Annotated in this window: 45 protein-coding genes, 2 tRNA genes, 3 rRNA genes and 2 other RNA genes (2 of these 52 only partly in view); 41 read left to right on the top strand and 11 right to left on the bottom strand. The window is 66.2% G+C overall.

All coding sequences use genetic code 11. The annotated features are described in order from the left end of the window. The 4 genes from CAL15_RS20145 to CAL15_RS20130 form a co-directional block, all read left to right on the top strand. Positions 1-290: the 3' portion of a hypothetical protein gene (locus CAL15_RS20145; RefSeq protein WP_198299094.1), read on the top strand. It extends 157 nt beyond the left edge of the window; only the last 290 of its 447 coding nucleotides appear in the window; the start codon falls outside the window, past its left edge; it ends in the stop codon at positions 288-290. Beyond that, positions 290-601: a cell division protein ZapA gene (locus CAL15_RS20140; RefSeq protein WP_086080111.1), complete on the top strand. Its 312-nt coding sequence runs from the start codon at positions 290-292 to the stop codon at positions 599-601. Before CAL15_RS20145 ends, CAL15_RS20140 begins: the two co-directional genes overlap by 1 nt. Positions 602-651: 50 nt before the next feature. Continuing rightward, positions 652-837, top strand: a non-coding RNA gene (ssrS, locus tag CAL15_RS20135) — 6S RNA. A gap of 85 nt (positions 838-922) precedes the next feature. Further along, positions 923-1726 (top strand): SIMPL domain-containing protein, encoded by an 804-nt coding sequence (locus tag CAL15_RS20130; protein WP_086080110.1) that lies wholly within the window; start codon positions 923-925, stop codon positions 1724-1726. Here CAL15_RS20130 and lgt read toward each other — a convergent pair. Beyond that, on the bottom strand, positions 1701-2492 hold the full coding sequence (gene lgt, locus CAL15_RS20125; RefSeq protein WP_086080109.1) for a prolipoprotein diacylglyceryl transferase: 792 nt from the start codon (positions 2490-2492) through the stop codon (positions 1701-1703). The genes CAL15_RS20130 and lgt overlap by 26 nt on opposite strands. Positions 2493-2586: 94 nt before the next feature. Here lgt and ilvD point away from each other — a divergent pair, with 94 nt between their 5' ends. The 3 genes from ilvD (at position 2587) to msrA (ending at position 5428) form a co-directional block, all read left to right on the top strand. Further along, on the top strand, positions 2587-4275 hold the full coding sequence (gene ilvD / locus CAL15_RS20120) for a dihydroxy-acid dehydratase (RefSeq protein ID WP_086080108.1): 1689 nt from the start codon (positions 2587-2589) through the stop codon (positions 4273-4275). Further along, positions 4256-4594 (top strand): c-type cytochrome, encoded by a 339-nt coding sequence (locus tag CAL15_RS20115; RefSeq protein ID WP_420042514.1) that lies wholly within the window; start codon positions 4256-4258, stop codon positions 4592-4594. The genes ilvD and CAL15_RS20115 overlap by 20 nt, the downstream gene beginning before the upstream one ends. Before the next feature lie 279 nt (positions 4595-4873). Then, on the top strand, positions 4874-5428 hold the full coding sequence (msrA, locus tag CAL15_RS20110) for a peptide-methionine (S)-S-oxide reductase MsrA (protein WP_086080106.1): 555 nt from the start codon (positions 4874-4876) through the stop codon (positions 5426-5428). Between the two features lie 127 nt (positions 5429-5555). Here msrA and hppD read toward each other — a convergent pair whose 3' ends face one another. Further along, positions 5556-6668, bottom strand: a complete 1113-nt coding sequence (gene hppD / locus CAL15_RS20105; protein ID WP_086080105.1) for a 4-hydroxyphenylpyruvate dioxygenase — start codon at positions 6666-6668, stop codon at positions 5556-5558. 154 nt (positions 6669-6822) lie between these two features. Here hppD and CAL15_RS20100 point away from each other — a divergent pair, with 154 nt between their 5' ends. From CAL15_RS20100 to CAL15_RS20070, 7 genes are all read left to right on the top strand, one after another. Next, the gene (locus CAL15_RS20100; RefSeq protein ID WP_198299269.1) at positions 6823-7299 is read left to right on the top strand and encodes an Lrp/AsnC family transcriptional regulator; all 477 of its coding nucleotides are present in this window, start codon (positions 6823-6825) and stop codon (positions 7297-7299) included. 889 nt (positions 7300-8188) lie between these two features. Beyond that, positions 8189-9719 (top strand): 16S ribosomal RNA (locus CAL15_RS20095). Between the two features lie 105 nt (positions 9720-9824). After that, positions 9825-9901, top strand: a tRNA-Ile gene (locus CAL15_RS20090). A gap of 50 nt (positions 9902-9951) precedes the next feature. Continuing rightward, positions 9952-10027: transfer RNA gene (locus CAL15_RS20085), tRNA-Ala, on the top strand. Between the two features lie 317 nt (positions 10028-10344). Continuing rightward, positions 10345-13225, top strand: a 23S ribosomal RNA gene (locus CAL15_RS20080). Positions 13226-13379: 154 nt separating this feature from the next. Continuing rightward, positions 13380-13492, top strand: a 5S ribosomal RNA gene (gene rrf, locus CAL15_RS20075). Together the 16S, 23S and 5S rRNA genes with 2 tRNA genes alongside form the textbook arrangement of a ribosomal RNA operon. Positions 13493-13757: 265 nt before the next feature. Continuing rightward, positions 13758-14120, top strand: coding sequence for a DUF4870 family protein (locus CAL15_RS20070; protein WP_086080103.1), 363 nt, complete (start codon positions 13758-13760; stop codon positions 14118-14120). A gap of 159 nt (positions 14121-14279) precedes the next feature. On the opposite strand, the gene CAL15_RS20065 is transcribed toward CAL15_RS20070, so the two are convergent. After that, positions 14280-14558 (bottom strand): SWIB/MDM2 domain-containing protein, encoded by a 279-nt coding sequence (locus CAL15_RS20065; protein WP_086080102.1) that lies wholly within the window; start codon positions 14556-14558, stop codon positions 14280-14282. Between the two features lie 148 nt (positions 14559-14706). Between CAL15_RS20065 and CAL15_RS20060 the strand changes: the two genes are divergently transcribed. Continuing rightward, on the top strand, positions 14707-15900 hold the full coding sequence (locus tag CAL15_RS20060; protein WP_086080101.1) for a M20 aminoacylase family protein: 1194 nt from the start codon (positions 14707-14709) through the stop codon (positions 15898-15900). Then, positions 15897-16988, top strand: coding sequence for a dihydroorotase (gene pyrC / locus CAL15_RS20055; RefSeq protein WP_420042564.1), 1092 nt, complete (start codon positions 15897-15899; stop codon positions 16986-16988). The genes CAL15_RS20060 and pyrC overlap by 4 nt, the downstream gene beginning before the upstream one ends. Before the next feature lie 139 nt (positions 16989-17127). Here the strand turns inward: pyrC and CAL15_RS20050 are convergent, their stop codons facing one another. Then, complete coding sequence (locus CAL15_RS20050) at positions 17128-18960, bottom strand: ATP-binding cassette domain-containing protein (RefSeq protein ID WP_086080099.1); 1833 nt, start codon at positions 18958-18960, stop codon at positions 17128-17130. A 209-nt stretch (positions 18961-19169) separates the two neighbouring features. On the opposite strand from CAL15_RS20050, the gene rnpB reads away from it, so the two are divergent. The 16 genes from rnpB to lpxC all read left to right on the top strand — a co-directional run bounded on the left by rnpB (position 19170) and on the right by lpxC (position 38527). Then, an RNA gene (gene rnpB, locus CAL15_RS20045) (RNase P RNA component class A) lies at positions 19170-19592 on the top strand. 298 nt (positions 19593-19890) lie between these two features. Then, positions 19891-20319: a division/cell wall cluster transcriptional repressor MraZ gene (gene mraZ, locus CAL15_RS20040; protein WP_086080098.1), complete on the top strand. Its 429-nt coding sequence runs from the start codon at positions 19891-19893 to the stop codon at positions 20317-20319. A gap of 7 nt (positions 20320-20326) precedes the next feature. Beyond that, on the top strand, positions 20327-21406 hold the full coding sequence (rsmH, locus tag CAL15_RS20035; RefSeq protein WP_086080097.1) for a 16S rRNA (cytosine(1402)-N(4))-methyltransferase RsmH: 1080 nt from the start codon (positions 20327-20329) through the stop codon (positions 21404-21406). After that, positions 21406-21708, top strand: coding sequence for a cell division protein FtsL (gene ftsL, locus CAL15_RS20030; protein WP_086080096.1), 303 nt, complete (start codon positions 21406-21408; stop codon positions 21706-21708). The genes rsmH and ftsL overlap by 1 nt, the downstream gene beginning before the upstream one ends. Then, positions 21705-23498: a peptidoglycan D,D-transpeptidase FtsI family protein gene (locus CAL15_RS20025; protein WP_198299093.1), complete on the top strand. Its 1794-nt coding sequence runs from the start codon at positions 21705-21707 to the stop codon at positions 23496-23498. Before ftsL ends, CAL15_RS20025 begins: the two co-directional genes overlap by 4 nt. Further along, the gene (gene murF / locus CAL15_RS20020; protein WP_232468043.1) at positions 23495-26341 is read left to right on the top strand and encodes a bifunctional UDP-N-acetylmuramoyl-L-alanyl-D-glutamate--2,6-diaminopimelate ligase MurE/UDP-N-acetylmuramoyl-tripeptide--D-alanyl-D-alanine ligase MurF; all 2847 of its coding nucleotides are present in this window, start codon (positions 23495-23497) and stop codon (positions 26339-26341) included. Before CAL15_RS20025 ends, murF begins: the two co-directional genes overlap by 4 nt. After that, positions 26331-27500, top strand: a complete 1170-nt coding sequence (mraY, locus tag CAL15_RS20015; RefSeq protein ID WP_086080095.1) for a phospho-N-acetylmuramoyl-pentapeptide-transferase — start codon at positions 26331-26333, stop codon at positions 27498-27500. Before murF ends, mraY begins: the two co-directional genes overlap by 11 nt. Next, on the top strand, positions 27497-29056 hold the full coding sequence (gene murD, locus CAL15_RS20010) for a UDP-N-acetylmuramoyl-L-alanine--D-glutamate ligase (RefSeq protein WP_086080094.1): 1560 nt from the start codon (positions 27497-27499) through the stop codon (positions 29054-29056). The genes mraY and murD overlap by 4 nt, the downstream gene beginning before the upstream one ends. 211 nt (positions 29057-29267) lie before the next feature. Beyond that, positions 29268-30461 (top strand): putative lipid II flippase FtsW, encoded by a 1194-nt coding sequence (gene ftsW / locus CAL15_RS20000; RefSeq protein ID WP_086080092.1) that lies wholly within the window; start codon positions 29268-29270, stop codon positions 30459-30461. Then, positions 30458-31543, top strand: coding sequence for an undecaprenyldiphospho-muramoylpentapeptide beta-N-acetylglucosaminyltransferase (gene murG, locus CAL15_RS19995; RefSeq protein WP_086080091.1), 1086 nt, complete (start codon positions 30458-30460; stop codon positions 31541-31543). Before ftsW ends, murG begins: the two co-directional genes overlap by 4 nt. Position 31544: 1 nt before the next feature. Then, positions 31545-32954, top strand: coding sequence for a UDP-N-acetylmuramate--L-alanine ligase (gene murC / locus CAL15_RS19990; protein ID WP_086080090.1), 1410 nt, complete (start codon positions 31545-31547; stop codon positions 32952-32954). Next, complete coding sequence (locus CAL15_RS19985; RefSeq protein WP_086080089.1) at positions 32951-33928, top strand: D-alanine--D-alanine ligase; 978 nt, start codon at positions 32951-32953, stop codon at positions 33926-33928. Before murC ends, CAL15_RS19985 begins: the two co-directional genes overlap by 4 nt. 9 nt (positions 33929-33937) lie before the next feature. Then, positions 33938-34750 (top strand): cell division protein FtsQ/DivIB, encoded by an 813-nt coding sequence (locus CAL15_RS19980; RefSeq protein ID WP_086080088.1) that lies wholly within the window; start codon positions 33938-33940, stop codon positions 34748-34750. Between the two features lie 4 nt (positions 34751-34754). Then, on the top strand, positions 34755-35981 hold the full coding sequence (ftsA, locus tag CAL15_RS19975) for a cell division protein FtsA (protein ID WP_086080087.1): 1227 nt from the start codon (positions 34755-34757) through the stop codon (positions 35979-35981). A gap of 180 nt (positions 35982-36161) precedes the next feature. Next, complete coding sequence (gene ftsZ / locus CAL15_RS19970; RefSeq protein ID WP_086080086.1) at positions 36162-37355, top strand: cell division protein FtsZ; 1194 nt, start codon at positions 36162-36164, stop codon at positions 37353-37355. A 248-nt stretch (positions 37356-37603) separates the two neighbouring features. Further along, positions 37604-38527 (top strand): UDP-3-O-acyl-N-acetylglucosamine deacetylase, encoded by a 924-nt coding sequence (gene lpxC, locus CAL15_RS19965; RefSeq protein WP_086080085.1) that lies wholly within the window; start codon positions 37604-37606, stop codon positions 38525-38527. Between the two features lie 87 nt (positions 38528-38614). Here the strand turns inward: lpxC and CAL15_RS19960 are convergent, their stop codons facing one another. Then, positions 38615-39022: a flagellar hook-length control protein FliK gene (locus tag CAL15_RS19960; RefSeq protein WP_086081206.1), complete on the bottom strand. Its 408-nt coding sequence runs from the start codon at positions 39020-39022 to the stop codon at positions 38615-38617. A gap of 126 nt (positions 39023-39148) precedes the next feature. Between CAL15_RS19960 and CAL15_RS19955 the strand changes: the two genes are divergently transcribed. The 3 genes from CAL15_RS19955 to CAL15_RS19945 all read left to right on the top strand — a co-directional run bounded on the left by CAL15_RS19955 (position 39149) and on the right by CAL15_RS19945 (position 43805). Beyond that, positions 39149-40159 (top strand): M23 family metallopeptidase, encoded by a 1011-nt coding sequence (locus CAL15_RS19955; protein ID WP_086081205.1) that lies wholly within the window; start codon positions 39149-39151, stop codon positions 40157-40159. A gap of 177 nt (positions 40160-40336) precedes the next feature. After that, the gene (secA, locus tag CAL15_RS19950) at positions 40337-43069 is read left to right on the top strand and encodes a preprotein translocase subunit SecA (RefSeq protein WP_086080084.1); all 2733 of its coding nucleotides are present in this window, start codon (positions 40337-40339) and stop codon (positions 43067-43069) included. A gap of 16 nt (positions 43070-43085) precedes the next feature. Continuing rightward, positions 43086-43805 carry a VOC family protein gene (locus tag CAL15_RS19945; protein ID WP_086080083.1) on the top strand — a complete coding sequence of 240 codons (720 nt, stop codon included), beginning with the start codon at positions 43086-43088 and terminating at the stop codon, positions 43803-43805. A 24-nt stretch (positions 43806-43829) separates the two neighbouring features. On the opposite strand, the gene CAL15_RS19940 is transcribed toward CAL15_RS19945, so the two are convergent. After that, a complete protein-coding gene (locus CAL15_RS19940) occupies positions 43830-44363 on the bottom strand; it encodes a cysteine dioxygenase family protein (protein ID WP_086080082.1) in 534 nt (177 codons plus the stop codon). 348 nt (positions 44364-44711) lie between these two features. On the opposite strand from CAL15_RS19940, the gene CAL15_RS19935 reads away from it, so the two are divergent. Both CAL15_RS19935 and CAL15_RS19930 read left to right on the top strand, forming a co-directional pair. Beyond that, entirely contained in the window at positions 44712-45170 is a 459-nt protein-coding gene (locus CAL15_RS19935) for an Lrp/AsnC family transcriptional regulator (RefSeq protein WP_086080081.1), read from the top strand. 201 nt (positions 45171-45371) lie between these two features. Further along, positions 45372-45992: a gamma-glutamylcyclotransferase gene (locus CAL15_RS19930; protein WP_086080080.1), complete on the top strand. Its 621-nt coding sequence runs from the start codon at positions 45372-45374 to the stop codon at positions 45990-45992. Between the two features lie 85 nt (positions 45993-46077). Here CAL15_RS19930 and mgtE read toward each other — a convergent pair whose 3' ends face one another. From mgtE to CAL15_RS19915, 3 genes are all read right to left on the bottom strand, one after another. After that, positions 46078-47547: a magnesium transporter gene (gene mgtE, locus CAL15_RS19925; protein WP_086080079.1), complete on the bottom strand. Its 1470-nt coding sequence runs from the start codon at positions 47545-47547 to the stop codon at positions 46078-46080. Between the two features lie 10 nt (positions 47548-47557). Beyond that, a complete protein-coding gene (locus CAL15_RS19920) occupies positions 47558-47968 on the bottom strand; it encodes an acyl-CoA thioesterase (protein ID WP_086080078.1) in 411 nt (136 codons plus the stop codon). 154 nt (positions 47969-48122) lie between these two features. After that, positions 48123-49169, bottom strand: a complete 1047-nt coding sequence (locus tag CAL15_RS19915) for a YeiH family protein (protein WP_086080077.1) — start codon at positions 49167-49169, stop codon at positions 48123-48125. Between the two features lie 126 nt (positions 49170-49295). Here CAL15_RS19915 and CAL15_RS19910 point away from each other — a divergent pair, with 126 nt between their 5' ends. Continuing rightward, entirely contained in the window at positions 49296-50204 is a 909-nt protein-coding gene (locus CAL15_RS19910) for a LysR family transcriptional regulator (protein ID WP_086080076.1), read from the top strand. Here the strand turns inward: CAL15_RS19910 and CAL15_RS19905 are convergent. Next, positions 50201-51400, bottom strand: a complete 1200-nt coding sequence (locus tag CAL15_RS19905) for a M20 aminoacylase family protein (RefSeq protein WP_086081204.1) — start codon at positions 51398-51400, stop codon at positions 50201-50203. The genes CAL15_RS19910 and CAL15_RS19905 overlap by 4 nt on opposite strands. A 74-nt stretch (positions 51401-51474) precedes the next feature. Here CAL15_RS19905 and CAL15_RS19900 point away from each other — a divergent pair, with 74 nt between their 5' ends. Then, positions 51475-53169: an AMP-binding protein gene (locus CAL15_RS19900; RefSeq protein ID WP_086080075.1), complete on the top strand. Its 1695-nt coding sequence runs from the start codon at positions 51475-51477 to the stop codon at positions 53167-53169. 27 nt (positions 53170-53196) lie between these two features. Here the strand turns inward: CAL15_RS19900 and CAL15_RS19895 are convergent, their stop codons facing one another. Beyond that, positions 53197-54063 carry an inositol monophosphatase family protein gene (locus CAL15_RS19895; protein ID WP_086080074.1) on the bottom strand — a complete coding sequence of 289 codons (867 nt, stop codon included), beginning with the start codon at positions 54061-54063 and terminating at the stop codon, positions 53197-53199. A gap of 132 nt (positions 54064-54195) precedes the next feature. On the opposite strand from CAL15_RS19895, the gene mnmC reads away from it, so the two are divergent. Further along, the gene (gene mnmC / locus CAL15_RS19890; RefSeq protein ID WP_086081203.1) at positions 54196-56058 is read left to right on the top strand and encodes an FAD-dependent 5-carboxymethylaminomethyl-2-thiouridine(34) oxidoreductase MnmC; all 1863 of its coding nucleotides are present in this window, start codon (positions 54196-54198) and stop codon (positions 56056-56058) included. 204 nt (positions 56059-56262) lie between these two features. Then, positions 56263-57671, top strand: partial view of a glycoside hydrolase family 31 protein gene (locus CAL15_RS19885; RefSeq protein WP_086080073.1) — the 5' portion only. The gene runs 817 nt beyond the window's last position; 1409 of the gene's 2226 nt are visible here — the first part of the coding sequence; its start codon is at positions 56263-56265; the stop codon falls past the right edge of the window.

The following is a 57671-nucleotide window of genomic DNA, read 5'->3' as shown; positions in this document are numbered from 1 at the left end:
AACTGCAAACCCTGCGCGAAAAGCTGCAGGCACACGACCAGGCCGCGTCCGACCTGCAGGCCGGCGCGCGACAGGTCGAAGACGATCTGCGCAAGCAGCTGGCAAACGAAACCGCGCAGCGACAGGCGCTCGAGGCACGCGTGCAAGACCGCGAGGCCGAATGGCAGAGCAGTCTGCAGTCGCGCGACGTCGACCTGCAGCGCCTGCGCAGTGCCGCTTCGGCGGCTCGCGAGCGCATCGATGCGGTCCTCGCCCGCCTGCCTGGCGCTTCCATAGGAGAACAGCCCTGATGGAACGTGTCGACGTCACCATTCTTGGCCGCGACTATTCGCTGGCGTGCTCAGCCGATGAAAAGCCCACGCTGTTGGCCGCCGTGCGGCATGTCGATCAGCTCATGCTGCGTATCCAGGGCAGCGGCAAGGTAAGCAGCAACGAACGCATCGCGGTCATGGCCGCGCTGCAGATCGCCGGCGAACTGCTCGGCATGAAGGCGCCCGACGGCCCGCTGGGCGGTTTGGCGGTTGGCGACTTCAAGCGTAGAATCGATGAAATGAACGCTATGCTGGATGACGCGCTGTCCGGCCAGGAAAAGCTCATCTAGCAAGCTGTCCGCGCAAGCGTTCTGCGGTATTCTCATGCTGTATTCTCAGTTTGTCCCTGCCGTGCTCGTGACTTGGCCATACACTCTCTGAACCTATGTCTTATGGCATATAGGTTGCGAGAGCGCAGAGCTGGAGCGATCGTCTCTCCGTAGACGAACCCGACGCTCTACCAATCGCGACCGACTTGAACCTCAGGGTTCGAGATGCCGGCCTAGACGGCACAGGCGGGGCATTCATCTCGGCGACCTGCATCGGCAGGTTCGCCGACCCCGGGCAAGACGTTGTTCCTCGGCCCCATTCTTTCCCCTACAGGTTCTCTCATGTCCAGAATCCCCGCGTTTCTGTCGAACAAGCTCGCCGCCGCCAGCTGCGCGGCGTTGGCATTGAGCGCTCTCGTTCCCGTCCATGCGGCGCAGGCCCAGGGTGCGGCGGCGACCGTTGCGCCGGTCGAACCCGCCGCCGAGCCCGATGCCCGATCCGAGCCTCAGGCGGGCAGGGAAGCCCGTTCGCCGCGCATGACGCTGCAAGCCTCGGCGTCGTCCGAGGTCCTGCAGGACACGGTGCGCATCTCGTTGTCGGCGGAAGTCCAGGCGGCGGACCAGCCCACCGCCGGCCAGCGCCTGACGGCCGCGCTCGAAGAGGTGGTCAAGCGCGCGCGCGGCACCGAAGGCGTGGACGTGCGCACGGGCGGATTCAACGTGTGGCCCAACACCAATACCAATGGCAAGGTCACGGGCTGGCGGGGCCAGGGAGAAGTCATCCTGCAATCCAAGGACTTCGCCAAGGCCTCGGCGCTGGCTTCCAAGCTCAGCGACAAGACCGCCATTACCAATATCGGTTTCCTGCTCTCGCGCGAGGCGCGCGAGGCCGAAGAGCGCAAGCTGCTCACCCAGGCCGCGCAGGCCTTCCGCGAGCGCGCGCTGGCTGCCAGCAGCGCCTTCGGCTTCTCGGGCTATCGTGTGCTGCGCATCGACCTGGGCGGGCAGGGCGGGCCGCAGCCCGTCATGCAGCGCGCGGCGCCCATGATGATGGCCAAGGGCGCCCAGGACAGCGCCGAGCTTCCGCTGGAAGCCGGCGAGGTCACCGTAACCGTCTCGGTCAGCGGGATGATTGCCTTGCAGTAAAGAACACGAACATGGCCATGCCGGTGATCACCATCGGCAGCGACAGCCACTGTCCCATGCTCAGTCCGCCCGCGAGCAGGCCCAGGAAGTTGTCCGGTTCGCGGGTGAATTCCACCGTGAACCGGAAAAGCCCGTAGCCGATCAGGAACAAGGCGCTGACCTGGCCGGTCTTGCGCGGCTTGGCCGAGAACGCCCACAGGATCGCGAACAGCACGATCCCTTCCAGGGCGAGTTCATACAGTTGCGATGGATGGCGCGCCAGCCCGTCGCCCGACTGCGGGAACACCATGCCCCACGGCACGTCGGTGGGACGTCCCCACAGCTCCCCGTTCATGAAGTTGCCCCAGCGCCCCGCCGCCAGGCTGGGCGGGATCAGGGGAGCGACGAAGTCGCTGACCGTGAAGAACGACACGCCCTTTTTGCGCGCGAACAGGAACATCACAAGGATTACGCCCAGCAGGCCGCCGTGGAAGGCCATTCCGCCTTCCCACAGATAGAAGATCTCGATGGGATGCTGCAGGTAGTGCATGGGCTTGTAGAACAGCACGTATCCCAGGCGTCCGCCCAGCACCACGCCAAGCACCGTATAGAAGGTCAGGTCTTCCAGGTCGCGCGTCGTCATGAACGTGGTGTGCCCGCGCGCGATGCGCCAGCGTCCCAACAGATACGCCGAGGCGAATCCCAGCAGATACATCAGGCCGTACCAATGGACGGCCAGAGGACCGATGCGTATGGCGATGGGGTCGAATTCGGGGTAGTGCAGCATGTTCCGCCCGGCAGAAAAAGTTGTCCGATAATAAACCGGCGGCGCCGGGTCCGGCCGCCGCGTCTATGCAAAACAACCCGCCAGGAGACGAGACATGCCGCACAACGAACGTTCCCGTCACATCACGCATGGCGTTGCGCGCGCGCCGAATCGCGCAATGTACTACGCGCTCGGTTACCGGGAAGCGGATTTCGACAATCCCATGATCGGCGTGGCCAACGGGCACTCGACCATCACCCCGTGCAACAGCGGCCTGCAGCGACTGGCCGATGCCGCCATCGATGCGGTGCGCGCGTCCAAGGCCAACCCGCAGGTGTTCGGCACGCCGACCATTTCCGACGGCATGTCCATGGGCACCGAGGGAATGAAGTATTCGCTGGTCTCGCGCGAGGTCATCGCCGACTGCATCGAGACCGCGGCGCAGGGACAGTGGATGGACGGCGTGGTCGTCATCGGCGGCTGCGACAAGAACATGCCGGGCGGCATGATCGCGTTGGCCCGGATGAACGTGCCCGGCATCTATGTATACGGCGGCACCATCAAGCCCGGCCGCTACCAGGGCAAGGACCTGACCATCGTATCGGTATTCGAGGCCGTGGGCGAATACACGATGGGCCGCATGAACGAGCACGACTTCAAGCAGATCGAACAATGCGCCATTCCAGGGTCGGGCTCGTGCGGCGGCATGTACACCGCCAACACCATGAGTTCGGCCTTCGAGGCCATGGGCATGAGCCTGCCGTACTCCAGCACCATGGCCAACGAGGACGAGGAAAAGGTCGCGTCGGCCGCCGAGTCGGCGCGCGTGCTGGTCGATGCCGTGCGGCGCGGCGTGCGTCCGCGCGACATCATCACGCGCAAGTCCATCGAGAACGCCGTGTCGGTCATCATGGCCACGGGCGGTTCCACGAATGCGGTGCTGCACTTCCTGGCCATCGCGCACGCGGCCGAAGTGGAATGGACCATCGACGACTTCGAACGCATCCGCCGCCGCGTGCCGGTCATCTGCGACCTCAAGCCTTCCGGCAAGTACGTGGCTACCGATCTGCATCGCGCCGGCGGCATCCCGCAGGTCATGAAGCTCTTGCTGGATGCGGGGCTGCTGCACGGCGACTGCATCACCATCACCGGCAAGACCATCGCTGAAACCCTTGCCGACGTGCCCGCCGTGCCGCCGGCCGGCCAGGACGTCATCATGCCGCTCGACCAGGCCCTGTACGCGCAGGGTCACCTTGCCATCCTCAAGGGCAACCTGGCTCCCGAGGGCTGCGTGGCAAAGATCACGGGCCTGAAGAATCCCGTCATCACCGGGCCCGCACGCGTGTTCGATTCCGAGGACGACGCCATGGCCGCCATCATGGCCCGCAAGATCCAGCACGGCGACGTGGTGGTCATCCGCTACGAAGGGCCCAAGGGCGGCCCCGGCATGCGCGAAATGCTGGCGCCCACTTCCGCGCTGGTCGGGCAGGGGCTGGGCGAGACCGTCGGCCTGATCACCGACGGGCGCTTTTCGGGCGGTACCTGGGGCATGGTGGTGGGCCACGTCGCGCCCGAGGCCTACGTGGGCGGCGCCATCGCGCTGATCCGCGAGGGCGATTCGGTTACCATCGACGCCCATCAGCTGCTGCTGCAGCTCAATGTCAGCGACGAAGAATTGGCGGCGCGTCGCAGTCAGTGGGTGGCGCCCAGGCCCCGCTATACGCGCGGGGTGCTAGCCAAGTTCGGCAAGCTTGCCGGTTCCGCCAGTCGTGGGGCAGTCACGGATGCATTCGATGAAGAGTAGGATGGCGTCGGCCGCGCTGATCGCGTTGGCGGCGGGCGCGGCCGGCGCCCAGCCGGTGGATGGGCAGAAACTGGCCGGCGGCAAGGCCTGTATGGCCTGCCACCAGGTCGACAGCAAGCGGGTGGGGCCGCCGTTGCGCAGCGTGGCCGAACGCTATGCCGGCCAATCCGAGGCGCTGGACTACCTGGCCGGCAAGATCCGTGGTGGCGGGCGCGGCGCCTGGGGCGCGGTCCCCATGCCGGCGCAGACGCAGGTCAGCGAAACCGAAGCCCGGCAACTGGCCGAATGGGTGTTGTCGCTGGCCCCGGCCAAGCCCTGATCCCGGCGCGTGCATCGGCGCGCCGGCGTGCCGGCGTGCCCGCGAAGCATCACCACGCTTGCCGATCGGCCGGCCTGCGCCGACGTATCGGCAACCGTATAAGCGTCTCGCTTCCGACCCGCATCTGCTGCCAGGCGGATTCGCGTCATCTGCTAAGCTTTCGCAGGAAGCCGGATCGGTCCCTTGCGTCCGACCCGGCCCGCCGAATTCTTGTGCAGTTCTATCCGTTTTCGGGCTGTGTCCGCGGCGTTTCCCGCGGTCGGCCCAGAGGCCCTGACTATGGAAAACAAAGCAAATTCCAGACATGAAGTGGCGGTCCTGGGCGGCGGCTGCTTCTGGTGCGTCGAGGCCGTGTTCCAGGATCTGCGTGGTGTCGTCTCGGTGCTGCCCGGCTACGCCGGCGGGCACGTAGACAATCCCACCTACGAACAGGTCTGCGGCAAGCAGACGGGCCACATCGAAGTGGCGCGCGTCGAATTCGATCCGCAGGTGCTGTCCTACAGCGATCTGCTGCGCGTTTTCTTCGCCACGCACGACCCCACCACGCCGGGCCGGCAGGGCAACGACGTCGGTCCGCAGTACGAATCCGCCATCTTCTGGCAGGACGAGGCGCAGCGCGAACAAGCCCAGGCGGTAATCGCCGAGGTCACGGCGCAGCGCATCTACGACGCACCCATCGTCACCAAGCTGCTGGCGCCGGCCACCTTCTGGCCTGCCGAAGACTACCACCGCAACTATTTCAACTCGCATCCCGAGCAGGGCTATTGCCAGTTCGTCATAGCGCCCAAGGTGGCCAAGTTCCGCAAGCAGTTCCACGACCGACTGGTCCGCTGACGCCGCCGCTTCCGCGCCGTGTCGCGCGCCCGGGACAGTCGTGCGCTGCGAACCGGGCAACACAAAGGGCTGCCTGGGCAGCCCTTTGCCTTGCCGGCGCGTCGCATGCGACGTCGCGCCTGGTCGTTCACTCCACCGGCTTCACTACGCCGCGGCGCATCTGGTCCAGTTCGATGGACTCGAACAGCGCCTTGAAGTTGCCTTCGCCGAATCCGTCGTTGCCCTTGCGCTGGATGATCTCGAAGAAGATGGGGCCGATCTGGTTCTCGGTGAAGATCTGCAGCAGCAGGCCGCCGTCCGGCGCGCCATCCAGCAGGATGCGGTTCTTCTGCAGGCGCGTCACGTCCTCGCCATGTCCGGGCAGCCGGCGGTCGAGCAGTTCGTAGTACGTATCCGGCGTATCCAGGAACACCACGCCGTTGCTGCGCAAGGCCTCGATGGTGCCGTAGATGTCGTCGGTGGCCATCGCGATATGCTGGATGCCCTCGCCGCGGTACAAATCCAGGTACTCCTGGATCTGGCCTTTCTCTTCGGTTCCTTCCTCGTTGATGGGAATGCGGATGTTGCCGCACGGCGAGGTCATGGCCTTGGACTTCACGCCGGTGACCTTGCCTTCGATGTCGAAGTAGCGCACCTCGCGGAAATTGAACAAGCGCTCGTAGAACTCGGCCCACTCGGCCATGCGGCCCTTGTGCACGTTGTGGGTCAGGTGGTCGACCAGCGTCAGGCCCGCGCCCGCATGGTTCAGGTCCTCCTGCGCGTTCGCCGGATCGAGCGGCACGAAGTCCACGTCATAGATGCTGATGTCGCCGATGCCGCCCTGGCCATGCTTGCCGCGCCAGCGGTCCACCAGATAGATCAGCGAGTCGCCAATGCCCTTGATCGCCGGGATGTTCAGCTCCATCGGGCCGCTGTGCGAATCGAAGCCCCATGCGCCAAGCTCGAGCGCGCGCTTGTAGGCCTTGGCCGCGTCATCCACGCGAAAGCCGATGGCACAGATGGAGGGACCGTGCAGCCGCGCGAAGCGCTGCGCGAATGAATCGGGTTCGGCGTTGATCAGGAAGTTGATGCCGCCCTGGCGATACAGGGTGACGTCCTTGTGGCGATGGCGCGCGATAGCCTTGAAACCCAGCAGTTCGAACACCTTGCGCAATGCCACCGGGTCGGGTGCGGTGTACTCGATGAACTCGAAGCCCGAGGTTCCCATGGGGTTGTCCCAGGGCTGAAACGCGCTTTCCATGTCTGCTCTCCCTTGTCTGTATGCCGACATTGCCGACTCTGTCGGCGAAGTCGAAATTGTAGGCAGCAACGTCAGGCAGGCGATTGCGAAGATGCCCCGCGATAGCGATATTCGAGCAATAATATTGCTTGGAAATTGACAGATGGGGCATGCAGTGTCGGAAATCGAACTTGACAGGACAGATCGCAAGATCCTGTCCGAATTGCAGCGCGACGGGCGCTTGACCAACCAGGAGCTGGCCGAGCGGGTGTCGCTGTCGCCCAGTCCCTGTCTGCGCAGAGTCCGGCGCCTCGAAGAGCAGGGCTATATAAAGCGCTACGTTGCCCTGGTCGATGCGCAACGTGTCGGCCTGGGGCTGCTGGCATACGTCACCATCCGCCTGAACAAGCATGTGGCGGGCAGCCATGCCCCCATGTCGGAATTCGCGCGCGACGTGCAGTTGTGGCCGGAGGTGGTCGAGTGCTATGCCATGTCCGGGGACATGGATTATCTGCTGCGGGTGCAGGTTGCCGACCTGGCGCACTTCTCGCGCTTTGCCATGGACACGCTGATGCAGCATCCGGCCGTGGTGGACATGCGTTCGTTCTTCGCCCTGCAGCAGATCAAGGAAACGACCGAGCTGCGCCTATAAGAGGGGGCGACGGCGGTGGGGCGGCCGGTAGGGGCAGCGTGGTTCCGCTCTATGAAAGGTCCGCGCCATCGACGCATCCGAGCTGTCCCCGAATTGCGGGGCGTCAATGTACTGTGCTATAGTCTCTGGCTCGGCGTTCGATTCGTTACGCGAAAGCGGCGGCGGCGCTGAGAGCAAGGCAGTGAAGAAAGAGGTCTAGTCAGCACATGCTTCGCGGTAGTTTGCGAAGCGGCTGCCGAGGCGGTTTCGAGGCTTGGCGCGAAGCGCGGCGGCGGAACCGGTCGACGAGCGATCGATCGACTGAAATCGGTGGCAGATGGGGCTGGTTGACACGCTGAAAAAACTTCTTCATAATCTCGTCCCTCTGTTGCCAAGGCAGCAGCGAAACGAAGGTGAAGAAGGGCTGGTCAGGGTTGTATTTCCGGTGGTTTTGCGGAAATCTCCGCCGAAGCGATTCCATGGCTTGGCGCCAAGCGCGGTCAAGGAATCCAGGTCGAAAAGCAGTAAGTCGATCAAAAAACGGCAGCGAAACAAACTGACTTGACAGCGTAAAAAAACTTCTTCATAATCTCGTTTCTCTGCTGCTGGCGAAGCGGCAGACGAAATGAAGTAGCAAGACAAGCAGTAAAGCAAGTTTAGCAAGGTGGCGTGACACGAAAGTTTCACGACGCATCGCAAGACGGCAGTACCCGCTCTTTAACAATTGAACAACCGATAAGTGTGGGCGCTTGATGCGTGTGCGCGGTACGGGCAACTGTACCGAAGCAAAAGTATCATCAAGCGCTCATATAGAAGTAAGGTTTTTAATAAACCTCACTTCCTTTGAGAAGCTAGCGAAGTCGTCTTGTGTTTTGTCTACGGATGGGATGCAAGGCGCGAAACAGAGATTGAACTGAAGAGTTTGATCCTGGCTCAGATTGAACGCTGGCGGGATGCCTTACACATGCAAGTCGAACGGCAGCACGGACTTCGGTCTGGTGGCGAGTGGCGAACGGGTGAGTAAAGTATCGGAACGTACCCAGTAGCGGGGGATAACTACGCGAAAGCGTAGCTAATACCGCATACGCCCTGAGGGGGAAAGCGGGGGACCGAAAGGCCTCGCACTATTGGAGCGGCCGATATCGGATTAGCTAGTTGGTGGGGTAAAGGCCTACCAAGGCGACGATCCGTAGCTGGTTTGAGAGGACGACCAGCCACACTGGGACTGAGACACGGCCCAGACTCCTACGGGAGGCAGCAGTGGGGAATTTTGGACAATGGGGGCAACCCTGATCCAGCCATCCCGCGTGTGCGATGAAGGCCTTCGGGTTGTAAAGCACTTTTGGCAGGAAAGAAACGGGCCCGGTTAATACCTGGGTCAACTGACGGTACCTGCAGAATAAGCACCGGCTAACTACGTGCCAGCAGCCGCGGTAATACGTAGGGTGCAAGCGTTAATCGGAATTACTGGGCGTAAAGCGTGCGCAGGCGGTTCGGAAAGAAAGATGTGAAATCCCAGAGCTTAACTTTGGAACTGCATTTTTAACTACCGGGCTAGAGTGTGTCAGAGGGAGGTGGAATTCCGCGTGTAGCAGTGAAATGCGTAGAGATGCGGAGGAACACCGATGGCGAAGGCAGCCTCCTGGGATAACACTGACGCTCATGCACGAAAGCGTGGGGAGCAAACAGGATTAGATACCCTGGTAGTCCACGCCCTAAACGATGTCAACTAGCTGTTGGGGGCTTCGGCCCTTGGTAGCGCAGCTAACGCGTGAAGTTGACCGCCTGGGGAGTACGGTCGCAAGATTAAAACTCAAAGGAATTGACGGGGACCCGCACAAGCGGTGGATGATGTGGATTAATTCGATGCAACGCGAAAAACCTTACCTACCCTTGACATGTCTGGAATCCCGAAGAGATTTGGGAGTGCTCGCAAGAGAACCGGAACACAGGTGCTGCATGGCTGTCGTCAGCTCGTGTCGTGAGATGTTGGGTTAAGTCCCGCAACGAGCGCAACCCTTGTCATTAGTTGCTACGAAAGGGCACTCTAATGAGACTGCCGGTGACAAACCGGAGGAAGGTGGGGATGACGTCAAGTCCTCATGGCCCTTATGGGTAGGGCTTCACACGTCATACAATGGTCGGGACAGAGGGCTGCCAACCCGCGAGGGGGAGCCAATCCCAGAAACCCGATCGTAGTCCGGATCGCAGTCTGCAACTCGACTGCGTGAAGTCGGAATCGCTAGTAATCGCGGATCAGCATGTCGCGGTGAATACGTTCCCGGGTCTTGTACACACCGCCCGTCACACCATGGGAGTGGGTTTTACCAGAAGTAGTTAGCCTAACCGCAAGGAGGGCGATTACCACGGTAGGATTCATGACTGGGGTGAAGTCGTAACAAGGTAGCCGTATCGGAAGGTGCGGCTGGATCACCTCCTTTAAGAGCTTAAGTACGCGTGTTAAGCGTCCACGCTTATCGGTTGTTCGTTGTGTATGGCTGCTGGATTCGGCTTATACGGGTCCGAGAAGTTACCGAGTAGGTAGCGGGTCTGTAGCTCAGTCGGTTAGAGCACCGTCTTGATAAGGCGGGGGTCGTTGGTTCGAATCCAACCAGACCCACCAGGTTTTCTGTGCAGGCGCGGGGTATAAGGACCGTTGCTTGTGTGGGATACGGGGGATTAGCTCAGCTGGGAGAGCGCCTGCTTTGCAAGCAGGATGTCGTCGGTTCGATCCCGTCATCCTCCACCAAAGCCTAACGATGAGTACTGCGGGTCAGTATTGATCGTTGGTCTTTAGCAGTTTTTGCTGTCGTGAGACCGGCCATACGCTCTTTAACAATGAGGAAGAAGCACAACGTAAAGTGTTTCCGAGTAATCAGAGCCCACCAGGGGTGATGATGAAAGGGGATACGGGTTGTGATTGCATGATTTTAGTTCTCAAAAGTCTCAAAGTCGGCCAGTAGCAGGCAGTACCGGGGGGAAGCTTCCGGGGGTGGCGAAGGTCGATGAGCTTTGAATGAACGGCACAAGCGCGAACTCAGCACCTATAAGACTTTAGTGTTATAGGATCAAGCGACTAAGTGCATATGGTGGATGCCTTGGCGATCACAGGCGATGAAGGACGTGGTAGCCTGCGAAAAGCTGCGGGGAGCTGGCAAACAAGCATTGATCCGCAGATGTCCGAATGGGGAAACCCACTGCGCAAGCAGTATCCCTGGCTGAATACATAGGCCAGTGGAGGCGAACCGGGTGAACTGAAACATCTCAGTAGCTCGAGGAACAGAAATCAACCGAGATTCCGAAAGTAGTGGCGAGCGAAATCGGAAGAGCCTTTACGATTTAGCATTTTATCTAGCCGAACAGTCTGGAAAGTCTGGCCGTAGCAGGTGATAGCCCTGTAGGCGAAAGGTAGAGTGTGGAACTAGGCGTAAGAGAAGTAGGGCGGGACACGTGAAATCCTGTCTGAAGATGGGGGGACCATCCTCCAAGGCTAAATACTCGTGATCGACCGATAGTGAACCAGTACCGTGAGGGAAAGGCGAAAAGAACCCCGGAAGGGGAGTGAAATAGATCCTGAAACCGTATGCATACAAACAGTCGGAGCCTCTTTATGGGGTGACGGCGTACCTTTTGTATAATGGGTCAGCGACTTACATTCAGTGGCGAGCTTAACCGGATAGGGAAGGCGTAGCGAAAGCGAGTCCGAATAGGGCGTCCAGTCGCTGGGTGTAGACCCGAAACCAGATGATCTACCCATGGCCAGGTTGAAGGCACGGTAACACGTGCTGGAGGACCGAACCCACTAGTGTTGAAAAACTAGGGGATGAGCTGTGGATAGGGGTGAAAGGCTAAACAAATCTGGAAATAGCTGGTTCTCTCCGAAAACTATTTAGGTAGTGCCTCAAGTATTACTGCGGGGGGTAGAGCACTGTTATGGCTAGGGGGTCATGGCGACTTACCAAACCATGGCAAACTCCGAATACCCGCAAGTACAGCTTGGGAGACAGAGCACCGGGTGCTAACGTCCGGACTCAAGAGGGAAACAACCCAGACCGCCAGCTAAGGTCCCGAATTATCGCTAAGTGGGAAACGAAGTGGGAAGGCATAGACAGTCAGGAGGTTGGCTTAGAAGCAGCCATCCTTTAAAGAAAGCGTAATAGCTCACTGATCGAGTCGTCCTGCGCGGAAGATGTAACGGGGCTAAGCGATAAACCGAAGCTGCGGGTGTGTACTATGTACACGCGGTAGGAGAGCGTTCTGTAAGCCTGCGAAGGTGGCTTGTGAAGGCTGCTGGAGGTATCAGAAGTGCGAATGCTGACATGAGTAGCGATAAAGGGGGTGAAAAGCCCCCTCGCCGTAAGTCCAAGGTTTCCTGCGCAACGTTCATCGGCGCAGGGTGAGTCGGCCCCTAAGGCGAGGCAGAGATGCGTAGCTGATGGGAAGCTGGTTAATATTCCAGCACCGTCGTACAGTGCGATGGGGGGACGGATCGCGGAAGATCATCAGGGTGTTGGATGTCCCTGTTGCTGCATTGAAGAGGGCACTTAGGCAAATCCGGGTGCGTGACTCAAGGGTGTGGCGCGAGCGAGCATAGCTTGCGAAGTGATTGGAAGTGGTTCCAGGAAAAGCCTCTAAGCTTCAGCTGTACGAGACCGTACCGCAAACCGACACAGGTGGACGGGATGAATATTCCAAGGCGCTTGAGAGAACTCGGGAGAAGGAACTCGGCAAATTGATACCGTAACTTCGGGAGAAGGTATGCCCCGGTAGTGTGAAGCGCCTGCGCGCTTAGCATGATGGGGTCGCAGAGAATCGGTGGCTGCGACTGTTTATTAAAAACACAGCACTCTGCTAAGACGAAAGTCGACGTATAGGGTGTGACGCCTGCCCGGTGCCGGAAGGTTAAGTGATGGGGTGCAAGCTCTTGATCGAAGCCCCGGTAAACGGCGGCCGTAACTATAACGGTCCTAAGGTAGCGAAATTCCTTGTCGGGTAAGTTCCGACCTGCACGAATGGCGTAACGATGGCCACACTGTCTCCTCCCGAGACTCAGCGAAGTTGAAGTGTTTGTGATGATGCAATCTACCCGCGGCTAGACGGAAAGACCCCATGAACCTTTACTGTAGCTTTGCATTGGATTGTGAACCGGCCTGTGTAGGATAGGTGGGAGGCGCAGAAACCCAGTCGCCAGATTGGGTGGAGCCGTCCTTGAAATACCACCCTGGTTTGTTTGCGGTTCTAACCTTGGTCCGTTATCCGGATCGGGGACAGTGCATGGTAGGCAGTTTGACTGGGGCGGTCTCCTCCCAAAGCGTAACGGAGGAGTTCGAAGGTACGCTAGGTACGGTCGGAAATCGTGCTGATAGTGCAATGGCATAAGCGTGCTTGACTGTGAGACTGACAAGTCGAACAGGTGCGAAAGCAGGACATAGTGATCCGGTGGTTCTGAATGGAAGGGCCATCGCTCAACGGATAAAAGGTACTCTGGGGATAACAGGCTGATACCGCCCAAGAGTTCATATCGACGGCGGTGTTTGGCACCTCGATGTCGGCTCATCTCATCCTGGGGCTGTAGCCGGTCCCAAGGGTATGGCTGTTCGCCATTTAAAGAGGTACGTGAGCTGGGTTTAAAACGTCGTGAGACAGTTTGGTCCCTATCTGCCGTGGGCGTTGGATACTTGACGGAGCCTGTTCCTAGTACGAGAGGACCGGAATGGACGTACCGCTGGTGTACCGGTTGTCATGCCAATGGCATTGCCGGGTAGCTAAGTACGGAAGAGATAACCGCTGAAGGCATCTAAGCGGGAAACTCGTCTGAAGATTAGGTATCCCTGGGGGCTTGACCCCCCTGTAGGGTCGTTCAAGACCAGGACGTTGATAGGTCGGGTGTGCAAGTGCAGTAATGCATTGAGCTAACCGATACTAATTGCCCGTGAGGCTTGATCCTATAACTCTACAGTCTTGGGCAGGGAACAATCCCTGCCCCGGTGCAGCGCGCACCACGTGCCGGCGAGAACGCCGTGCAACACAACCCCATACACACACACTGTGCTTCTTCTTCAGAGCGGTTGACCCCAGCGTCAACGGCTCAACCCCTTACGCCTGACGACCATAGCAAGGCGGTCCCACCCCTTCCCATCCCGAACAGGACCGTGAAACGCCTTAGCGCCGATGATAGTGGATGTACATCTGTGAAAGTAGGTCATCGTCAGGCTCTTATCCCCAAAACCCCGTAGGCCTCGCCTGCGGGGTTTTGTCTTTGCGGCGCCAGAACAGGCAGCCCCACCGCTACGTGGCATCACGACGCGGCATCCACTGCCCGCGGCACCACGTTGCATCGCTTCTCGCTGCCGCGCGCACACCGCTGTCAACTCGGGGCTTGCCATGAGTTCACACACTTGTGTGCATGCCTTCCGTCGAGCCGAACGCCGCGATTTGTGCGGTAAGATTGGTCTAACTTATTCGATGGAGCAGCGATCGTGACCGATCCCCAGATCCCTACGGCGACGTCGCCGGACCTGCGCACCCTGACGCACGTGGCCTATGGCCTCTTCGCGTTTTCGCTGCTGACGGCCGGCGTCTTCGGCGTGGCTGCGGTGGCCGCGGTGGTGCTTATCTACGTCAAACGTTCCGATGCGGCGGGCACCATGTACGCCGCGCACTTCGACTGGCTGCTGCGCACGTTCTGGTGGTCGGTGCTGTGGATCGTGATCAGCTTCATCACCTCGGTGATATACATCGGGTACATCGGCTTCCCCATCGTGTTCGTATGGGCCGTGTACCGTCTCATCAAGGGCTGGCTGGCCTTGCTCGAAGGCCGTACGCCCAACGCGTACGCGTGATGCGCGAAGGCAGGCGGCTGCGGCGATCGCGCGGCAGTCGTCCTGCAGGCTAAGTGCCTGGCGTGAAGCTAAGCGGGGAAGATAGGATGCGATTCGCGGCAATGCCCGGGAATCGCGGGTGAAAGGCAGGGACGTACGCCGTACGCCCTCGGCCTCTGCTTACTTCAGGTGAGCGTTGACCAGCTTGGTCAGCTCGAACATCGTGACTTGGTCCTTGCCGAAGATGGGGCGCAGCTTGGCGTCGGCATTGATATTGCGCTTGTTGCTGGCATCTTGCAGGTTGTGTTGCTTGATGTAATCCCAGATCTTCTTGGTAACCTCGGTACGCGGCACGGCGTCGCCACCGATGACCGCGGCCAATTCAGGGCTGGGGGTCAGCGGCTTCATGAACGCGGCATTCGGCTTGCGTGCGGTCGCGGTTTTGGAGGTGGTGGCCATGTTGCGGCTCTCCTTCTCTGGAGGTTGGAAAAGTTGTCCTGCGGGCCGCAGCATAACGTGTCTCTCCTCTAAAGACAAAGCCATTTATCCTCTGTAGCAACTAAAATCAGGCGCTTCTTTCCCTCGTTGCGGTATTCTGTAACCTCCCATGTATGCACGCACTCCCCTCGAGTCCATCCGGCTCTTTCACGACGAGCTGACCGCGCTGCGGCGCGACCTGCATGCGCATCCCGAACTCGGATTCGAAGAGGTGCGTACATCCGGCATCGTTGCGGGCTCCCTCGAGGCGCTTGGCATCGAGGTCCACCGGGGCATCGGCAAGACGGGGGTAGTGGGCGTCATACGCGGCAAGCGCTGCGACAGCGGCCGCATGATCGGCCTGCGCGCCGACATGGATGCGCTGCCCATGACCGAAGACAACAGCTTCGGCCACCGCTCCACCAAACCCGGCCTTATGCACGGCTGCGGGCATGACGGCCACACCGCCGTGCTAATCGGCGCCGCACGCTACCTGGCGCAGACGCGCAATTTCGACGGCACCGCCGTGCTGATCTTCCAGCCCGCCGAAGAAGGGCGGGGCGGCGCGAAGGCCATGATGGACGACGGCCTGTTCGATACCTTTCCGTGCGACGCGATCTATGCGCTGCACAACTGGCCGGGCCTGCGGCCCGGCACCATCGGCATCAATCCCGGTCCCATGATGGCGGCCGCCGACCGCTTCGAGATCGTCATCGAGGGCCGCGGCGGCCATGGCGCGCATCCATACCAGACTATCGATCCGGTCACGATCGCCGGACAATTGATCACGGCGCTGCAGACCATCGTGTCGCGCAACGTGAACCCGCTGGACTCCGCCGTGCTGTCGGTCGGTTCGCTGCAGGCGGGGCATCCGGGCGCGATGAGCGTCATCCCGCGCGAGGCGCGGATGGTGGGCACCGTTCGCACGTTCCGCAAGTCGGTGCAAGAGATGGTCGAGACGCGCATGCGCGAGTTGGCGACCTCCATCGCGGCGGCGTTCGGCGCCACGGCGCAGGTCAACTATGAGCGCATCTACCCGGCCACGCTGAATACGCCGCAGCACGCCAACCTGGTCGCGGACATCGCCACCGAGATGATCGGCAAAGAGAACGTGGTCCGCGACCTGACGCCGTCCATGGGCTCGGAAGACTTCTCCTTCATGCTGCAAGCGCGGCCCGGCGCCTACTTCCGCCTGGGCCAGGGCGGCGCCGATTCCGGCTGCCTGCTGCACAACTCCAATTTCGATTTCAACGACGCCGTGATTCCCCTGGGCAGCGCCATGTTCTGCGCCCTGGCCGAACGCGGCATGCCTCTGGCCGCCTGAGCCTTACCTCCATGTCCGTTTCCGAAGCTGTACCTACCCTGACGCTGGTGCGTCCCGACGATTGGCACCTGCACCTGCGCGACGGCGCGGCGCTCGAGGCCGTGGTGGCCGACACGGCGCGGCAGTTCGCGCGCGCGATCGTCATGCCGAACCTCAGGCCGCCTGTCACCACCACGGCGCAGGCGCTCGAGTACCGCGCGCGCATCGACGGGGCGCTGCGCAAGGCTGGCATCGCGGCCGACGCCTTCACGCCCCTGATGACGCTGTACCTGACCGACAACACGACCGCCGAAGAAATCGTGCGCGCGCACGAGTCGGGCCAGGTGTATGCCGTGAAGCTGTATCCGGCCGGCGCCACCACCAACTCTGACGCGGGCGTGACGGATCTGCTGGGCAAGTGCGACAAGGCCCTCCAGGCGCTGGAGCGCTGCGGCATGCCTTTGCTGGTGCATGGCGAAGTCACCGATCCCTCCATCGACGTGTTCGATCGCGAAGCGGTGTTCATCGAGCGTGTCATGCAGCCGCTGCGGCGCGCGTTTCCGGGGCTGAAGGTGGTGTTCGAGCACATCACCACCCGCGAGGGCGCGCACTACGTGCGCGACGCGGAAGGCCCCATCGCCGCCACCATCACGCCGCAGCACCTGCTGTACAACCGCAACGCCATCTTCCTGGGCGGCGTGCGGCCGCACTGGTACTGCCTGCCCATCCTCAAGCGCGAGACGCACCGCGAGGCCCTGGTCGAAGTGGCCACCAGCGGCAGCCCGCGTTTCTTCCTGGGCACCGACAGCGCGCCCCACGCGCGCCACCTCAAGGAACATGCCTGCGGCTGTGCCGGCTGCTACAACGCCCTGCATGCCATGGAGCTGTACGCCACGGCGTTCGACGCCGTGGGCCGCATCGACAGGCTGGAGGGGTTCGCCAGTTTCCATGGGCCCGATTTCTATGGCCTGCCGCGCAACACCGGCACGCTGACGCTGGAGCGCGGCGAGTATCAGGTTCCGCAGGAACTGCCGTTCGGCGAAAGCACGCTGGTGCCGCTGGCCGCCGGCGAGACGCTGCCCTGGCGCGTGGCCGGCATCGGCGGCTAGAAACCGTTCTGTTCGTCAGGGCGCGATTCGTCGCGCCCATTCCGCACGCGCGCAGGCGGGGCGACCTGGGGCCGCTCCATTCCTTTTGCATGCACTCGTACCGCGCCCGAGCCTCTTCGGGCGGTACGCATGGCGTTCGTTACGCCGACCTGCGTGCTTCCAACGCTTCCCAACGTTCGAACTTCTCTTCCAGTTCGGCTTCGAGCGTGGCCTGCTCGGCGCCCAACCGCGCGGCTTCTTCCGGGTCTTCGTGATAGAGCCGTCCGTCGGCCAGTTTGGCGGCGATCTCGGCTTGGCGCGCCTCGTTGGCCGCTATCGCATCGGGCAGTCCATCGAGTTCGCGCTGTTCCCAGCTGGACAGGCGTTTGACGGGCCTGGGCGCAGCGGAGGGCGCTTCGGCGGTCGTCGTCGCCTTGGGGGCCGGGACCGAGGCCGCGGGCTCGGCGGGACGCACGGCCAATACCGGAGCAGGTGCAGCGGGGCGCTGCGCCAGCCATTCGTCGTAGCCGCCGACGTAGTCGCCCCACCGTCCATCGCCTTCGCTGGCGATGGTCTGCGTGACGACGTTGTCGAGGAACGCGCGATCGTGGCTGACCAGCAGCACGGTGCCGCTGTAGTCCTGCAGCAGTTCCTCGAGCAGTTCGAGCGTCTCGATGTCCAGGTCGTTGGTGGGTTCGTCCAGCACCAGCACGTTGGCGGGACGGGCGAACAGGCGCGCCAGCAGCAGGCGGGCGCGTTCTCCGCCGGAAAGGCTGCTGACCGGCGAACCGGCCCGCGCCGGGGAGAACAGGAAGTCGCCCAGGTAGCTCATCACGTGCTTGCGCTGGCCGCCGATCTCGATCCATTCGCTGCCCGGATTGATCACCTCGGCCAGCGTGGCGTTCTCGTCGAGCTGGCTGCGCATCTGGTCGAAATAGGCCACCGATACGTTGGTGCCGAGCTTGACGGTGCCGCTGTCGGGCGCCAGTTCACCCAGGATCAGCTTGAGCAGCGTGGTCTTGCCGGCGCCGTTAGGCCCGATCAGGCCGATGCGATCGCCGCGCAGCACCGTGGTGGAGTAATCGGCCACGACCGGACGGCCGTCGTACGACTTGCTGACATGCTCCAGCTCGGCCACCAGCTTGCCCGAGCGCTGCCCCTCGGCCACCGCGAGCGTGACGTTGCCCACGCGCTCGCGCCGTTCGCTGCGTTCGACGCGCAGCCGCTCCAGACGGCGCACGCGGCCTTCGTTGCGGGTGCGGCGGGCCTCGACGCCTTTGCGGATCCACACCTCTTCCTGGGCCAGCAGTTTGTCGAAGCGCGCGTTCTCCAGGCGCTCGGCCTCGAGGAACTGGGCCTTGCGCACCTGCCATGCAGAGAAATTGCCCGGAAAGCTGAGCAGCTTGCCGCGGTCGAGTTCGATGATGCGGGTTGCCACGGCGTCGAGGAAGCGCCGGTCGTGCGTGATGAACAGGACCGCGAACGTCGCCTCGCGCAACATGCCTTCCAGCCAGGCGATGCCCTCGAAGTCGAGATGGTTGGTGGGCTCGTCGAGCAGCACCAGATCGGGCTGGTCGGCAAGCGCCCTGATCAGCGCCAGGCGCTTGCGCGTGCCGCCCGACAGGCCCGAGGCCGGCGCATCGGGGTCGAGTCCCAGGCGTTCGATCAGGCCGCGCACCCGCGCGGGACGCTGCCAGTCTTCGGATTCCAGGTCGATTTCGCCGAACACGGCGTCGTACAGCGTGCCCGACTCGTCCAGCTCGGGCTCCTGCGTGACCACCGCGACCTTCAGGCCGCTGGTGCGCGATACCGTGCCGTCATCCGGCTCGGCCTCGCCCGACAGAATGCGCAGCAGCGAAGATTTGCCGGCGCCGTTGCGGCCGATCAGGCCAATGCGCTCGCCTTCCAGGATGGACAGGTCGGCATGGTCGAGCAGCGCATGGTGGCCGAAGGCCAGTTGAAGGTCGGTGAGGGTGATGAGGGATGCGGCCATGTAGGGCGGTCTGCTGGGAATCGGGATAGACGGGTATTTTCGCAGGAAGGCAGAATCGATGCGCGCGCGTGCCGGGCAGCGGCGACAGCAGCCTTTCTGCGGCGAAATCCGGCGGTGGCGGTTCGAGGCAGCCCTTCGGCAGCCGAGCTGCAGCGACCATCCGGCGTCCGCCGGCCCGTCTTGCCCCCATCGAGTAAAATTCCCGCCGCAGGGCAGATCGGGCAATCGCGGGGCGTCTCAGGCGTTTCGAGGAAGGTCCGGACTCCACAGGGCAGGATAGCGGCTAACGGCCGTCCGGATGCGAGGCGGGGCTTTGCCCCGCCTTGTTCATTCGAGGAACAGGGCCACAGAGACGAGTCTGCGGCGCGGGCGCGCCTGGCGCGCACAGGCACGGCCATCTCCGTGCTTCGCTCGCCGGCAACGGCGGGCGGCGCCGCAGGGTGAAACGCGGCAACCTCTATCCGGAGCAACATCAAATAGGCATGCGCACGGCTCTTCGGAGCCGGAAAGGGCGGCTCGTCCGAGCATGCGGGTAGATGGCTACAGCCGTCCAGCAATGGCCGGCGCAGAGGAATGATTGCCCGCCGGGGCGACCCGGCGTACAGAATCCGGCCTATAGATCTGTCCTGCCTGAATCCTGGCTGAATGGCGGGCGGCTGCGCGTGCACGCCGCCCATTCGGCTCGTTCGTGGAGGCGCGAGGGGCGTAACACGATGCGTGGTGGCGCTTTTTCGCGTGTTTCTGAAGAAAGACTTTGAGATGTGTCAACAACCCCCTGATTTTTCAGGGGGTTTTTTTCTTGCTTCTGCGCCGATGTGCCCTAAGTCCTTGTTGTGATTGAAAAAATTGCAACCGCTCGCTTGACCGGGTTTGCCCATTCCCGTAGAGTGGAAAAAAGTAGGTTTTTGTGCAATTAAGTGGGGCTAACGGGTGTTCCAGGGAAGCAGTGCGCTCACGATGGATGCCAAGGGACGGATTTCGATTCCGACCCGGCATCGTGACGCGCTTACTGCGCAGGCTGACGGCCGCCTGACGCTTACCCGTCATCCCGACGGCTGCCTGCTGGTGTATCCGCGGCCCGAGTGGGAGAAGAAGCGCGAACAGATCGCCGCTTTTCCCATGTCGGCCCGCTCGCTGCAGCGGCTGTTGTTGGGTAATGCCCAGGACGTGGAAATCGACGGCTCGGGCCGTGTCCTCGTCGCTCCTGAACTGCGCAACGCTGCCGGTATGACGCGCGATGTGATGCTGCTCGGCATGGGCACGCACTTCGAGCTGTGGGATGCCGCTTCCCTGGCGCTCCGAGAGGAGGCCGATCTGGCCAAGGGAATGCCGGACGTGTTGAACCAGTTTTCGTTCTGAAATCTCTATGAACCTCGAGCATCGGCCCGTACTGCTGGCGCCGACGGTGGACGCGTTGGTGTTGCCGGGATTCGGCAGCAAGAGCGTCTCCCGGGCGGCGGCCGAGGCGGGCGATGCCGGATCGCAGCTGCGCGTGCAGCGCGGCGTCTATGTGGACGGCACGTTCGGCCGCGGCGGGCACAGCCGCGAACTGCTGGGCCGGCTGGGCGCCGAGGCGAGGCTGGTGGTGTTCGACAAGGACCCGCAGGCCGTCGCCGTGGCGCGCGAGCTGGCGGCGGCCGATGGCAGGGTAACGGTGGTCCATGGCGGTTTCGTCACCATGGCCGAGGAATTGGCAGGAATGGGCATCGAGCACATCGATGGCCTGATGATGGATCTGGGGGTGTCGTCGCCCCAGCTCGACGATGCCGGGCGCGGCTTCTCGTTCATGCGGGAGGGTCCGCTGGACATGCGGATGGATACCAGCCGCGGTCCGACGGCCGAGGAATGGCTGGCACATGCCAGTGTGGATGAAATGCGGGAGGTGATTGCAGATTATGGCGAAGAACGGTTTGCTTTTCAGGTTGCAAAGGCGATTGCTGCTCGCCGCGCAATACGGCCACTGCGCACCACGCTCGAACTTGCCGAGTGCGTCGCCAGCGCCGTGCGCACGCGCGAAAAGGGGCAGCATCCGGCCACACGCACCTTTCAGGCTCTACGGATTTACCTCAATCGGGAACTCGAGGAACTCGCTGGCGCCCTCGCGTCAGCTTTAGACCTGCTTGCCCCGGGGGGGAGGTTGGCCGTGATCAGTTTCCATTCGCTCGAAGACCGCATGGTCAAGCAGTGCATCGCGGCGGCCGCCCGGCCGGCCGCGGCGCACCCGCGCCTGCCCCTGCGCGAAAGCGAACTCCCCCAGCCCATCCTGAAGTCATTGGGCCGCGTGCTTGCCGAGGATGACGAGGTCGCGCTCAACCCGCGCGCCCGTTCCGCCGTGCTGCGCGTGGCCGAGCGCACCGCCGAGCCGCTGCCCCCGGGCGGCGGCGCGTTCGTTCCGGAAGTGCCCGGCGCGCAGGCGCGGCGGCCCGCCCGGCGGAGGACCCGCTGATGGCGCGCATGAGTCTCATCGTGGCGGCCCTGCTGATGCTGGCCTCCGTATCGCTGGTGACCAGCCGCTATCAGTCGCGCCAGCTGTTCATCGAGCTGGGCCGCCAACAGGCGCAAGCCCGCGACCTGGATACCGACTGGCGCCGCCTGCAGCTCGAGCGCGCCGAACTGGCGCGCAATGCGCGCGTCGACCGCGCCGCCCGTGAAGAGTTGAAGATGATTCCCGCCGTGCCCGACCGCACGATCTATCTGAACCAGGCGCCCATCGTGCAGCCTGCCCCCGCGGCCGGGGGTGCGCAGTGAAACGCGTGCCGTTCTTCGACAATCCGGTGCTGCGCGGCCAGTTGCCCATGTGGCGCGCGCGCCTGGTGTTGATCCTGCTGTTCGGCGGATTCATCGTGCTGGCGGGCCGCGCCCTGTTCCTGCAAGGACTCTCCACCGAGTTCCTGCAGCAGCAGGGCGAGCGCCGCTACGAGCGCACGCTGACACTGTCGGCCACGCGCGGCAAGATCCTGGATCGCAACGGCGTGGTGCTGGCCTCCAGCGTGCCGGCGCGCGCCATCTGGGCCATCCCCGAAGACGCCCGCCAGGCCGACAATGCCCAGCTCGCGGCGTTGTCCAATCTGCTGGGCACGCCGTTGGCCGACCTGCGCCGCCGCCTGGCCGACGAGGACCGCAACTTCGTCTACCTGAAGCGCCAGGTGCCGATGGAGGTGGCCGAGAAGATCAAGCAACTGGGCCTGCCCGGCATCCATCAGCAGCCCGAATCGCTGCGCTACTACCCCGAAGGGGAAGTCACCGCCCACGTGGTGGGCTTCAACAACGTCGAGGACAAGGGCCAGGAAGGCGTCGAACTGACGTTCAACGAGCTGTTGTCGGGCCGCCCCGGCAGCCGCCGCGTCATCAAGGACCGCCTGGGTCGCGTGATCGAGGACGTGCAGGCGGTGACGCTGCCCGTCGACGGCCGCGACCTGCGGCTGTCGATCGACACCCGCGTGCAGTACCTGCTGTATAAAGAGCTGCAGGACGCCATGCAGAAGCACGAGGCGCGCGCGGCGACGGCGGTGGTGCTGGACGTGCGCACCGGCGAGATCCTGGCCATGGCCAGCCTGCCGACGTTCGATCCCAACCACCGCGAGACCTTCCAGACCTCGACGCTGCGCAACCAGGCGATCACCGACACGTTCGAGCCGGGTTCCATCATGAAGCCCTTCACCGCCGCACTGGCGCTGGATCTGGGCCGCATCACCACGAGCACCCAGTTCGACACCGGCAACGGCCGCTTCCAGTACCAGGGCAGCACCATCAGCGACGTCAGCCGCAACGGCATGCTCGACGTCGCCGGCGTGCTGCGCAAGTCGAGCAACATCGGCATGACCATGATCTCCGAGCGGCTCGAGTCGCGCGAGATGTGGGATCGCTTCACCGAACTGGGCCTGGGCCAGGCGCCGCAGCTGGGCTTTCCCGGCGCCGCGCCGGGCCGCCTGCGCCCGTGGGATCGCTGGCGTCTGATCGAGAAGGCCACCATGGCCTATGGCTATGGCCTGTCGGTGTCGTTGCTGCAGGTGGCGCGCGCCTATACCGTATTCGCCCGAGATGGCGACATGGTGTCGCTGACGCTGGTCAAGCGCGACAGCGATCCCACCAGCGTGCGCGTGTATCCGCCCAAGGTGGCGCAGATGGTGCGCGGCATGCTCGAGGGCGCCGCCGGCCCCGATGGCGCCAAGGCGGCGCAGGTGCAGGGTTATCGCGTTGCCGGCAAGAGCGGCACGGCGCGCAAGATCGTGGACGGCAAGTACAGCACGCAGCGCTATCGCAGCTCGTTCGTCGGCTTTGCGCCGGTGTCCGACCCCAAGGTGGTGGTGGCCGTATCCATCGACGAACCCAAGGTCGGCGGCTATTACGGCGGCGCGATCGCCGCGCCCGTTTTCTCGCGGGTGGTCGGCGGCACGCTGCGCGTGATGGGCGTGCAGCCGGATGCGCCGTTCGAGTCAACCATCGTGGCCGGCAACAACGAATCCGCGCGCGGCGCGTCCGACGGGGCGCTGCTGGCCTCGGGGCGCCCCGCGGGCAAGAGGGACATCGCACGATGAACGGCCGCGCCTCCATGCCCGCCGCCGCACTGGCCGACTGCGCCCAGGTGCTGGACTGGCTGCGGGCGCACGTCGCTGCCGGCGCCGACCTGCACCTGGATTCCCGCGCGCTGAAGACGGGCGACGTATTCGTTGCCTGCCCTGGCCTGCGCTCGGACGGCAGGCAATATATCGAGCAGGCGCTGGCCCAGGGGGCCGGCGCGGTGCTGTACGAGGCCGACGGAGCCGATTCGGCGCCGGCGGTCGATTCGCATTCGGTGCTGCCGGTGCGCGGCCTGCGCGCCATGCTGGGACAACTCGCCGACCAGTGGTATGGCCAGCCTTCCGCGGCGTTGACCGTGGTCGCCATCACGGGCACCAACGGCAAGACCTCTACCGCCCAGTGGCTGGCTCGTGCGCTGACGCACCTGGAACGGCCCTGCGGCACGATCGGCACGCTGGGCGCCTATCTGCCCGATGGTGCCGCGCTTGGCGGCGCGCTGACTACGCCCGACGTGCTGTCCGTGCATCGCACGTTGGCGGCCATGCGCGCGGCGGGCACCACGGCGGTGGCCCTCGAGGCCTCGTCGATCGGCCTGGAACAGGGGCGCCTGGACGGCGTGCGCGTCGCCGTGGCGGCCTATACCAACCTGACGCGCGACCATCTCGATTACCACGGCACGATGGAACGCTATGAGCAGGCCAAGGCTCTGCTGTTCCGCCGTTCCGGGCTGGGCTGCGCGGTCGTCAATGCCGACGACCCTGCCGCGCGGCGCGTGCTGGCGGACCTTCCGTCGGGCGTCGCGCTTTCGTACACGGTGGGGGACGGTCCGGCCGACATCCGCGCCCGCGAGCAGCGCACCACCGCGCAAGGCCAGGTGTTCACGCTGGCCGGCCGCGGCGGTGAAGCGCAGATCGTCACGAGGCTGCTCGGCCAGCACAATATCGCAAACCTGCTGCTGGTGGCAGGCGTGTTGGACAAGCTGGGCTATGGGCTGGCCGACATCGCCCGCGAGCTGGCCGCGGCCGAGCCGGTCGACGGACGCTTGCAGACCGTGACGCCGGCGCCGTTGCACAGCCAGGGTTCCGCGGCTCGCGGACCGCTGGTGGTCGTGGACTATGCCCACACTCCGGACGCGCTGGCGCGTGCGCTGGCGGCCCTGCGCCCGGTGGCGCAGGCGCGTGGCGGCCGGTTGGTCTGCCTGTTCGGTTGCGGCGGCGACCGCGATCCGGGCAAGCGGCCCGAGATGGCGCGCATCGCCGCCGAAGGCGCAGATCGCGTACTGATCACCAGCGACAATCCGCGCCACGAGGCGCCGCAGGCCATCATCGACCAGATCGTGGCAGGCCTGCCGCAAGGCGTCCGCGCGGACGTCCAGGCCGATCGCGCCCTGGCCATCATGCGTGCGATCTGGACCAGCGAGCCCGATGACGTGGTGCTGCTGGCCGGCAAGGGCCACGAAACCTATCAGGAAATCGCCGGCACGAAACAGCCCTTCGATGATCGCGAATGGGCCCGCCTGGCGCTGCTGCTGCCGCAGGTGCCGGCGCTGTCCACGGATACGCGCACCATCGCCGCCGGCCAGTTGTTCCTGGCCCTGTCGGGCGACAACTTCGACGGTCACGATTATCTGCCGAAGGCCGAGTCGGCCGGCGCCTGCGCGGCCGTGGTGGCGCGCCGCGTGCCGTCGTCCGGCCTGCCGCAGCTGGTGCTGGGCGACACCCGCCAGGCGCTGGGCCGCATCGGCGCGGCATGGCGGGCGCGCCATACCTTGCCGCTGGTGGCCGTCACCGGCAGCAACGGCAAGACCACAACCAAGGAAATGGTCGCCGCCATTCTGGCGGGCTGGCAGGGCGAGGCGCAGCGCCTGGCCACCGCCGGCAATTTCAACAATGACATCGGCGTGCCGTTGACGCTGCTGCGGCTGCGGCCGCAGCACCGCGCCGCCGTGCTCGAACTGGGCATGAACCATCCCGGCGAGATCGCCTACCTGGCCGAAATCGCCGCGCCGAGCGTGGTGCTGGTCACCAATGCGCAGCGCGAGCACCAGGAATTCATGCATACCGTCGAGGCGGTGGCGCGCGAGAACGGCTCGGCCATCGCAGCGTTGCCGGCCGACGGCGTGGCCGTGTATCCCGGCGACGAGCCCTATGCGCCCATCTGGGAAGAGCTGGCCGGCGGGCGGCGCGTGCTGCGCTTCGGCCTGCAGCCGGGATTGGAGGTCTATGCGGAAGCGGTCGAGGCCGACGCCACGGGCACGCGCTGCCAGGTGGTCACGCCCGCCGGTCGCGCGCCCCTGGACCTGCCGGTGCCGGGGGTGCACAACCTGCGCAACGCGCTGGCCGCCATCGCGTGCGGCCTGGCCGCCGGCGCGCCGCTGGACGTGGCGCTGCAGGCGCTCGCCGGCTTCAGCGCCGTGGCGGGCCGCATGCAGCGCAAGCCCATGGCCGACGGCACCTTGCTGATCGACGATACGTACAACGCCAACCCGGATTCGGTCCGGGCCGCCATCGACGTGCTCGCGCAGTTGCCCGCTCCGCGCGCGCTGGCGCTGGGCGACATGGGCGAGGTGGGCGACAACGGTCCGGCGATGCACCGCGAGGTGGGCGCCTATGCGCGCGAGCGCGGCATCGAGTTGCTGGTGACCTTGGGCGACGCGAGCCGCCTGGCGGCGGAGGCATTCGGCACGCAGGCACGCGCCTGCGGGTCGGTGGAAGAAGTGGTGGCGGCGCTGCACGACGCGGCGTCCGCCAGTGTTTTGGTGAAAGGTTCGCGCTTCATGCGCATGGAGCGGGTGGTGCAGGGTTTCTCTTCCAAGAACAACAATATGCCCCAGGGTGCAGGAGACCGGGATGCTGCTTGAGATCGCCCGCTGGCTGTCGGATGACGTGCGAGTCATCGGGGTTTTCGAATACATCACGCTGCGTGCCGTGCTGGCCTGCGCGACGGCGCTGATCATCGGCCTGGTGGCCGGCCCGCGCGTGATCCGCAAGCTGACCGAGATGAAGATCGGCCAGGCCGTGCGCAGCTACGGTCCGCAGACCCATCTGGTGAAGACGGGCACGCCCACCATGGGCGGCGCGCTGATCCTCATCTCCATCGCCATCAGCACGCTGTTCTGGGCCGACTGGACCAACCGCTTCGTGTGGGTGGTGCTGCTGGTCACGTTCGGCTTCGGCTGGATCGGCTGGGTGGACGATTACCGCAAGGTGGTGCACCGCGATCCTGAAGGCATGCCGGCGCGCCAGAAGTTCTTCTGGCAGGCCACCATCGGCATCATCGCGGCCGTGTACCTCGCGTTCGCGGTGTCCGCGCCGGCCAACGCCGAGCTGTGGCCGCTGTTCAAGGCCTGGGTGACCAGCGGCTTCGTCATGCCGCTGCCCACGCGCGCCGACCTGATCGTGCCGTTCTTCAAGAGCGTCAGCTACCCGCTGGGCGTGGTGGGCTTCGTGGCGCTGACCTGGGCGGTGATCGTCGGCACGAGCAACGCCGTGAACCTGACCGACGGACTGGACGGGCTGGCCATCATGCCGACCGTGATGGTGGGCGCGGCGCTGGGCATCTTCGCCTACGTGGTCGGCCGGGTCGACTATTCCAAGTACCTGCTGTTTCCGTACATTCCCGGCGCCTCCGAATTGATGGTGCTGTGCGCGGCCATCGGCGGCGCCGGCCTGGCATTCCTCTGGTTCAACGCCTATCCGGCGCAGGTGTTCATGGGCGACGTGGGCGCGCTGGCGCTAGGCGGAGCGCTGGGCACGATCGCCGTGATCGTGCGCCAGGAAATCGTGCTGTTCATCATGGGCGGCGTGTTCGTGGTCGAGACGCTGTCGGTCATGGTGCAGGTCACCTGGTTCAAGTACACCAAGCGCAGATACGGCGAGGGCAGGCGCATCTTCCGGATGGCCCCTCTGCACCACCACTTCGAGGTGGGCGGCTGGAAAGAGACCCAGGTCGTGGTGCGCTTCTGGATCATCACCATGATGCTGGTGCTGGTCGGTCTTTCCACTTTGAAATTGCGATGAACGCGAACGACGTCGCTCACGAAACCTCTCGCCCCGATGCCGCGCATCAGGATGCCTCGCGCATCCTGATCCTGGGATTGGGCGAGACGGGCGTGGCTGCCGCGCGCTGGTGCGCCCGGCAGGGCGCCGCGCTGCGCGTCGCCGATACGCGGGCCGAGCCGGGCGGCCTGGACGCGTTGCGCGAGGCGCTGGCGCAGGCCGACGTGGAATACAGGCTGGGTTGCGGCCAGGCGTTCGACCCGGACCTGCTGGATGGCGTGCGCCAGATCGTGCTGAGCCCGGGGCTGGCGCCAGGCCAGGCGCCGGCGCTGGACCTGCTGACCGAGGCCGCGGCTCGCGGCATCGAAGTGGTGGGCGAGATCGAGCTGTATGCGCGCGCGCTGGCCGAGCTGGCAGAGACGCGCGACTATCGGCCGCGCGTGCTGGCCATCACGGGTACCAACGGCAAGACCACCGTGACCGCGCTGACGCGCCAGCTGGTCGAGGCCAGCGGGCTCAGCGTGCGTGCCGCCGGCAACATCGGCCCGGCCGCGCTGGCCGCGCTGATGGACGCGCTGGACTCGGACAGCCTGCCTCAGGTGTGGGTGCTGGAGCTGTCCAGCTTCCAGCTGGAAACCACGCGCACGTTGTCGGCCGACGCGGCCGTGGTGCTGAATGTCACGCAGGATCACCTGGACTGGCATGGCGGCATGGATGCCTACGCGCAGGCCAAGGCGCGGCTGCTGCCCATGGCACGCGTCGCCATCGTCAACCGCGACGATCCGTTGACCGTGCGCATGGTCGAGACCCTGCGCGCCGAACGCGTGCGCAGCTTCGGCCGTGAGCTGCCCGAATGGGTGGGCGACATGGGCCTGGAGCAGGGGCAGGGCGTGACCTGGCTGACGGCTTGCGAGCCCAGCGATTTCCACGAGCCGGCGCCGGCGCCGGTGCGTCGCAAGAAGGATGCGCCGCCGCCCGTGCGGCCGGCCGGTCGCGCCAGCCGCCTGATGCCGGCCGACGCGCTTCGCATCCGCGGCACGCACAACGCGCTGAACGCCCTGGCGGCGCTGCAGCTGGCCCGCACGCTGGACCTGGGCTGGGGCCCGATGCTGCGCGCCCTGCGCGACTATGCGGGCGAGCCGCATCGCGCCGCCTTCGTGCGTTCCATAGGCGGGGTCGACTACATCAACGACAGCAAGGGCACCAACGTGGGCGCCACGGTCGCCGCGCTGGAAGGCCTGGGCCAGCAAGCCGTGCTGATCGCCGGCGGCCTGGGCAAGGGACAGGATTTCTCGCCGCTGGTGCCGGTGGTGACCGCGCACGCGCGCGCCGTGGTGCTGATCGGCGCCGATGCGGCCGAGATCGAGCGCGTGCTCGCGCCCACGGGCGTGCCCTGCCAGCGCGCCGGCGACATGCGCGACGCGGTGCGCAAGGCCGCCGACCTGGCGCAACCCGGCGACGCCGTGCTGCTGTCGCCCGCCTGCGCCAGCCTGGACATGTTCCGCAACTACCCCCACCGCGGCGAAGTGTTCGCCGACGAGGTGGCGGAGCTGGCGATGGACAGGGGAGAGGTATGAGCCCGCAGAACCGCTTCAAGGGCGAATTCCCCCTTGGGGGGACGGCGCGTAGCGCCAAGGGGGCGGATTGCTTCCCGCAGAACCGCTTCAAGGGCGAATTCCCCCTTGGGGGGACGGCGCGTAGCGCCAAGGGGGCGGATTGCTTCCCGCAGAACCGCTTCAAGGGCGAACTCCCCCTTGGGGGGACGGCGCGTAGCGCAAGGGGCCGCATATGAGCCTGTTCGCCGAACTGACTGCCAGCGTCAACGCCGTGCCGCCCGGCCGCACTCGCATGCGCAATTGCGACATGGCGCTGATCGTCGCCGCCTCGACGCTGCTGCTGCTGGGGCTGCTGATGGTGTACTCGGCCTCGATCGGCCTGGCCGACGGCCCGCGCTACGCGTCGTACGGGCGGTACTACTTCATCCTGCGCCACGGCATCTTCATGGGCACCGGCGTGCTGGCCGCGCTGGTCGTGCTGACCATACCGGTGCGCGTCTGGCAGCGCATGGCGGTGCCGCTGTTCATGGTGGCGCTGGTGATGCTGGCCGCCGTGCTGGTGCCCGGCATCGGCCGCGAGGTCAATGGCGCGCACCGCTGGATTCCGCTGGGCCCGATCAACTTCCAGCCTTCCGAACTGATGAAGCTGGCCGCGGTCGTGTATGCGGCCGACTACACGGTGCGCAAGCAGGAACACATGCAGGCGTTCGCGCGCGGCTTCCTGCCCATGGCCTGCGCGCTGGGCGGCGTGGGCATGCTGCTGCTGCTCGAGCCCGACCTGGGCGCCTTCATGGTGATCGTGGCCATCGCCATCGGCATCCTGTTCCTGGGCGGCATCAACGGCAAGTACTTCAGCAGCCTGTTGGCCGTGCTGCTGGGCATGTTCCTGCTGCTGATCTGGGTCTCGCCGTGGCGCCGTGCGCGCCTGTTCGCGTATCTGGATCCCTGGAACGAAGAGAATGCCTACGGCAGCGCCTACCAGCTGTCGCACTCGCTGATCGCGCTGGGCCGCGGCGAATGGTTCGGCGTGGGCCTGGGGGCCAGCGTCGAGAAGCTGCACTACCTGCCCGAGGCCCACACCGACTTCCTGATGGCCGTGGTGGGCGAAGAACTGGGCTTCGCCGGCGTGATGCTGGTGATCTGCCTGTTCGCCATCGTCGTGCAGCGCGGCTTCGACATCGGCCGCCAGGCCATCGCCATGGAGCGCACCTTCGCCGGCCTGGTGGCGCATGGCGTGGCGATGTGGTTCGGCGTGCAGGCTTTCATCAACATGGGCGTGTGCCTGGGCCTTCTGCCCACCAAGGGCCTGACGCTGCCGCTGATGAGCTACGGCGGCTCGGGCATCGTGATGAACCTGTGCGCGCTGGGACTGCTGGTGCGCGTGGACATCGAGAACCGCGTGATGATGCGCGGGGGGCGGGTATGAGCGTGGACGCCCGCAACCGCACCATCCTGATCATGGCCGGGGGCACCGGCGGGCACATCATGCCGGGCCTGGCCGTGGCCGACGTGCTGCGCCAGCGCGGCTGGCGCGTGATGTGGCTGGGCAACCCCGACAAGATGGAAGGGCGTCTGGTGCCCACGCGCGGCTACGACCTGGTGCCGCTGCGCTTCGCCGGCCTGCGCGGCCGCGGCGCGGCCGCGGTGCTGCGGCTGCCTTTCGTGTTGACGCGCGCGCTGGGTCAGGCCTGGGGCCGGCTCTCCGACGTGCGTCCCGACGTGGTGCTGGGCATGGGTGGCTACGTGGCCTTTCCGGGCGGCGTGATGGCGGCGCTGCGCGGCATGCCGCTGGTCGTGCATGAACAGAATGCCGTGGCCGGCACCGCCAACCGCTGGCTGGCGCGCGTGGCGCGCCGCGTGCTCAGCGGCTTTCCCGGCGTACTGCCGCGCGGTGAAGTGCTGGGCAACCCGGTGCGTGCCGAGCTGTGCGCGCTGCCCGAGCCCGCCCAGCGCTACGCCGGCCGCAGCGGCCCGCTGCGCCTGCTGGTGGTGGGCGGCAGCCTGGGGGCGCAGGTGCTGAACGAGACCTTGCCGCTCGCGCTGGCGCGTCTGCCCGTGGAGCAGCGTCCGCAAGTGGTGCACCAGGCGGGCGAGCAACACATCGAGGCCCTGGCGCAAGCCTATGCCGATGCCGGCGTGCAGGCCGAATGCCGTGCCTTCATCGACGACATGGCGGGCGCCATGGCGGCGGCCGACCTGATGGTATGCCGGGCCGGCGCGATGACGGTGTCCGAAGTGGCCGCGGCCGGCGTGGCCGCGCTGTTCGTGCCTTTCCCGCACGCCATCGACGACCACCAGACCGCCAATGCGCGCTTCCTGGCAGAGGGCGAGGCCGCCTGGCTGCAACCTCAACCGGGCCTGACGCCCGAGTGGCTGGCCGGCTGGCTGGCCCAGCGCACCCGATCCGAACTCCAGGCCGTCGCCGAACGGGCGCGCGCGCATGCGCGTCCCCAGGCGGCGGTCCATATCGCCGACGTCTGCGAACAGGCCGCGGGCCGGCGGAACTGACATGAAACACCGTATCCAACATATTCATTTCGTCGGCGTGGGCGGCTCGGGCATGAGCGGCATCGCCGAGGTGCTGCTGAACCTGGGTTACCAGGTCAGCGGTTCCGACCTGAACGAGTCCGCCGTCACGCGCCGGCTGGCCAGCCTGGGCATGAGCGTGGCCATAGGCCACGATGCCGCCAACGTGGCCGACGCCGACGCCATCGTCACCTCCACGGCCGTGGCGGGCGACAACCCCGAGGTGATCGCGGCTCGTGCCGCCCGCATCCCGGTGGTGCCGCGCGCGGTCATGCTGGCCGAACTGATGCGCCTGAAGCGCGGCATTGCCGTGGCGGGCACCCACGGCAAGACCACGACCACCAGCCTGGTGGCCAGCGTGCTGGCGGCAGGCGGCATGGATCCGACCTTCGTCATCGGCGGCCGCCTGAACTCGGCCGGCGCCAACGCGCAGCTCGGCCAGGGCGAATACATCGTGGTGGAGGCCGACGAGTCGGATGCTTCGTTCCTGAACCTGCTGCCCGTGATGGCCATCGTGACCAACATCGATGCCGACCACATGGACACTTACGGGCACGACGTGGCGCGCCTGAAGAGCGCGTTCATCGAGTTCACGCAGCGCCTGCCGTTCTACGGCAGCGCGGTGCTGTGCCTGGACGACGCGAACGTGCGCGAGATCATGCCGTTCGTGTCCCGGCCGATCACCACCTACGGGCTGAATCCCGAGGCACAGGTGTGCGCCCAGGACGTGCAGCCGGACGGCACGCGCATGCGCTTTCGCGTGCAGCGCCGCGACCGCGACCAGGGGCTGATGCCCGACCTGCACATCGAGCTGAACCTGCCCGGCCTGCACAATGTGCGCAACGCGCTGGCCGCCATTGCCGTGGCCACCGAACTGGGCGTACCCGACCGGGCCATCGCCGAAGCGCTGGCCGCCTTCAAGGGCGTGGGCCGCCGCTTCACGCAGTGGGGCGATATCGACGTGCCCGCGGAACACGGCGGCGGCACGTTCACGCTGATCGACGATTACGGACACCACCCGGTCGAGATGGCGGCCACGCTGGCCGCCGCCCGCGGCGCGTGGCCGCAGCGACGCATCGTGCTGGCCTTCCAGCCGCACCGCTATACGCGCACGCGGGACTGCTTCGAGGACTTCGTGCGCGTGCTGGGCACCGCCGACGGCGTGCTGCTGACCGAGGTGTATTCGGCCGGCGAACCCCCGCTGGTCGCGGCGGACGGCCGAGCCCTGACGCGCGCGCTGCGCGTGGCCGGCAAGATCGAACCGGTATTCGTGGACGATGTGACCGAGCTGCCGCAGGCCGTGCGGGATTTCGTGCGCGACGGCGACGTGGTCATCGTGATGGGCGCCGGCTCGATCAGCCGCGTGCCCGCGCAATTGGGAGGTCGGGCATGAATACCCCGTCGAACACCGTTATCGACGTCAAGGCCCTCGGCAGGGTCGGCGTGCTGTACGGCGGCCGGTCCGCCGAGCGCGACGTCTCGCTGATGTCCGGTGCGGGCGTGCACGAGGCACTGAGCTCGGCCGGCGTGGACGCGCATCTGTTCGATACCGGCGAGCGCAGCCTGGCCGAGCTCGCGCAGGCCGGCTTCGATCGCGTGTTCATCGCACTGCACGGCCGCTACGGCGAGGACGGCACCATCCAGGGCGCGCTGGAGCTGCTGGGCATCCCGTACACCGGCAGCGGCCCCATGGCCTCGAGCGTGGCCATGGACAAGATCATGACCAAGCGCGTGTGGCTGCAGCACGGCCTGCCCACGCCTGCGTTCGAAGTGCTGGATTCAACCACCGAGCTGCGCCTGGTGCCCGATCGCCTGCAGCTGCCGCTGATCCTCAAGCCGCCGCACGAGGGCTCGACCGTGGGCATCACCAAGGTGTCGGGCTACTCGGACATGAAGGCGGCCTATGCCGAGGCGGCGCGTTTCGACAGCACCGTGCTGGCCGAGGCCTTCATCAGCGGACGCGAACTGACTGTGGCCATCCTGGGCAGCGGGTCCGAGGCCCGTGCGCTGCCGGTGATCGAGATCGCGGCGCCCGGCGGCAACTACGACTACGAGCACAAGTATTTCTCCGACGACACGCAGTATTTCTGCCCGGCCGACCTGCCGGACGACGTGGCGCACCGCATCGGCGAGCTGGCGGTGCAGGCCTATCGCGTCCTGGGCTGCGAAGGCTGGGGGCGGGCGGACTTCATGCTGGACCGGAAGGGCCAGCCGTGGTTGATCGAGATGAACACGTCGCCGGGCATGACCAGCCATTCGCTGGTCCCCATGGCGGCGCGGGCGGTGGGCATGAGCTACGCCGACCTGTGCGTGACGATACTGGCCGGCGCGGCGTGCAAAGTACGCAGCCCGGCACGCAAGGATTGACAGGAAATCGTGTGGAACGACGCCCGTACCATCAACCTCATCGCCAACACGCTGGCCGTGCTGGCGGTAGCGATCATGCTCGCCGCCGGCGTGGCATGGGTGGCTCAGCGTCCGTATTTCACGCTGTCGGCCATCGAGCTCGAGCCCATGCCGGACAGCCAGCTGCACTATGTGTCGCCAGGCGCGGTGCGAGCGTCGATCGCCGGCCGCTTCCAGGGCAACTTCTTCACCGTGGACCTGGACGAGGCGCGCGAGGTGTTCGAGTCGGTGCCCTGGGTGCGGCGCGCCACGGTCAGGCGCATCTGGCCCAACACGCTGCGCGTGCGCATCGAGGAGCAGCAGCCCTTGGCGCTGTGGAACGAGAACCAGATGATCAACACCTGGGGCGAGGCGTTCACGGCCAACACGGGCGAACTGGACGACGATGCGGACCTGCCGCAGTTCGCGGGGCCGGAGGGCAGCCAGGAACTGGTGGTGCAGCGCTACGCCGAGCTGGCGCGCTGGTTCGCGCCGCTGGACCTGCGCGTGAAAGAGCTGGAACTGAGCCCGCGATATGCCTGGCGGGCCACGCTGTCCAACGACCTGGTGCTGGACCTGGGGCGCGACCCGGCCGCCGATGCGCCCGATCCGCTGGGCCTGCCCGGCGCGCTGCCGTTCGCGGCGCGCATCCAGCGCTTCGTGCAGGCGTGGCCGTCGGTCGTCACGCGCCTGGAGGGCCGCACCGTGACGCAGGCCGACCTGCGCTATCCGAATGGCTTCGCGCTGGCGCTGGCCCCGCTGCCCGAACCGCATCCTCAAACGAAATCACCCAAGAAACGATAACGCCATGACCCGTGACATCAAGGACCTCATCGTCGCCCTCGATATCGGCACCAGCAAGGTAGTGGCTGTGGTCGCCGAGATCCTGCCGGAAGGACGTTTCGAAGTGCTTGGCCTGGGCCAGCACGAGTCGCGCGGCATGCGCAAGGGCGTGGTCGTCAACATCGAGACCACCGTCAACTCCATCCAGCGCGCGCTGGAGGAGGCCGAGTTGATGGCCGACTGCAAGATCCGCGACGTCTATACCGGCATCGCGGGCAGCCACATCCGCAGCTTCAACTCCAGCGGCATGGTGGCCGTGAAGGACAAGGAAGTGACCGCCACTGACGTGGCGCGCGTGATCGAGACCGCCAAGGCGGTCAACATCCCGACCGATCAGCAGGTGCTGCACGTGCTGACGCAGGAGTTCATCGTCGACGGCCAGGAAGACATCCGCGAGCCCATCGGCATGAGCGGCCTGCGCCTGGAAGTGCGCGTGCACATCGTCACCGGCGCGGTCAGCGCGGCTCAGAACATCGTCAAGTGCGTGCGACGCTGCGGCCTGGAAGTGCAGGACCTGATCCTGCAGCCGCTGGCCTCGAGCCTGGCCTGCCTGACCTCCGACGAGAAGGAGCTGGGCGTGGTGCTGGTCGACATCGGCGGCGGCACCACCGACGTGGCGATCTTCACCGGCGGCGCGATCCGCCACACGGCGGTGATTCCCATCGCCGGCGACCAGATCACCAACGACATCGCGGCCATGCTGCGCACGCCCACGCCGGACGCGGAAGAGATCAAGCTGCGCTACGGCGTGGCCAAGCAGGTGCTGGCCCGCCCCGAAGAGGCGGTCGAGGTGCCCGGCCTGGGCGATCGCGGTCCGCGGCAGGTCAAGCGCCAGGCGCTGGGCGCCGTCATCGAGCCGCGCGTCGAGGAACTGTTCGGCCTTGTGCAGCAGGTGGTGCGCGATTCCGGCTACGAAGACCTGCTGGCGTCGGGCGTGGTGCTGACGGGCGGCACCGCCCAGTTGCCCGGCATGGTCGAGCTGGCGGAGGACGTGTTCCTGAAGCCGGTGCGCGTGGCCGTGCCCGAGTACGAGGGCAGCCTCGCCGACGTGATGCGCAATCCACGCTTCTCCACCGTGATGGGCCTGCTGCAGGAGGCGCGCATGCAGCGCCTGCGCGGCCGCAAGGTGGCGGCGCAGACCGGCAACTTCAAGTCGCTGCTGGCGCGCATGAAGGAGTGGTTCATGAATTAGGGAACGGTAGGCGTAAAGCCCGCCGGAGGTCCGTCCTTGAAAAAGAAAAACGGACCCGAAGGAGGCGCTTCAAACCCGTGGCGGACTACCCGGTCGGCTTCTGCTTTGAGGCGATTCACAAGAAAAAGGCAGTAATCGGGAATTTTGTGATTTGCAAATCGGACTTGTGAGGGAGTCATCATGATGAATTTCGAGATGCTTGAGAACAACACCAAAGGGACCGTGATAAAGGTCGTTGGTGTGGGCGGTGCGGGCGGCAATGCCGTGGCGCACATGATTCGCAGCGGCGTGAGCGGCGTGGATTTCATCTGCGCCAACACCGATGCGCAGGCACTGGCCGCGACCAACGCGCCCGTGCAGATCCGCCTGGGCCGCACCGGCCTGGGCGCCGGCGCCAAGCCGGAGCAGGGCCGCGCCTCGGCCGAGACGGCGCGCGAAGAGATTCGCGCGGCGCTGAACGGCGCGCACATGGTGTTCATCACCGCCGGCATGGGCGGCGGCACGGGCACCGGCGCGGGTCCGGTGGTGGCCGAAGTGGCCAAGGAGCTGGGCATTCTGACGGTGGGCGTGGTCACCAAGCCCTTCTCGTTCGAAGGCAACAAGCGCCTGCGCATGGCCGAGGACGGCATCAGCGAACTGGCCAAGCACGTGCACTCGCTGATCGTCGTGCTGAACGAGAACCTGTATGAACTGATGGACGAGGACGCGACGCAGGAAGACTGCTTCAAGTCCGCCGACGACATCCTGCACAACGCGTGCGCGGGCATCGCCGAGATCATCAACGTCGAAGGCAACGTCAACGTCGACTTCGAAGACGTGAAGACCATCATGGGCGAGCAGGGCCAGGCCATGATGGGCACCGCGACCGCGTCGGGCGCCGACCGTGCCCGCGTGGCGGCCGAAAAGGCCATCGCGTGCCCGCTGCTGGAAGGCGTGGACCTGAACGGCGCGCGCGGCGTGCTGGTCAACATCACCGCCAGCCGCTCGCTGAAGATGCGCGAAACGCGCGAGATCATGGAAACGATCCGCAGCTATGCTTCGGACGACGCCACCGTGATCTTCGGCACCGCGTACGACGAGGCCATGGGCGAGTCGCTGCGCGTGACCGTCGTGGCCACCGGCCTGGGCCGCGCCGCCGCGCGTCCGCAACTGGTGCAGAGCGCCGCCGAGGCGCTGCGCACCGGCACCGACAACCTGCCGCTGGCCGGCATGATGGCCGCCGCCGGCCAACAGGGTGGCGACTACCGCAACCTGGACATGCCCTCGGTGATGCGCAACCCGCGCAGCCAGGCTTCGGCCCAGGTGCGCGCGCTGGAAAGCTCGGGCATGGATCACTTTGACATCCCGGCGTTCCTGCGCAAGCAGGCAGACTGAACGGCGCAAGCCTCGGCCCGCGAGGGCCGGCAGTACCTCCCTCAACTCCGGCCCGCTTTCCCGTGGCGGGCCGGACGCGGAGCCGTCCGCGGCGAGAATAATATAGGGACGGGTTTAGTACAAAGAATCCCGTTTCGGCGTATTACCGCAAGATGGCGGCAATATTCCAGCCGGGTTACAATGTTTGTCTCCTGTAGTCGCGCCTGAAGCAGTAATTTCAGGGCGCAGGCCCAGATATTTTCATCGACATGTTCCGACAGCGCAGCATACAGAATCTCGTTCGCACGACCGGTGTTGGCGTCCACTCCGGCCGCCGCGTCGAGCTCACCCTGCGTCCGGCCGAAGCCAATACCGGCATCGTCTTCCACCGCGTCGACCTGCCCGAGGTCGTCGACCTGCCGGCGCGCGCCGACGCGGTCGGCGATACGCGCATGGCGTCGGTGCTGCAGCAGGGCAATGTGCGCGTGTCCACCGTCGAACACCTCATGTCCGCGCTGGCCGGCCTGGGCATCGACAACCTGCATGTCGACCTCACGGCCGAAGAAGTCCCCATCATGGACGGCAGCGCGGCCACCTTCGTGTACCTGCTGCGCTCGGCCGGCATCGTCGAGCAGAACGCGCCCAAGCGCTTCATCCGCGTGTTGAAGCCCGTCGAAGTGCGCGAGGGCGAGGGCCGCAACGAGAAGTGGGCGCGCCTCGAGCCGCACGAAGGCTACGCGCTGGCGTTCTCCATTGATTTCCGCCATCCCGCCATCGACTCCACGGCCAATTTCGCCGAGATCGACTTCGCCACCCATTCCTACGTGCGCGAGATCGCGCGCGCCCGCACCTTCGGCTTCGTCAACGAGGTCGAGGCGCTGCGCTCGATGGGTCTGGCGCGCGGCGGCAGCCTGGACAACGCCATCGTCATGGACGAATACCGGGTGCTCAACAGCGACGGGTTGCGCTACGACGACGAGTTCGTCAAACACAAGATTCTGGATGCCATCGGCGACCTGTACCTGCTGGGCAAGCCGTTGGTGGCGCGTTACGTGGCCTCGAAGTCGGGCCACGCCCTTAATAATCAACTGGCCCGCGCGCTGATGGCGCAGCAGGACGCCTGGGAGCTGGTCAGCTACGAGTCCCAGGCCGAGGCCCCGCAGGCGTTCCGCCACGAATGGCAGCTCGCCTGACGGCGTGAGGCCTCGCGCTGCGTCCGGGCGCCGCTGCCCGGGCGCGGCGTTGCAAAAGCTCCGGTACTTTCGTCACCGGCCGGAGCGCTACTCACCTTTATGATGCTGCAGCAGGCGCGCGATCGCGTCGGCCAGAGGTCCGGGCCGCACGTTCCGCCCCAGTGACTCGAAGGCGTCCAGCGCAGTAGGCCCCAGCGGTTGTGCCAGCTTGGGCGGGCGGGGCGCTTTTGCCCCAGGCCGGGGCATGCCGGCTTGAACCTTCACGCTTATTTCGTTAAGGTTCCAGCCTTGCGCGGCAAGCGCCTGCGCGATGCGCGGCGCCAGCTGGCGCAGCTTCGCGGCATGCGCCGGGCCCGGCACGGCAAGTTGCAGACGCTGGCTTTCCAGCCGGGCTACCACGCACACCGCGCCCAGCCCCGGCGGCAGAATGGCCGCCACCGCCTGCTGAATCTGCAGGTGCATGCGCGCCGTGGCCAGTACGCCGGCCCCGCGCATGTCCAGGCCCAGCCAGCCCAGGGCGGTCTCGCCCGAGCGGCGGCTGGATTGGGAACGCGGACGAGAGTTGGCGGGTCTGACCATGCCGGCTCGAATTACAGGAAACAAACCTTGAAGATCGTGATTATGCACGCCCGCGGCGGACAGCCCGGGCATCTCACCCTGGAAGGCGTGCGCCTGGCCGCCTTGCTGGGTGTTCTGCTGGTCGCCGCAGCCGTCTTCGGGGCTTCTCTGCAACGATACCTCGCGCAGACCGCGTCGGTCACGGCCAGCGGCATGCCCGATTACGCCGGCGATCCCCACCCCGATCGCGAGGCCGCCTTCCTGCGCGAAACGGTCAACATGCTGGCGGCCAAGGTGGGCACGCTGCAGGCCCGCCTGGCCAGCATCGACGGCCTGGGCAAGCGCGTGGCCGAGGTGGCCGGCGTGGCCTATTCCGATCCCGAGCTGGCGCAGGCCACGGTGACGCACGACGAAGCCACCGACGTCATGGACGACCTGTTCACCGACCGCCAGCCCCCCAGCGCCGAATCGGCCGAGGCCCTGGGCCGGCAGCTGGACGAGCTGATGGTGCGCATGACGCAACAGTCCGACAATCTGCGTCTGCTCGACGTCGCCCTCACGCGCCGCTCCGCGGACCAGGCGCGGCTGCCGACCACCATGCCCGTGGTGGATTTCCCCTATCTCAGTTCGTCGTACGGCTGGCGCCGCGATCCGTTCACCCGGCGCTACGCCATGCACGAAGGGCTGGATTTCTCCGCGCCCGTCGGCACGCCCATCCTGGCCGCGGCCGGCGGCGTGGTGCTCGAGGCCAGCTATCAGCCGGGCTACGGCAACATGGTCGAGATCGACCATGGCGACGGCCTGATCTCCCGCTATGCCCATGCCTCCAGCCTCAAGGTGAAGCAGGGCGACCTGGTCGAGCGCGGCCAGGAGGTGGCGCGGGTCGGCTCCACCGGCAGGTCCACCGGCGCGCACCTGCACTTCGAAGTGCGGCTGGCAGGCCAGCCGCTGGACCCCCGCCTGTTCCTCGGCGCCCCCAAGACGGCGCCTCCGGCCGTCGCGCACGCGCAAGCCACCGCCTCGGGTTCGGCCACTGCCACGGCCCCGCCCGCTGACGCCACCCAGACGCGCTGAGGCGCGCGCGGCCGCACGGCCGTTCATGGGGGCCGGCGTGTTGCCGGTCATCCTTCGCAGGTGCGTTACACTCGATCGTTTTCCGGCGGATCCGTCCCGCTCAACGCACCCTCATTCAGACCTGAGGCGATGCCCTCGCGCCGTCGCGCGTGCATCGCCCTTGCCGAAACGACAAGCATGGTTTCTCTGCTCAAAAAACTCATAGGCAGCCGCAACGACCGGCTGCTCAAGCAGTACCGCAAGCTGGTCAGCCAGATCAACGGCCTCGAGCCGCAGATCGCGGCGCTGTCCGACGAGGCGCTGGCCGCCAAGACCGACGAATTCCGTAAGCGCCACGAGCAGGGCACTACGCTCGACGACCTGCTGCCCGAGGCGTTCGCGGTCGTGCGCGAGGCCGGCAAGCGGGTGTTCGGCATGCGGCACTTCGACGTCCAGTTGTTGGGCGGCATCGCCCTGCACAACGGCAAGATCGCCGAAATGCGCACCGGCGAAGGCAAGACGCTGATGGCGACGCTTCCGGTTTACCTGAATGCCGTGTCGGGCAAGGGCGTGCACGTCGTCACGGTCAACGATTACCTGGCCCGTCGCGACGCCGAATGGATGGGCCGCCTGTACCGCTTCCTGGGCCTGAGCACCGGCGTGGTCGTGCCCCAGCAGCCCAATGACGAGAAGATCGCCGCCTATCGCGCCGACATCACCTACGGCACCAACAACGAATTCGGCTTCGACTACCTGCGCGACAACATGGAATATCGCGCCGAAGATCGGCGCCAGCGCGGCCTGTCGTACGCCATCGTCGACGAGGTCGACTCCATCCTGATCGACGAGGCCCGCACGCCGCTGATCATCTCGGGCCAGGCCGAAGACCACACCGAGCTCTACATCCGCATGAACACGGTGCCGCCGCTGCTCAAGCGCATGGCATCCGAGCCCAAGCCCCACGAGCCCGAGCCCGAGGGCGACTACTGGGTCGACGAGAAGAGCCAGCAGGTCTACATGTCCGAGGCCGGCCACGAGCACGCCGAGGAAGTGCTGTCGCGCGTCGGCCTGCTGCCGCAGGGAGAATCGCTGTACGACCCGCGCCACATCGCGCTGATGCACCACCTGATGGTGGCGCTGCGCGCCCACACGCTGTTCTTCCGCGACCAGCAGTACGTGGTGCAGGACGGCGAGGTGGTCATCGTCGACGAGTTCACGGGCCGCCTGATGGTGGGCCGGCGCTGGTCCGATGGCCTGCACCAAGCCGTCGAGGCCAAGGAAGGCGTCAAGATCCAGCACGAGAACCAGACGCTGGCGTCGATCACGTTCCAGAACTACTTCCGCATGTACGACAAGCTGTCGGGCATGACGGGCACGGCCGACACCGAGGCCTATGAATTCCAGGAGATCTACGGCCTGGAAACGGTGCTGATCCCGACCAACAAGCCGATGATCCGCAAGGATCAGAACGACCAGGTCTTCAAGACGGCGCAAGAGAAGTACAACGCCATCCTCGAGGACATCCGCGACTGCCACCAGCGCGGCCAGCCCGTCCTGGTGGGCACCACCAGCATCGAGAACTCCGAGGTGCTCGCCAACCTGCTGACGCAGGCGCGCCTGCCGCATGACGTGCTCAACGCCAAGCAGCACGCTCGCGAGGCCGAGATCGTGGCCGAGGCGGGCAAGCCGGGCCACATCACCATCGCCACCAACATGGCGGGCCGCGGCACGGACATCGTGCTGGGCGGCAGCGTCGACAAACAGGTGGCGCTGATCCAGGCCGACGAAACGCTGCCGCAAGCCGAACGCAGCGCGCGCATCGAGAAGGTGCGCGCCGAATGGAAGCCGCTGAACGAGCAGGTCAAGGCCGCCGGCGGCCTGCGCATCATCGGCACCGAGCGCCACGAATCCCGCCGCATCGACAATCAGCTGCGCGGCCGCGCCGGCCGCCAGGGCGACCCGGGCTCGTCGCGTTTCTACCTGTCGCTGGAAGATCCGCTGATGCGCATCTTCGCCGGCGATCGTGTGCGCGCCATCATGGAACGCCTGAAGCTGCCCGAAGGCGAGCCCATCGAGGCGGGCATGGTGACGCGTTCCATCGAGACCGCGCAGCGCAAGGTCGAGGGCCGCAACTTCGACATCCGCAAACAGCTGCTCGAATACGACGACGTCGCCAACGACCAGCGCAAGGTGCTGTACGCCCAGCGCAACGAAGTGCTCGAAGCGGGTTCCATCGGCGCGACGGTCGAGAGCCTGATCGATGGCGCGGTCACCGAGCTGTTCCGCAGCCACATCCCGGCCGAGTCGGTCGAAGAACAGTGGGACGTGGCCGGGCTGCAGAACGCCCTGGCGGCCGACTGGCAGCTGGACCTGCCCCTGGCCGACATGGTCGAGCAAGAGCCCAACCTGACCGACGAAGAGCTGCTGGAACGCGTCAGCGAAGCGGCGCGCGCCGTGTACGCGGGCAAGGTGGCGCAGGTCGGGGCCGAGTCGTGGTCGCAGTTCGAGCGCTCGATCATGCTGCAGGCCATCGACACGCACTGGCGCGAACACCTGTCGTCGCTCGACTATCTGCGCCAGGGAATCCATCTGCGCGGCTACGCGCAGAAGAATCCCAAGCAGGAATACAAGCGCGAAGCGTTCGAGCTGTTCTCGGGCATGCTCGACCGCATCCGCGGCGACGTGGTGCGCGTGCTGATGACCGTGCGGGTGCAGTCGCCCGAACAGGTCGAACAGGCCGAAGCCGCGCAGGCGCAAGTGCAGAACGTGCAGTACCATCATTCCGACTACGAAGAAGCGCTGGCCGCGGCCAATGCCGATACGCCGGCTTCCTCGCCCAGTCGCAATGTCGTGCCCAAGGTGGGACGCAACGACCCGTGCCCGTGCGGCAGCGGCAAGAAGTACAAGCACTGCCACGGCCAACTCACCTGATCCGAAAGGCGCAGCCATGTTGCACTCCGTAGGCCGTACCGAGTTCGATCATGCCGTCGTCATGGTGCGCGACCGCCTGGAAGCGCTGGCGCCCCATTTCGAGCGCCAGGGCTTTCTGCTCAGCGAGACCTCGGTGCACAACCTGGGGTCGTGCAACCGGCTGATCGCGCTGGACGGCACGTACGTCGAGCTGCTGGGTTGGCCACCCGGAGCGCCTCCGGCGCGCAAGGAAATCGCCGATTCGCCGTTCGGCCTCGAGGCGCTGGTGTTCCGCACCTACGACGCCGAGGCCACCTATCAGCGGTTGCTGGCGGCGGGGTTCAAGGTCAACCCCGTGCAAGAACTCACGCGCCCGGCCCAGGTCGACGGCGAAACCGTGCAGGCGCGCTTTCACACCGTGCGCTTTGCCGAGCAGCCGATCCCCGGCATCCGCATGTATTTCTGCCGGCACCTCACGCCCGAGTGCGTCTGGGTGCCGTCGCTGATGGCCCATCCCAACGGCGCCCAGGCCATCCATCGCATCGACGCCCGGGCCGCGCAGGCCGAGGACGTCGCCCGCCGCCTGGGACGGATCGTCGACGTTCCCGTCGAGCCCGCGACCGGCGGCTGGGATCTGCAGCTGGGCAATCTGCGCCTGCACGTGGCGCAGGATGCGGCCGCCACCGTTCCCGTGCTAAGTACCCTCACGCTGGAAAACCGCAGCGGCGCGCACTACACGCTGGACACCGGCCTGTAGGGTGATGCGCCCGGCGTGCGCGCCTCAGTGGCCGGCGCTGTGCACCACGCGGTTGACGCCGGTGGCGATATCCGCCTCGGCCACGCCGTAGATGTGCAATGAGATCGCAATGGAATCGCCGCCGTTGCCCAGGCGGTGGATCTGCTCCAGGCCCGGCGTGGCGGTCACGATGTCGCCCGGCCGGCGCATGGCGCCGCCGCATTCGCGCGCCTGCCGGGTCGCGGGATCCCAGCGGTAGTGCGTCTCCGTCAACTCTCCCTGCAACACCCGATAGGTGCACCAGCTCTTGTGTCCGTGCACGGGGCTGTATTGGCCAGGCTGCCAGATCAGGTACACGATGGTGAAGCTGCCATGCGGATCGGCGTAGGCGACGTGGCGCGTGTAGCGCTCGGGACAGCCATGCCGCAGCTCGTGTGGCAGACCCGCCAGCGCATCGTGGCCCGCGTGCGCCACGCTGGCGCTCAGTTCATGGAGGAACGCGTGGGCGGCGCGGCGCTGGGCCTGTTCGACCGAGGCGCACAGCGCTTGCAGCGGTGAGGGCGCGGGGATGAGGGACATGCGGACTGGAATGAAAGCGGAACAGGGTGGCGCGACGGTCGCGCCGGTTGATTCCCATCCTAAGCCGGGGGCTGCGGAATGACTTTGCGGAAATCTACCCCTGAGAGCATATTTTTTAGAAAATTTTACCTGTCATGCCGGAATGCCCGCACAGGCGTGAGGGGTTTGCAGTCCGCCAGGATGAAACGTATCCTGAGACTATGACTGATCGTACGGAAATGTGTCATTGTCGGGTGGACGCAAGCCGGCGGACAGGGCAAGATACGGCCGCGCGCGACGCCGGTGAGCGTGGGGCCGGCGCCGATCATCCGCCGCCTCGCGCGGCCGGGCCTTCCAGGGGATAGCACTGTGGACCACACGGACATCAAGATACTCAGCCTGCTGCAGAAGGATGCCACCTGCTCGGTGGCCGACATTGCCGAACAGGTGAATCTGTCCGTCACGCCCTGCTGGCGCCGCATCCAGAAGCTCAAGGACGACGGCGTCATCGCCCGCAACACCGTGCTGCTCGACCCCAAGGCGCTGGGCCTGCACCTGACCGTCTTCGTCTCCATCAAGACCAGCCAGCACAATGCCAAGTGGACGCAAAGCCTGGTCGGCGCCGTGACGGCCCTGCCCAACGTGGTCGAGTTCCACCGCATGGCGGGCGACATCGACTATCTGCTCAAGGTCGTGGTCGAGGACATGGCCGCGTACGACCGCTTCTACCGCCGCCTGATCGAGACGGTCGACCTGCTGGACGTCAGCGCCAGCTTCTCGATGGAAGTCATCAAGAGCACGACCGAACTGCCGCTGGACGCCGCCTGAGCGCGCACCCGGTACGGCGCGGCCTGGCGTGATGGGCGGGCCGCTCGCGGCGCAGGGCAAAAATTTTGCCGCTACAGTCGATTTCCATCGACCTGGATTGCGTCGGTTCGACGCTACAGCCGCCGATCGGGCAAAAAATTTCTGCATGAACCGGCGTAGCATTACGGACATCGTTTTCTGGTACGAGGTCCAGGCAGCATCATGTCGTCGGAAGGGGCGGCCGCATGTGGCGGCGGGGTATGCCCGGCGTCCTCCATCGAGGCGCTGTTGGCGGATTGGAATGGCATCGATGACGTCTGGGTCTTTGGCTATGGCTCGCTGATCTGGCGCCCCGGTTTTCATTGGCAGGAGCGCCGCCTGGCGACTGTCCGCGGCTATCACCGATCGCTTTGCCTGTGGTCGCACGACCATCGCGGCTCGCCCGATGCGCCGGGCCTGGTCTTCGGCCTCGACCGAGGGGGCTGCTGCCGCGGCGTGGCGTTCCGCGTCTCGGCCGCGGACGTGGTGCCGGTATTCCAGGCGCTGTGGCAGCGCGAAATGCCCAACGGCGCCTATGTGCCGCGCTGGCTGGCCTGCTCGACCGCGGACGGTCCGGTGCGCGGACTGGTATTCCTGCTGAATCGCGCCTGCGGGCACTACGCGGGCGAGCTCAGCGAAGACCGCTTGATGGCATCCGTGCAGGGCGCGGTGGGGCAGTCCGGCCCCTGCCTGGATTACGTGATCGAAACCGAGCGGGCGCTGCGCGCCTGCGGCATCGACGATGGCCGCCTGGCCGCGCTGGTGCGCAAGCTGAGCGCGTCGCTGCAGCCGGAAGCTGTCTGACGGAGGCCGGGTATCCGGCCGTTTTGCCCGGTGCTCGGCCACCGCGCGGAATGCCCGCCCGCGCGCTGGCGGCCGTGTCTCTGCGCTACAGCAGGAAGACCGTCGCCAGTCCCAGGAAGATGAAGAATCCCAGCGAGTCGGTGGCGAAGGTCAGCAGCACCGACGAGCCGATGGCGGGATCCTTGCCGAAGCGCGAGCGCAGCATCGGCACCAGCACGCCGATGCCCGCGCCCACCAGCATGTTGCAGATCATCGCCGCCATCATCACGATGGCCACCCAGATCGAGCGCGAGATGATCCATGCGAACAGGGCCGCCATCAGGCTGCCGCACAGGCCGACCATCAGCGTGACCATCATCTCGCGCTTGACCAGCTGCCACAGGTTGCGCGGCGTGATGCGGCCCATGGCCAGCGCGCGGATGATCATGGTCATGGTCTGGTTGCCCGAGTTGCCGCCGATGCCGGCGACGATGGACATCAGGAATGCCAGCACCACGATGTGGCTGACGGTGTCCTCGAACTGCGAGGCCACGAAAGAAGCCGTGGCGGCCGTACAGATGTTGAACAGCAGCCACGGGGCGCGGTTGCGCAGGGCCTTCACCATGGGGGCGAAGATGTCCTCTTCCTGCAGGCCGGCGCGCGACAGCGCCTGTTCCTGCGAGTCTTCGCGCATCACGTCCACGACGTCGGCGATGGTCACGCGGCCGATCAGGCGGCTCTGGTCGTCGACCACCGGCGCCGAGACCAGGTCGTAGCGTTCGAAGGCGCCGGCGGCGTCGGCGTCCGAGTCCAGCGGGTTCAGCGCGAGGAAATCGGTATTCATCACGCTGTGCACTTCCGAGTCGGGCTCGCTGACCAGCAGCACCGAGATCGGCAGCACGCCCTGCAGCTTGTCCTGGCGGTCGACCACGAATATCTGGTCGGTGTGATCGGGCAGTTCGTGCAGGCGGCGCAGATAGCGCAGCACGACTTCGAGGGTGACGTCCTCGCGCACCCGGACCATCTCGAAGTCCATGATGGCGCCGACGCTGTCCTCGGGGTAGCCCATGGCCTCGAGCAGCTGCGCGCGCTCTTCCTCGGTCAGGCCCTTCTGCACCTCGGCCACCACGTCGGGCGGCAGGTCGGGCGCCAGGTCGGCCAGCTCGTCGGCATCCATGTTGCCGGTGGCCGCGACCAGGTCCTGCCGGTCCATCGCCTCGATCAGCGATTCGCGGACCCAGTCTTCCACCTCGAGCAGCACGTCCGCGTCGTGTTCGGCGCTGACCAGGTTCCATACCGTCTGGCGTTCTTCCTTGGGCAGGGACTCGAGAATGAACGCGATGTCGGCCGGATGCAGGTCGTCGACCAGCGCCTTCAGTTCGGCTTCGTGCTGCCGATGCACCAGGTCTTCGACCAGCGTGGCCTTGGCGTCACCCTGTTCCTGGCGATGCACCAGGCTTTCCACCAGCATCTGGCGGCGCAGGCACTCCTGCACCGCCGCCAGGGCGTGCTGGGCATCTTCGGGATCGAGCCGGCGAGGCGCGGCAGCGGGTTTCTGCTCGGCGGTGTTGGTCATGCTGGCTGGCTCAGAGCGGAGGCAGGGGGCGGCTGCGGCGAGCCTCGTCGGTGGCCACGTAGGTCAGCGTGGCTTCGGTGACCTTGACGACCTCGGCATCGAGCCGCTGGCGTTCGGCATACACCTCGACCGAGACCGTGACGGACGTGTTGCCGGTCTTGGTGATGGACGTATAGAAACTGAGCAGGTCGCCGACGAAGACGGGCTGCTTGAACTGGAATGCGTTGACGGCCACCGTGGCGACCCGGCCGGCCGCGCGCCGCGCTGCCGGTATCGAGCCGGCGATGTCGACCTGCGCCATGATCCACCCGCCGAAGACGTCGCCGTGGATGTTGGCATCGGCCGGCATGGGCATGACCCGCAGGACGGGTTCGCGGCCTTCCGGCAGCCTGACTTTGGTGGGATGTGCGGTGGAAGTCATGCGACCGGCTCCGGAAGAAGAACCGGTCGATTATGCAGGAAAAACGTGAACGCGGCGCGGCGGTTTGCGGCAGTGCAACCTGGGTGCATGCGGCCCGTGCCGCGCGCCGTCCGCCGGCGTGGAAAGCGGCGCGCAGGCGTCGCCGCGACGGAGTTCAGGCCGCCATCTTGACCAGCGCGTAGCCGCCGAACAGCAGCCATGCGTACAACACGGCGCCCAGCGCCAGCACGCGGGGGCCGGCCTTGCGGATCTGCGCGAAGCGAGTCTCGATGCCCAGCGCAGTCATGGCCATGGTGAGCGCGAACACGTCCATCCTGCGGATCGCCGCGACGGCATCGGAGGGCAGCACGTTGAGCGAGTTGACGATGGCCAGCGCCAGAAAGCCTACGGCGAACCACGGGATGGGCAGCTTGGCGCCGCGGCTTCCGGATTCGTCGGACCGCGTGGCGCGGCTGCGCAGCCACAGGCCCAGTGCGATCAGCACCGGCACCAGCAGCGCGACGCGCGTCATCTTCACGATGGTGGCGACTTCGGTAGTGGCCGGGTCGATGTTGCTGGCGGCGCCCACGACCTGGGCGACTTCGTGCACGGTGCCGCCGATGAAAATGCCCAGCGCCTGGGTGTCGAACGGCAGCCAGCCGGCGTGATAGAACACCGGATACAGGAACATCGACAGCGTGCCGAACAGCACTACGGTGGCCACGGCCACGGCGCTCTTGTGCGGGGCGGCCCGCAGCGTGGGCTCGAAGGCCAGCACTGCGGCGGCGCCGCAGATGGCGCTGCCGGCTGAGGTCAGCACCGCGGTGTCGCGGTCCAGGCCCAGCAGTTTCTGGCCGACGAAGGCGCCCAGGGCCAGCGTGCCCACCACGATGGCCACCGATACGGCCAGTCCTGGCAGACCCACGGCGGCGATCTGCTGGATGCTGATGTTCAGGCCGTAGAAGGCGACGGCGATGCGCAGCAGCCTGCGCGCCGTGAAATGCACGCCCGCACCCCACTCGGCGGGCATGGTGCCGCGCAGGAAATTGCCGTACAGCATGCCGCACACGATGCCCACCACCAACGGCGAGAAGCCCAGGCCGCGAATGACGGGCAGATCGGCCAACTGCACCACCGCTCCAGCCATCAGCGCGACGAACAGCACGCCATTGAGCTTGTCGCGCCAGGGGGTGGGAGTAGGGGCGGTGAGCGATGCGTCCACGACTTTCTATATATTCAAATAACTTCCGGAAATATTAAACGCCGCGCTACTATCTGAAAAATGGTTAATTCGGATAGCTAATATCGTAATGTCTTATATAACTACGCGCGTAGTTGCCGTGACCCCATGACTCCAGACCAGCTACTGACCTTCGCCTGCGTCGCCGATACCGGAAACATCAGTCGGGCGGCGGGGCAGTTGAACCTGTCTCAACCTGCCGTGTCGGGACAGTTGCGTGCCCTGCAGGACTGGTTCGGCGAGCCTTTGTACCGGCGACAAGGGCACGGCATCGCGCTCACCGCGGCAGGCGAGCGGCTGGCGGAGCAGGCCAGGCAGCTGCGCCAGATCTACGCGCGGGCGCAGGCCGAGCGCGACGCATGGCGCGGGATGGATGCCGGCTCGCTGCGGCTGGGCGCCAGCACCACGCCCGCCAGCTACCTACTGCCGGCGCTAGTGGCGCGCTTCCACCAGCGCTTCCCCGCCGTGGCGCTGCATCTGTCGGATGGCAATACGCGGCAGATCGTCGAGCGGCTGCCTCAACTGGACCTGGCCTTCATCGAGGGCGACGTGCCGACGGGCCTGGCCGACGGCACGGCGGTGTACCCGTGGACCGAAGACGAAGTGGTGGCGGTGGTGCGCGCCGACCATGCGCTGGCGCGCGCGGGATCCGCCACGCTGGATCAACTGGCGGCCTGGCCGCTGGTGATGCGCGAGCCGGGTTCAGGCGTGCGGCAACTGGTCGAGCGCGCGTTCGCCGGGGCTGGGCTGAGCCCGGCCGCGGCGTTGGAACTGGCGGGCGTCGAAGGGGTGAAGCAGGCGGTGCGCGCCGGCCTGGGCACAGGCTTCGTGTCCGCGATGTCGATGCGCCATGAGGATGGCACGTTGGCCGTGGTGCGCGTGGCGCCGGTCGCGCTCACCCGCACGCTAAGCATTCTGGTGCCGCATGCCGACACCGCCGCGCGCGCGGCGCGGCAATTTCTCGACAGCTGCCTGGCGATGGACGGCGAGCTGGCCGCGAAGGCGGATGAAGGCTAGCGTTCGCGCGCCAGCCAGCGCGTGGCCAGCTCCACCCAATAGGTGGCGCCGATCGGCAGCAATTCGTCGTTGAAGTCGTAGCTGCCGTTGTGCAGCATGCAAGGGCCCATGCCGTGGCCCGCGCTGCGATGCTCGCCCAGGCCGTTGCCGATCCACACGTAGCAGCCGGGCAGCGCTTGCAGCATGAAGGCGAAGTCTTCCGCGCCCATGGTGGGCTGCACGTGATCGTCGACGTTGTCGGCGCCGACGATGTCGCGCATCACCTCGACACAGAACGCGGTTTCGGCGGGGTGGTTGATGGTGGGCGGGTAATTGCGCTGGAAGTCGAACTCCATCTCGCAATCGAGCGCCGCGCAGGTATGCTGAGCGATCTCGCGCATGCGGCGTTCGATGAGGTCGAGCGTTTCGAGCGTGAAGGTGCGCACGGTGCCGCGCAGTTCCGCGTGGCCGGGCACCACGTTGTCCGCGCTGCCCGCATGGATCTGCGTGATGCTGAGCACCGCGGCATCGAGCGGGTTGCGGTTGCGCGTGATGATGGTCTGCAACGACTGCGCCAGCTGCACCGCGGCCATCACCGGGTCGATGCCCAGGTGCGGCATGCCCGCATGCGCGCCCTTGCCGCGGATGACGATGGAGAATTCGTTGGCCGAGGCCATGATGGGCCCGGCCGTGACGCCGAATCGACCGGTGGGTATGCCGGGCCAGTTGTGCATGCCGAACACGGCTTCCATGGGATAGCGGCGGAACAGGCCGTCGTCGATCATGCGCTGCGCGCCGCCGCCGCCTTCTTCCGCGGGCTGGAAAATCAGGTACACCGTGCCCGCGAAATCGCGGTGCTGCGACAGGTATCGCGCCGCGCCCAGCAGCATGACGGTGTGGCCGTCGTGGCCGCAGGCGTGCATCTTGCCTTCGTGGCGGCTGGCGTGCTCGAAGCTGTTGACCTCTTGCATGGGCAACGCGTCCATGTCGGCGCGCAGTCCTACCGTGCCCTTGCCCGGTATGTTGCCATGCACGATGCCCACCACGCCCGTGCCGCCCAGCCCGCGGTCGACTTCGATGCCCCACTCCTGCAACCTGGCCGCGACCACGTCGGCCGTGCGGAACTCTTCGAAGGCCAGTTCGGGGTGGGCGTGGATGTCGCGGCGGATCGCGGCAAGGTCGTGCCGCCAGGTGACCAGAGGCTCGAGCAGGTGCATGATCTGACTCATGGAGTAATGGGCTTGATCAAGGGTATCATCAATCCAAACCCATAAAAAAGGAGGCAAACATCATGTCGCGTCCATGGCTCGCCCACTATCCTGAAGGGGTTTCCGCGGAAGTCTCGCTGCACGGATATACCTCCCTTACCGACTTGCTCGACCAGGCCTGCAGGCGCCACGCCGACCGCGTCGCGTGCACGGCGATGGGCAGCGACATCCTCTTTTCCGAAATCGACAATCATGCGCGGGCCTTCGCGGCATGGTTGCAGTCGCTGGGCCTGCAGCGCGGCGCGCGCGTGGCGCTGATGATGCCCAATGTGCCGTCCTATCTGGTGGCCATGCTGGGCACACTGCGCGCGGGTCTCGTGGTGGTCAACGTGAACCCGCTGTACAAGCCCGACGAGCTGGGGTGCCAGCTGCGCGACAGCGGCGCCGAAGTCATCGTCATATTCGAGAATTTCGCGCACACGCTGCAGAACGTGCGAGACCGCGGCGCGCTGCGCCACGTGGTGGTGGTCAGTCCCGGCGACCTGCTGGGCGGCCTGAAGGCGCCGTTGATCAATTTCGCGGCGCGCTACGTCAAGCGCATGATTCCGTCATGGCACATCGAGGGCGCCGTGCGCATGCCCCTGGTTCTGCAAGAGGGCGCGCGGGCCACGTACTCGCACGTCACCCTGGCCATGAGCGACCTGGCCGTGCTGCAGTACACGGGCGGCACCACCGGCACGCCCAAGGGCGCCATGCTGTCGCACGGCAACCTGGTCACCAATGTGCTGCAGGTGCAGGAAGTGGCGCGGCCGGCCCTGGGCGACCTGTCCGGACCGCCGCTCACCATCATCAGCGCCTTGCCGCTGTACCACGTGTTCGCCATGACGGTGTGCGGATTGTTCGGCATGCATGCCGGCATGAACAATCTCCTGATCATCAATCCGCGCGACCAGGCCGCCCTTATCGAAGCGTGGCGCAAAAAGCCCGTGCACGTGTTCCCCGGCGTCAACACGCTGTTCAATGCGCTGGCCAACAACCCCGAGTTCGCCAAGCTCGATTTCTCGGGTCTGCGTCTCACGCTGGGCGGCGGCATGGCGGTGCAGCAGGCGGTGGCCGACCGCTGGCTGAAGCTGACCGGGCGTCCGCTGATCGAAGGCTATGGCCTGTCCGAGACCTCGCCGGTGGCCACGGTGAACCGCACCGACGCCACCGAGTACACCGGATCGATCGGACTGCCGCTGCCTTCCACCGACGTGGCGATTCTCGATGACGCCGGCGCCGAAGTGCCGCTGGGCGAGCGCGGCGAGGTGGCCATCCGCGGGCCCCAGGTCATGCTGGGATATTGGCAGCGGCCCGAGGAAACCCGCGCCGTCATGACCCGCGACGGTTATTTCCGTACGGGCGACATCGGCATCATGGACGAGGCGGGCTACACGCGCATCGTCGATCGCAAGAAGGACATGATCGCGGTGTCGGGCTTCAAGGTCTATCCCAACGAGGTAGAGGCCGTGCTGGCCAGCCATCCGGGCGTGCTCGAATGCGCGGTCGTGGGCATGCCCGACGGACATTCGGGCGAATCGGTGAAGGCCTTCGTGGTGCGGCGCGACGCCGCGCTTACCGAGGCGGAACTGCTGCGCTGGTGCCAGGACAAGCTCACGGGGTACAAGCGGCCGCGCCACGTGGAGTTTCGCGACGAACTGCCCAAGAGCAACGTGGGCAAGATACTGCGCCGCGAACTGCGCGCCGAAGCGCCCAAGAAGCAGGCGGCTGCGGCATAGGGCCTGTCAATTTAGCGTTAACAGACCCTAGGCATCCAGGTGCGGCGTCACCAGGCTCTGCAGCGCCTGGTAGATGTCGGGATTGCCCGCGACCAGGCGGCCGCCCACGGGCCACGGGTCGCGCAGGTGCATGTCGGTGCAGACGCCGCCCGCTTCGCGCAATATGACCGTGCCGGCGGCCACGTCCCAGGGCGCCAGGCCCATCTCCCAGTAGCCGTCGTAGCGGCCGCAGGCCGTCCAGGCCAGATCGAGCGCGGCGGCGCCCATGCGGCGCACGCCGCGGGACTGGTTGATGGCGTCGTGCAGCATGGGCATGTATTGCCCGGCGAAAGAGAAGTCGCGGAACGGGAAACCGGTGGCGAGCACCGCATCGTCCAGCGTTGCCGTGCGCGAGCATGAGATGCGTCGGCCATTGAGCCACGAGCCTATGCCGTGCACCGCGGTGAAGAGTTCTTCGCGGCTGGGGTCGTAGACCACGCCGATGACCGGCGTGTCTTCGGCGACGGCATCGCCGCCGGGCAGCCTGGTGCCGGTATGCGCCACCAGTGCGATGGACACGGCATAGTGCGGAATGCCGTGCAGGAAATTCGTGGTGCCGTCCAGCGGATCGATATACCAGGTGGCCGGGCCCGCGGCGTTGCCGCCCGTTTCTTCGGCCACGATGCCGAACTCGGGAGTGCGTTCGCGCAGCACGGCCAGCACGGCGGCTTCGGCTTCGCGGTCGGCTTGCGAGACCAGGTCGTTGCGCGCCTTGCGATCGATGACCAGGTCGGCGCGATGGTGGGCGTAGGATTGCAGCAGCGCTGCGCCGGCATGCGCCGCGCACACGGCGACGTCGATGGCGGCGCCCAGGTCGAGCGGGCTGGCGAGGGGGCGTTTTTCGGCGGTCGTCATGCTGCCAGTGTAAGCCTTGTATGTGACGTGCCCTTGTCCGGCGTGCTCAAATGCGCGCACCGGCGTGGCGTCATGCCAACGTCCTCGTTCAGCATGCTGTTATTTTCGCGGCCGATTCGCCGCCCGCCGTCCATGTCCACGTCCTACACGCCCCTGCAGCCCGCCGCGCCAGCGCTGGACAGCGAGGGCCGGCTCTACAGCGCCATCTACCAGGACGTCTATCACAGCCGCGCCGAACCGCTGGGCCAGGCGCGCGTAGTGTTTCTTCGCGGCAATGGCCTGCCGCAGCGCTGGCGCGGGCGTGGCCGCTTCACGGTATGCGAGACCGGCTTCGGCATGGGGCTCAATTTCCTGGCGCTGTGGCAGGCATGGCGCGACGATCCGCAACGGCCGCGCCGCCTGCACATGGTATCCATCGAAGGGCATCCCTTCGATCGAGAGGCGCTGCGCCAGGCGTTGCGCGACCATCTGCCAGAGGCGCTGCAGGCGCTGGCGGGCCAGTTGACGGATCAATGGCCGCCCCTGTTGCCGGGCCTGCACCGGCTCGAGTTCGAAGGGGGCTCCGTGACGCTGACGCTGGCATTCGGCCAGGCCGACGCGGTCGCGCCGCGGCTGGCCGCCCGCGTGGACGCATATTTCCTCGACGGCTTCGCGCCGCGGCACAACCCGGCGATGTGGGCGCCGGAGATGCTGGCCGACCTGATGCGCCTGGCCGCGCCGGACGCGACGCTGGCCTCGTGGACCAGCGTCGGCAGCGTGCGGCGCGCCCTGGCCGAACTGGGCTTCGAGGTGCGGCGCGAACCTGGCTATGGCGGCAAGTGGCACATGATCTCGGGCGTACGCTCGCCGACGGCCCCGCAGGGACCGGCGCTGCCGGACGATGACGGCGCGCCGGTCGTGGTTATCGGGGCGGGGCTGGCAGGCGCCGGTGTGGCGCACGCGCTGGCGCTGCGGGGCCGGGAGGTGGTGGTCATCGATCCCGGTTCCGCGGGCGGACATAAAGGCCATCTGGCCGCCGCGCTGACGCCGCTGATCGCGCGAGACGACAACCCGCGCGCGCGCCTGTCGCGCGCCGGCAGCCAGCGTGCCTTGCGCCGCTGGCTGGCGCTGGACCAGGAGGCCGCGCCCCTGCGCTGCGGCACTCTGCAACTGGAGCGCGACGCGGGCAGGGCGGCTGCGCTGGCGGATACGGTCACGGCCCTGGGCTTTCCGAGCGATTGGGTGCGAGCGGTGGATGGCGCCGAGGCGTCGCGATTGGCGGGCCTGCCTGTCGCGCGCGGCGGCGCCTTCTTCGGCGACGGCCTGCTGGTGCGGCCGGACAGAGTGGTGGCCCGCCTGCTGGCCGAGCCAGGCATCACCGTGGTGGCAGGGCGGGCGGTCGGCCTGGTCCGCACTGATGGAGGCTGGCGGGCGCATGCCCAGGATGGGACCCTATTGGGAGAGGCGCCGCACCTGGTGCTGGCGAACGCCGCCGGCGCGCCCGCGCTGCTGAGCGGCTGCGGACTGCTGGACAGCCTGCCTCGCATGGCGCAGATGCACGCGCTGGCCGGCGAGGTCACTTTGCTGCCCGCCGCATCGCTGGCGGGCGGGCCGCGCTGCGTGGTGGGCGGCGATGGCTATCTGCTGCCCGCCGTGGATGGCTGGTGCGTGGCTGGCAGCACCTATGTGCACGGGGCGGCGGAGTCGCGTGTGGGCGAGGCGGGGCAGCGCGTCAATCTGGGCAAGGCCGCGGGACTGCTGGCCGACGGCACAAGCCGCCTGGATGCCTTGGCGCCCGGCACCCTGCCGGGCTGGGCGGGCTGGCGGGCCGTGCTGCCGGGTCGGCTGCCCGCGGTGGGGCAGGTGCCCCGGGCGCCGGGGTTGTGGCTGGCCACGGGCTACGCCTCGCGGGGATTGAGCTGGTCGGCGCTGGCCGGCGACGTGATCGCCGCGCAATTGTGCGGTGAACCACTGCCCCTGGAATCGGACCTGCTGGCGCAATTGGCACCGCGTTGACGGGGCGGGCGCCCGGGGTTTCGCCGCTTTTGTCGCGCCGAACCTTGCCTAGTAAGTGGTTGCTGCGGCGCACGCAACGCTACCACGGGAGCCCGGCTTTTGGCTTCGCCCGGCTGGCAGGGAGGGGTCGAGTTTATTTCAAACGCCAAATCCGTCAAAATAGCGTTTTTTGACGCATTTTTGGCTTAAGCCGGGGGATGCTCTGTGCCGCCGAAGTTCGACTTTGCCCATACCACCTCGCTCGATACGGTCGAGCTGCTGACGTCCCGTCCCAGCCGTATCGACTTCGACGTAGGTGAGGGCCTGCATCTGGTGGTCGAGGCGCACGCACCTGGCGTATTCCGCCTGCGCTGCGGCGAGCCTGGCCTGCTGACCGACGAGAAGGCCGGTGCGCGGGCCCGCGCCGTGGCCGAGATGCTGCTCGCCCGCCAGGAGGCGGTGGGCGAAGCCACCATCGCCCCGCGCGATGCCGCGGACGGGTGGCGCATCGTGCAGGGCGACGTCGCCCTCGAGGTGCTGACCAATCCGGTGCGCATCGCGTTGTCGCGCGGCGATCAGCCCGTGCTGGCTTCCGAAGTGTCGCCCCACACGCCGGCCTTCGGCCATGATGCGCTCGACGACATCGAGCATGCCGTCTGGACGGTGGGTTTCGCCCTGGAAGGCAACGAGGGCGTGTACGGCCTGGGCGAGACGCCCGGAGACCTGAACCGCCGCGGCGAGGCCGTGGTGTCCGACGATCCCGAGCACCGCGCCCTGCCGCTGGCCTGGAGCCCGCGCGGCTGGGGCGTCTATGTCAACACCATGCGGCGCGTGCAGCACGCGCCGGGTATCGAGCCCGCCGACGGCGCCTACGTGCTCACCATCGACGACAACGTGCTCGACCTGTTCCTGTTCGCCGGCGAGCCGGGCGAAATCCTCAACCAGTACACCGCGCTTACCGGTCGCGCCGGCCAGCCCGTACTGTGGGCGATGGGCGCCTGGTTGCAGCAGGCCCCTGGCGAGATGCCCACGCAAACCGTCGCCCTGGTCGAGCAGATGCGCGAGCGTCAGATCCCGCTGGACGTGGTCTCGCTGGCCCTGCCGTCGGCCTGGGGCTTCCAGGCCGACAAGCCGGCCCTCGAGTGGGATGCCAGCCGCTTCCCCGACGCTAGGCAGATGCTGGCCCTATTCCACAAGCATCACGTGCACGTGTCCGCGGCGGGCTTCCCCGGCGTGCTGAAGTCCAGTCCGCTGTTCGAAGAACTCGAGGACCGCGGCTGGCTGCTGACCCGCGACGATGGCAGCGCCCAGGTGTTCGACGGCGTGCCGGCCACCAGCGGCCAACCCTACGGACTGCTCGATCTCACCTACCGCGACGCCTACAACCTGTGGGTCGAACGGCACCGCCAGTTGGTCGACGACGGCCTGGACGCGCCGGCCTGCGATGCGCAGATCGCCATTCCCGATGGCGTCAGCGCGCGCAACGGCGAGACCGGTCCGGCGCTGCGCTCGATGTATCCGCTGCTGGCGCGCCGCGCATTGTTCGATGCAGTGGCCGGCCACAAGGTGCCGCCGGAAGGCGTGGTGCCCAGCACCGACCTGTTCCCGGCCGCGCAGCGCCTGCCGTGGCAGGC

Source organism: Bordetella genomosp. 13, from assembly GCF_002119665.1.
In the GTDB taxonomy this organism is placed as follows: Bacteria; Pseudomonadota; Gammaproteobacteria; order Burkholderiales; family Burkholderiaceae_B; genus Bordetella.
Note: the sequence above shows the minus strand (reverse complement) of the source record. Positions and strands in the feature narration are given on the sequence as shown.

Bases quoted from the DNA above. Each gene is read 5' to 3' on its own strand.
- ilvD (WP_086080108.1), top strand. From the start codon at position 2,587: ATGCCGCACAACGAACGTTCCCGTCACATCACGCATGGCGTTGCGCGC.
- CAL15_RS19955 (WP_086081205.1), top strand. From the start codon at position 39,149: ATGCACGCCCGCGGCGGACAGCCCGGGCATCTCACCCTGGAAGGCGTG.
- rsmH (WP_086080097.1), top strand. From the start codon at position 20,327: ATGAACCTCGAGCATCGGCCCGTACTGCTGGCGCCGACGGTGGACGCG.
- CAL15_RS20130 (WP_086080110.1), top strand. From the start codon at position 923: ATGTCCAGAATCCCCGCGTTTCTGTCGAACAAGCTCGCCGCCGCCAGC.
- murC (WP_086080090.1), top strand. From the start codon at position 31,545: ATGAAACACCGTATCCAACATATTCATTTCGTCGGCGTGGGCGGCTCG.
- CAL15_RS20065 (WP_086080102.1), bottom strand. From the start codon at position 14,558: ATGGCCACCACCTCCAAAACCGCGACCGCACGCAAGCCGAATGCCGCG.
- hppD (WP_086080105.1), bottom strand. From the start codon at position 6,668: ATGGAAAGCGCGTTTCAGCCCTGGGACAACCCCATGGGAACCTCGGGC.
- mnmC (WP_086081203.1), top strand. From the start codon at position 54,196: ATGTCCACGTCCTACACGCCCCTGCAGCCCGCCGCGCCAGCGCTGGAC.
- msrA (WP_086080106.1), top strand. From the start codon at position 4,874: ATGGAAAACAAAGCAAATTCCAGACATGAAGTGGCGGTCCTGGGCGGC.
- CAL15_RS19985 (WP_086080089.1), top strand. From the start codon at position 32,951: ATGAATACCCCGTCGAACACCGTTATCGACGTCAAGGCCCTCGGCAGG.
- mgtE (WP_086080079.1), bottom strand. From the start codon at position 47,547: ATGACCAACACCGCCGAGCAGAAACCCGCTGCCGCGCCTCGCCGGCTC.
- ftsL (WP_086080096.1), top strand. From the start codon at position 21,406: ATGGCGCGCATGAGTCTCATCGTGGCGGCCCTGCTGATGCTGGCCTCC.
- murF (WP_232468043.1), top strand. From the start codon at position 23,495: ATGAACGGCCGCGCCTCCATGCCCGCCGCCGCACTGGCCGACTGCGCC.
- CAL15_RS19895 (WP_086080074.1), bottom strand. From the start codon at position 54,063: ATGACGACCGCCGAAAAACGCCCCCTCGCCAGCCCGCTCGACCTGGGC.
- CAL15_RS19900 (WP_086080075.1), top strand. From the start codon at position 51,475: ATGTCGCGTCCATGGCTCGCCCACTATCCTGAAGGGGTTTCCGCGGAA.
- ftsA (WP_086080087.1), top strand. From the start codon at position 34,755: ATGACCCGTGACATCAAGGACCTCATCGTCGCCCTCGATATCGGCACC.
- CAL15_RS19920 (WP_086080078.1), bottom strand. From the start codon at position 47,968: ATGACTTCCACCGCACATCCCACCAAAGTCAGGCTGCCGGAAGGCCGC.
- CAL15_RS20050 (WP_086080099.1), bottom strand. From the start codon at position 18,960: ATGGCCGCATCCCTCATCACCCTCACCGACCTTCAACTGGCCTTCGGC.
- CAL15_RS20115 (WP_420042514.1), top strand. From the start codon at position 4,256: ATGCATTCGATGAAGAGTAGGATGGCGTCGGCCGCGCTGATCGCGTTG.
- ftsW (WP_086080092.1), top strand. From the start codon at position 29,268: ATGAGCCTGTTCGCCGAACTGACTGCCAGCGTCAACGCCGTGCCGCCC.
- lpxC (WP_086080085.1), top strand. From the start codon at position 37,604: ATGTTCCGACAGCGCAGCATACAGAATCTCGTTCGCACGACCGGTGTT.
- CAL15_RS19940 (WP_086080082.1), bottom strand. From the start codon at position 44,363: ATGTCCCTCATCCCCGCGCCCTCACCGCTGCAAGCGCTGTGCGCCTCG.
- lgt (WP_086080109.1), bottom strand. From the start codon at position 2,492: ATGCTGCACTACCCCGAATTCGACCCCATCGCCATACGCATCGGTCCT.
- CAL15_RS19910 (WP_086080076.1), top strand. From the start codon at position 49,296: ATGACTCCAGACCAGCTACTGACCTTCGCCTGCGTCGCCGATACCGGA.
- CAL15_RS19960 (WP_086081206.1), bottom strand. From the start codon at position 39,022: ATGCGCGGGGCCGGCGTACTGGCCACGGCGCGCATGCACCTGCAGATT.
- CAL15_RS19930 (WP_086080080.1), top strand. From the start codon at position 45,372: ATGTCGTCGGAAGGGGCGGCCGCATGTGGCGGCGGGGTATGCCCGGCG.
- CAL15_RS20140 (WP_086080111.1), top strand. From the start codon at position 290: ATGGAACGTGTCGACGTCACCATTCTTGGCCGCGACTATTCGCTGGCG.
- CAL15_RS19945 (WP_086080083.1), top strand. From the start codon at position 43,086: ATGTTGCACTCCGTAGGCCGTACCGAGTTCGATCATGCCGTCGTCATG.
- secA (WP_086080084.1), top strand. From the start codon at position 40,337: ATGGTTTCTCTGCTCAAAAAACTCATAGGCAGCCGCAACGACCGGCTG.
- CAL15_RS19905 (WP_086081204.1), bottom strand. From the start codon at position 51,400: ATGCACCTGCTCGAGCCTCTGGTCACCTGGCGGCACGACCTTGCCGCG.
- mraY (WP_086080095.1), top strand. From the start codon at position 26,331: ATGCTGCTTGAGATCGCCCGCTGGCTGTCGGATGACGTGCGAGTCATC.
- murD (WP_086080094.1), top strand. From the start codon at position 27,497: ATGAACGCGAACGACGTCGCTCACGAAACCTCTCGCCCCGATGCCGCG.
- CAL15_RS20060 (WP_086080101.1), top strand. From the start codon at position 14,707: ATGTATGCACGCACTCCCCTCGAGTCCATCCGGCTCTTTCACGACGAG.
- ftsZ (WP_086080086.1), top strand. From the start codon at position 36,162: ATGATGAATTTCGAGATGCTTGAGAACAACACCAAAGGGACCGTGATA.
- murG (WP_086080091.1), top strand. From the start codon at position 30,458: ATGAGCGTGGACGCCCGCAACCGCACCATCCTGATCATGGCCGGGGGC.